We start from the raw sequence: 56239 nt of genomic DNA on the forward strand, positions 1-56239 counted from the left end.
AAGCCGCGAAGACAGACCCCGCGTATCGCGCGCGCGCCATCACCATGCTGGGCGGCGGGCCGGATCGCGACCCTGTGCTGGTTGCAGCCCGCGCGCGGCTGGCGGCGGACCCGAAGATCGACGGCCGCAAGCTGGGCGCGCTGCCGACCCGACCGGAAGAAGGGCTGGCGCTGATGCTGCTGCGCGTGGCGACCGACCTTGCCCGCGAACGGGCGATCGCGCCTGCGATCAGCTTTGCCCGGCTGGCCAATCTGGTGGACCCGAAGCTGCCGGACGGCTGGTTCGTCACATCGGACGCGCTGGCCCGCGCCGGGCAGCCGCAACTGGCGCTGGACGCGCTGGCGCCCGCGCCCAAGACAGACCCGTGGGGCCTGCTGGCAGACGTGCGCCGCGCCGCGATCCTCACCTCTCAAGAGCAATATCCCGAGGGGTTGGCCATTGCCAACCGGCTGGCCGCGCGGCCGGATGCCGGGCCGGAGGACTGGTCCCGCGTGGCGGATATCGAACGGCGCACCGGCCGCAACGCCGATGCAGCCGCCGCCTATGGCCGGGCGCTGGCGATGCTGCCGGAAACGCCGGGGCCGGTGCATGCCCAGCTGTGGTTCCTGCGCGGCTCCGCCTATGAACTGGCGGGCGACTGGGCCTCTGCCGAGCCGGACCTGCGCCGCGCGGTGGAGGTGCAGCCCGACAATTCGCTGTTCCTGAACTACCTTGGCTATTCCCTGCTGGATCGCGGCAAATCGGTGCCGGAAGCGCGCGAGCTGATCGCCCGCGCCTACAAGGCCGCGCCGGACAATGGTGCCATCATCGACAGCATGGGCTGGGCCGAATATGCCAGCGGCAATTATGCCGAAGCCGTGCGGCTGCTGGAGCAGGCGCGCAGCAGCGAACCGGGCGACCCCACCATCGCAGACCATCTGGGCGACGCGCTGTGGAAGGCCGGGCGCAGGATCGAAGCCCGCCACGCATGGTCCAGCGCCGCCGCGCTTTCGCCGGAACCCAAGCTGGCCGCGCTGCTGGCGAAGAAGCTCGACTTCGGGCTTGATGTCGCGCTCGCCGGGAAATGAACGGGCCAGACGGCGGAGCTGAACCCGCCCCCGCCAAGATCAATCTGGCGCTGCACGTGCGCGGACGCCGGGCAGACGGCTATCATGAACTGGAAACGCTGTTCGCCTTCACCCGCTTCGGAGACCGGCTGGAGGCGCGGCAGGCAGACGGCTGGAGCCTGAGCCTGACCGGCCCGACCGCCGGTGCCGCCGGGCCGCTGGCCGACAATCTGGTGCTGCGCGCCGCCCGCGCCTTCGAAGCGCAGGCAGGCGGGCGGCGCTATGCCCTGACGTTGGATAAACATATCCCCGTGGCGGCAGGCCTAGGCGGCGGCAGCGCCGACGCGGGCGCGACCCTGCGCCTGCTGAACCGGCTGGCAGGCGAACCGCTGGCCGAAGCCGATCTGGAACGCATCGGCGCAGCGCTGGGCGCGGACGTGCCCGCCTGTGTGCGCAACCGCACCGCCATCGGCACCGGTGTGGGCGAAGCGCTGACAGACGCGGCTGCGCTGACGGGAATGGGCGTGCTGCTGGTGAACCCGCGCGTCGCCGTGCCCACCGGCCCGGTGTTCAAAGGCTGGGACGGGCAGGATCGCGGCCCGCTGTTCAGCGACTGGCGGCAGGCGCGCAACGATCTGGAATCCCCGGCCATCGCGCTGCAACCCGTGATCGCCGACGTGCTGGACTGGCTGCGTGCACTGCCGGGGGTGTCGCTGGTGCGCATGTCGGGTTCAGGCGCAACCTGCTTCGCGCTGTTCGAGGGGGCCGCGCCGGAAGTCGCGCCGCCCGAGGGGTGGTGGGCTGTTTCGACGGAGTTGCTGTAGGGGGTTTGCACCGCGCCACAGCGTCGCAGGCAATCGAATCTGGTCACGTCCACGACGTGGGGGTTCAGGCGCTACACCACCTCAGAGGGTGCAGGGATATCATTTCCCTGCCCGCCGGAGGCAAAAAACCGCGGGCCGACGGGCTCCAAGGGCAAACCCCTTGGCCGACGCGGCACGCAAAAGCCGCCGCCCGTCGCCTCAGCGCATCCGGATTACCTGCACAGACCGGTTCGAATTCTCCGGCTGCAGCCGGTAGCTTCCCATGGCGCCGCGTTTCACGGCCACCTTGGTGCCCACCTTGGCGTTGGGCAGATTGAAGCCGTCAGCTTGCCGCCACATCTGGCCGTTGTCGAGGATGAAAACGGGTTTGCCGGACGCGTCGCGCAGGATTTCGCTGATGCTGGCGTCGACGGATTTCACTTCGGCTGCGCTGTCTGCCTTGCCGAAGCTGGCCTTGCGGGTTTCTTCCGCCTGTACGGCGGCGGCGGTTGCGGCGGCCGCCGCGGCGGCGGCTGCGGCCTGTTTCGCTTTCGCGGCTTCGGCTTCGCGCGCTTCGCTCACCCGCCGGGCGTCGGCGGAGATTGCCTTCACCACCGAATCATAACAGGCGAGTCGCTTCGCATCGTCCGGCTCGGCAGAGCAGCCGATCAGCTTGTCGGGCACTTGCGCGCCAGCCGGAGCGGAGAGCAGCAAACCGGCACCCAGCGCTGCAACCAATATTCGCATCGACAGTTATCCTTCCACGTGCCACCCACTATCGGCGCACCCACCATAGGCCTCCGCCCCCAATCGACAAGAGCATCGATCCCATGACCAGCCTTTCAGACACCCTCGCCCATGCGGAATTGCTGGAGGCGTTGAGCCCTGCCGTGCGCGCGGCCGGTGCGCTGATCGAGCAACTGAAAGCGAACGGACTTGTCCAGCGAGACAAGGCGGACAAATCGCCCGTAACAGAGGCCGACGAGGCAGCAGAGCAGCTGCTGGAGGCCGCCATCCGCAAGCTGGAGCCGGACGCCGTGATCGTGGGCGAGGAAGCCGTGGCGGCGGGCACGATTCCCGATGCCGCCGCGCGCTTCTGGCTGATCGACCCGCTGGACGGCACCCGTGATTTCGTGGGCGGCGGGCTGGATTATTCGGTGAATGTCGGGCTGGTCGAACAGGGCGTGCCCACCGTTGGGCTGGTGCTCCACCCGCCCGGCGGAACATTGTGGACAGGCGCGGCGGGCCTGGGCGCGTGGAAGGAAGGCCCGACGGAGCCGCGCCATGCCATCCGCACCCGCCCGCTGCCCGCGGCTGCACCGCGCATCGTCACCAGCCGCTCGCATCTGGATGATCAGACGAAGGCATGGGCGGCTGCCTGCCCGGGGGCGGAAACCCATCCGTCCGGCTCCAGCCTGAAATTCTGCCTTCTCGCCGAAGGTGCGGCCGATGCCTATCCGCGCTTCGGCCCAACCTGCGAATGGGATACGGCGGCTGCCGACGCCATCCTGCGGGCGGCGGGCGGCACCATGCTCGGCCCGGACGGTGCGCTGTTCAGCTATGGCAAACCGCGCTACCTGAACGGCGGCTTCCTTGCGCTGGGCGATCCTTCGGCCGTTGCCCGCCTGCCCGCCTTCCCCGGCTGAAGCGGGTTAACTGCCAGCAAGGTTAATATTCTCACGATTGTCGGCAGATTTGACAGTGTCCGCGCAAAAACCGTCGATTGATGCTGTTCCGCCCGCTTGGCACGCATCCTGCAAATGCCTGCCCGGAGGCCATGCATCTGCATGGACACGAAAGGGTTGGATACAATGATCAAGATGATTCTGGCAGGCGCGAGCCTCGCCCTGATGGCGGTTCCGGCTTCGGCGGCTGTAAATCTCGTGCAGAACGGCAGCTTTGAAACTGGCCTGTCCAACTGGACGATCGGCGGCTCAGACGATGCCAGCAAGACCGGCGGCGGCAAGGACCCCGTCGCCATCACCTATGGCGCGGCGCAGCCCTATCCCGTGGGCGCTTATGGGGAAGCCGTTCCCGTCGCCAACGCCCCCACCAGCAGCCCGGACGCCGCAGGCAGCCATGGCGCCTATTTCGTCACCGATTGGGCGACCAACCAGTCGCTCACCCAATCCGTCTATCTGGCGGCGGGCAATTACGAGATCGGCTTCTCGCTCTATGCCCCCGGCAACGGCTACGGCAACGCGGGCGACGCCAGCTTTTCCGGTACCATCGCCGGCGTGACGCTGGTGAACCGGCTGGTTTCGGAAGGCCCCAAGCAGGCGTGGGAAGCCTTTTCCGGGAACGCCACCGTGGTGTCGTCGGGCTGGTATGATGTCAGCTTCGTGTTCAACACCGGCTATCACCCGTCGAAGGATGTGGTGATCGATCAGGTCTATATCATGTCCTCGAAGGATGGCGGCACGGTGATCCCGGGCGTGCCGGAACCGGCGACCTGGGCGATGCTGATCGCGGGCTTCGGGCTGGTGGGCGCCGCCGCGCGCCGCCGCCGCCCGATTGTCGCTGCCTGAACAAACACCCGGCGGGAGCATCCCGCCGCGTTCACCAGACCCAGCAAGGGGAACGGTCGGGAGCCAGTCGGACTCCCGGCCGTTTCTCTGTGCCAGCTACTTTCTCGCCCGGACGTTCGGGCAAATTGTTTGTTAACCCTTTTCATGGCATAATCGCCCCCGTGGTTTGGGGGGTGGCGTATGCTGGACCCGGGGCAACAGCAGGCAACGCAATACAGCGCGTTCATCAGCTACAGCCGACGGGATTCCCGGCAGGCGCGCTGGCTGCAGACGGCGCTTGAATCCTATCGCATGCCGCAGCGGCTGGTGGGCACGCCCACGCCGCTTGGCCCGGTGCCGGGCCGGTTCCAGCCGGTGTTTCTGGATCTCTCCGAACTCACCGCAGCGCCGGATCTGCTGAACGAGCTGGCGCAGGCGCTGGCGGCCAGCCGCTACCTGATCGTCCTGTGCACCCCGAACGCGGCGCACTCCGAATGGGTGAACCGCGAAATCACGCTGATGCAGGAGACGGGGCGCGGCGACCATATCCTGACGGCGCTGTTCGAAGGCGACGAACATTCGGCTTTCCCGCCCGCCCTCCTGAACATTGCCGGAAACCACCAACCGCTCGCCGCCGATTTCCGAAAGGAGGGAGACGGTCGACGGCTCGCCCTGCTGAAGCTGGTGGCCGCCATGTCCGGCGTGGGGCTGGGCGAACTGGTGCATCGGGAGGAAAACCGGCGAACCCGGCGGCTGATGGTGGTGGCCACCGCCTGTCTCGCGGGGATGGCGGCATTCGGCGGCATCAGCCTCTATGCCATGAACGCGCGCGCGCAGGCGGAAGCCGAGAGGCGCAAATCGGAAGCGATGGTGAACAGGCTGGTCACCGATCTGCGCGGCGCGGTGAAACCGGCGGGCAATCTTGCCATGCTGGAACAGGTGAATGAAGCTGCCGTCTCCTATTTCCGGGGCCAGTCCTTGCAGAACATGCCGGATGCCGCGCTGGCAACACGTGCCCGGCTGCTGATCGCGATGGGAGACGATGCCGCCGCGCGCGGCGATTTCGTGACGGCACGCGGCCATTTCGAGGAAGCCGCCCGAACCACCGCCGCCCGCCTTGCCGCCGCGCCAAATGATATCCAGCGCGTGTTCGATCATTCGCAATCGGAATATTGGCTGGGCCACTCCGCCTGGAGCGCGGGCAACCCGGTGGCCGCGCGCAAGGCGTGGAACGAATATGCGCGGCTCGCCAACCAGCTCGTCGAAGCGCAACCCGCCAGCGCGGCCTGGCATCTGGAGGCGGGCTATGCCCAGAGCAATCTGGGCGTGCTGGACCTTCGGCAGAATCTGGATGTCGCGACTGCGGAAATGCGTATCAAGACGGCGCTTCGCCACTATCACGCGGCGCTGGATCGCGATCCGACCAACCCCACCATCCTTACCGACATTGCGGACGGTCTGGCATGGCTGGCAGACAGTCAGCGCGCAGCCGGAAAGCTGGCCGAAGCCCGGCAGACCCGTAAGCAACAGGAACATGTGCTGACAGCCGCCCTGCGTGCTTATCCCGACGATATCGAACTGAAGCGGATACTGGCGGTGAACGCCATGGCAACCGGCCGCATCGAAGACGCCGCCGGGCATCAGCCGGAAGCGCTTGCCCGCTTTCAATTCGCCCGGCAGGCAGCCGCGCGCATGGTTCGCGACGATCCGCGCAACGTCGTTCTTGCGACAACCGAGCGGATGGCCATGCTATGGGAGGCGCGATCCCGGCTGAAGCTGTTGCCGGCTTCCGGCCGGCCCCGGGCGGGCGGATACACGGACGAAATCGGCCGCTGCGCGCAGCCGAAAGACAATTATCCACTCGCCGAAACGGAAGATTGGTGCCGGTTGGTTCACGCCCGGCTGGCACTGATGAACGGGGATCGCGCGGCGGCGCGCGCGCTTCTCGATACGGTCGCGGAAAGCCGGCTGAAGCCCGGCGCGCCACGGCTCTCGGCCCGCTTCGGGCTCGATTATGCTGGAGAAATCAATGAGTTGAAACATATGGAGGCCAACAGGCCATAGGGAGATAGCCATGATCACCGACGAGCGGACACTCACCACCGACGAAATAGCGCAACTTCAGTCAGATGGCTCGACATGGGCCGCCTCGATCTGGAACCGACCGGACTGGCTGAAAGCCGCGCTGGTCGCCGGAGAGCCCTTCTCCGATGTTTTGCAGGTGCTGTCCCTGCTTCCTGTCTATGATCATCCCGACATCGACAGTTTCATGCACATGGGATTGGTCGACCTTGTGATTGCCGAATTCGATGCGAAATGTATCGGTCGGCACATCCACTTCTATGCGCCCAACAAGCCGGGGGTTCAGGTGCCCATGCCCGCCACACCGGCCGGGGCGATGAAAACCCATTGGGACATGTGGCTGAAGTCGTTCTACGATCCGGTCGGCGGCAGGCAGCGCATAACCGTCCGCATCTATCTGAACGATCCGCTGCTCCGCTTCCTGTGGAACCCCGGATTTCCGATCACCGTGAAAACGCCGCAGGGCCAGACACTCATTTCCAACCCGCGCTTCGATCAGCTGGGTGGGCGCTGGGTCAGCGTCGAATTCCTTTACGAGCCGGGCAACACCGATTTCGATCAGATGGCGGACTTCAACATCGCCCTGATCGTCGATGACAAGCTGCACGAAGGCTATTGTCTGCCGATCATCATCGACCCGCGCTGGGGCAATTGAACGCCTGCCGGGCGTCAGCCCGGCAGCGCGTCCTCCGGGATGGCATAGAGCAAATCCGCCCCGCGCGTGATCGGCCCCAGCAGGGCCGGGGCGGCGGGGAGCAATTGCTCGGCGAAGAAGCGGGCGGTGGCGATCTTGGCTTTCAGGAAGGCCGGGTCGCCCTCTCCCACGTCCAGCCGTCGCGCGGCTTCGGCGGCCTGCCGCGCCAGCAGAGACGCGCCGATGGTCAGCCCGAACATGCGCAGATAGGGGGTCGCGCCCGCCGCCGTGTCAGCCAGCTTGTCGCCCTCGTTGCCGCTGATCCACACCGAGGCCGTCTGCAGAGCCTCGATAGCGTCTTCCAGATAGGGCACCATTTGCCCCAGTTCGCCCGTCTTCGGCAGCCCGCCCACGAAGCTGCGCTCACGCTGCAACAGGCTGCGCCAGTGACGGCCACCGTCCATCGGCAGCTTGCGGCCCACCAGATCCAGCGCCTGAATGCCGTTGGTGCCTTCGTAAATCGGGGCGATGCGCGAATCGCGGTAATGCTGCGCCGCGCCCGTCTCCTCGATAAAGCCCATCCCGCCGAACACCTGCAGCGCAAGGCTCGACATCTCCACGCCGATGTCGGTGGAAAAGGCCTTGGTCACCGGCGTCAGCAGATCGGCCAGCCCCTGCGCTTCCGCCTTCTTCGCGGCGTCCGCCTCGGCATGGGCGCGATCCACCGCAGCAGCGTTCAGATAGGCGATCGCCCGCGCGGCTTGCGTGAACGCCCGCACCGTCATCAGCATTCGCCGCACATCGGCATGTTCGATGATGCGCACCGGCTCGCGCGCGCCGCCGAACTTCGCCGATTGCACCCGCTCGCCCGCGAAGGTCAGCGCCTGCTGATAGGCGCGCTCGGCGATGGCGACGCCTTCCAGCCCCACATTGATCCGCGCATGGTTCATCATCGTGAACATCGCCCGCATCCCGGCGTTCTCCGCGCCCACCAGATAGCCGACGCAATCGTCATTGTCGCCAAAGGCCATGGTGCAGGTGGGGCTGCCGTGGATGCCCAGCTTATGCTCGGTGGAGACCACACGCGCATCGTTGCGCGCGCCCAATGATCCGTCGGCGTTCACAAGGAACTTCGGCACGATGAACAATGAAATGCCCTTGGTGCCAGCAGGCGCATCGGGCGTGCGGGCCAGCACCAGATGGACGATATTCTCCGTCAGATCATGCTCGCCCCAGGTGATGAAGATCTTCTGCCCTTTCACCCGCCATGTGCCGTCAGCCGCTGGCGTGGCGGTGGCGCGCAGCGCCCCCACGTCGGACCCCGCCTGCGGCTCCGTCAGGTTCATCGTCCCCGTCCAGCGCCCCTCGATCAGGGGCGCCAGATACAGCGCCTGCTGCTCAGGGCTGGCATGCGCCTGCAACGCCTCGATCGCCCCCAGCGTCAGCATCGGGCACAAGGAGAACGCCATGTTGGCCGATGTGATCTGCTCCTGCACGGCGGATGCCAGCACGAAGGGCAGGCCCTGCCCGCCATGTTCCGGGTGCGCGCCCAGCCCGATCCAGCCGCCCTCGGCATAGGCGTTGTACGCCTCCTTGAACCCAGGCGGCGTGGTCACCACGCCGTCCACCGCCTTCGAACCGATCTTGTCGCCCACCACGTTCAGCGGCGCGAACAGGTCCGCCGCCAGCTTGCCTGCCTCCGTCAGCACCGCCTCCACCAGATCGGGCGTGGCAGCTTCGAAGCCGGGCAGGGCCTGCAACTCGTCGATGCGGGCGATGGTTTCCAGCACGAAGCGCTGCTCGGCGAGTGGGGGCGTATAAGACATTCGGGGGCACCTGTGTTTCGGGACGGCCCCCGGCTATAGCGGCAGTGATGACGGATTCCACTGCCGAGATCACATATCTGCACCCCGCCGATCCCAACGGCGTGGCCGAAGCCATCGCGCTGATCGCTGCGGGCGGCATCGCCGCGCTGCCCACGGAAACCGTCTATGGCCTCGCCGCGGATGCCGCCAACGGCGAAGCCGTCGCCCGCATCTATGCCGCCAAGGGCCGCCCCGGCTTCAACCCGCTGATCGTGCATGTTGCAGACCGCGCCATGGCCGGCCGCTACGCCCTGTTCGACCCGCTGGCAGACAGGCTCGCCAGCCGCTTCTGGCCCGGCCCGCTCACCCTTGTGCTGCCGCTGATGCCGGACGCCCCCGTCTCCAGCCTCGTCACCGCAGGGCTGCCCAGCATCGCCATCCGCATCCCCGCGCACCCGGTGATGCAGGCGGTGATCCGGGGCCTTGGCCGGGGAATCGCCGCGCCCTCCGCCAACGCGTCAGGACGTCTCTCCCCCACGCGCGCCGCGCATGTGCTGGAAAGCCTGAACGGCCGCATCCCGCTGATTCTGGACGCCGGGCCAACCAGCGCCGGCCTCGAAAGCAGCATCGTCGCCATCGCCAACGGGCAAGCCAGACTCCTCCGCCAGGGCGCCATCGCGCGCGAAACACTGGAAGCCGAGCTGGGCACCCCGCTGCCCGTCGCAGCAGACGCCGAACCCGTCGCCGCGCCGGGCATGCTGCTCAACCATTACGCCCCGCGCCTGCCCATCCGCCTGAACGCCCGCACCGCCACGCCACACGAGTTCCACATCGGCTTCGGCCCCGTCCCCGGCGACGAAAGCCTCTCGTCGGGCGGAAACCTCCCCGAAGCCGCCGCCCGCCTGTTCGACCTGCTGCACAAAGCCGACGCCAGCGGACGCGCCGCCATCGCCGTCGCGCCGGTGCCGAGCGACGGGCTGGGGGCCGCCATCAACGACCGGCTGAAACGGGCCGCAGCCGGGGGGTGAGAGAGGCCCCCACCTCAACAGCTTCCCTCGAAGCGAAGCTGACGCGAAGCCTCAACGAGAGGGGCTAAAAAGTCCGGGGTGCAGGGAGCACGGCTCCCTGCCGGGCTCCAAGGACAAAGCCCCGGCCTTCAATCATCCGGGCCAGTTGCTCACCACGGTCGCCAATTCAGGCCGGGGGCGTTCTTCCAGCGGGCCTTTGGGGGTGCCCAGGAAGAAGAATCCGGCGAGGCGCCCACCCGGGTGGCCGAGGGCCTCTGCAATGCCGGGCAGGAAGGCGGGGGCGGCGGTGAGCCAGTTGCCGACATAGCCCAGCGCATGGGTGGCAAGCAGCAGGTTTTGCGCGGCGGCACCTGTGGAAAGCTGCTGTTCCCACAAAGGAATCTTGCCTTCCTTCGGCGTGGAGACCAGCGCGACCAGAACCGGGGCCTGCTCCGCAAACACGGTCATCGCCTCCAGTTCCATCCGCCCGGCTTCGGGCTTGTCGGCGCGGTAAAGGCGTTGCAGCAGCGCTGCAAAGGCCGCGCGATCACGGATGACCACAAAGGCCCATGGGGCGAGCTTCCCATGATCGGGCACGCGGGCGGCCGCTTGCAGGATGGTCGCCAGTTCGGCGTCAGACGGGCCGGGGGCGACAAGATCACGCGCCTTGGCCGAGCGGCGCGTGAGCAGCAGGGAGATCGTGCTGGAACGGTCGTTGAACTCGGCCATCAGAGCGGTTTGAAGCTGGCGACGGAGCGGCGCTTGCCGCCCATGCCCATCGGCGCGGTGACGTCGGTTTCGCTGGTCTGCGTCGTCAGGACGGGCAGGCCGTTCGCGCCTTGCCGGTAAAGGCTGGTGACATTGAACTTGTTGACGCTGGCGACGATCTTCACCCGGATCGGCTTGGCGGCGAAGATGCGCACTTCGCTCAGCTTGGCACCCTCCATCGTCGCTTCGGCGGACAGGCCTGCGCTGATGTCGCCGCCGGGCGTCACGACCGCGCCTTTGGGCAGGCTGTTCCACAGAAACACGGTCTTGCCGTCCACGTCGCGCCGGCTGCTGGGCGTTCCGCTCAACAGCTTGTGCAGATTGTGGAATCCGGGCGGGTTGATGTTGCCCTTGGCGTGCGCCGCCAGTTCCTCGGGCGTCGGCTTGCGGCCATCGACGCTCAGCAGCGTCCAGTTGCCGGCGGTTGCCGATTTCGGCGTGAAGCGATCCACTACAAGGGCGGGTTCCTTCTTCGGGTCTGCCCTCAGTTCGGCTTTCGTCGTGCGTTCGAAGCCGACGACGGGGGCCTTGGCCGAGTCCGCGATCAACTGTTGCAGCTGCGCGTCGGTGGTGGCGGCAACCGGCGAAGCCGCAGCGATGGCGACGAGCAGGGGAAGAACAGCGCGCATGAACGGCCTTTCGAAAGGATGACGCAAACGGAAATGGCCGGACATCACTGTCCGGCCGATGAACCGCCTCAGCTGTCGAGGAAGCTGCGCATTTTCCGGCTGCGGCTGGGGTGCTTCAGCTTCCTCAGCGCCTTTGCCTCGATCTGCCGGATGCGTTCACGCGTGACCGAGAATTGCTGGCCCACTTCTTCCAGCGTGTGATCGGTGTTCATGCCGATGCCGAAGCGCATGCGCAGCACACGTTCTTCACGCGGGGTCAGGCTGGCGAGCACGCGGGTGACGGTTTCCTTCAAATTGGAATGGATCGCCGCATCCACCGGGATGATGGCGTTCTTGTCCTCGATGAAGTCGCCCAGATGGCTGTCTTCCTCGTCGCCGATGGGCGTTTCCAGCGAGATCGGCTCCTTGGCGATCTTCAGCACCTTGCGCACTTTGTCCAGCGGCATGGAGAGCCGCTCGGCCAGTTCCTCCGGCGTCGCTTCGCGGCCGGTTTCGTGCAGATACTGGCGGCTGGCCCGCACCAGCTTGTTGATCGTTTCGATCATGTGCACCGGGATGCGGATGGTGCGCGCCTGATCGGCGATAGAACGGGTGATGGCCTGCCGGATCCACCATGTGGCGTAGGTGGAGAACTTATAACCGCGCCGATACTCGAACTTGTCCACCGCCTTCATCAGGCCGATGTTGCCTTCCTGAATCAGGTCCAGGAACTGCAGGCCGCGGTTGGTGTATTTCTTGGCGATGGAGATGACGAGGCGCAAATTCGCCTCCACCATTTCCTTCTTGGCGATGCGGGCTTCGCGCTCGCCCTTTTGCACCATGTTCACGATGCGGCGGTATTCCGACAGGTCGACGCCGGTTTCGTGCGCGATTTCAGAGAGTTCGTTGCGGATGCGATCCACGTCGCGGGCTTCGGCGGCGGCGAATGCCGTCCACTTCTTGTCGCGGTTTGCGTTGGCGGCCAGCCAGCCGTCGTCCAGCTCGCGGCCGACATAGCTGTCGAGGAAATCCTTGCGGTTGATCTTGTGCTTGTCGGCCAGTCGCAGCATCTGCCCGCCCAGCGTCATCAGCCGCCGGTTGAAGCTGTAGAGATGCTCCACCAGAAACTCGATCTTGGCGTTGGTGAACTGCACCGCCGCGATCTGCTGGGTGAGGTCCAGCCGCAGCTTCTGATATTTCTTTTCCTCGGCCTTGGGGAATTCCACGGCCGCCGAAACGGATTGCATGCGCAATTGCTGCAGCTTGTGGAACTTGGCGTAATCGGCCTCGATCGCGGCGAAGGTTTCCAGCGCCTGCGGTTTCAGCGTTTCTTCCATGGCGGCAAGGCTCATGCCGCCTTCGTCCTCATCCTCTTCCTGAGGGCGCGGCGCGCGGCGTTCCGTCAGCTCGTCCTCGTCATCGGGCTGGGCGGGGGCTTCTTCCTCCTCGTCCGACTCTTCCTTGAACTGCACGGGCATGTCGCCCTCGCCTTCGTCCTCGCCCTCTTCGGTGGTGGGCTTGGCAAGCATGGCTTCCAGATCGAGGATCTCGCGCAGCTGCATCCGGCCTTCGGTGAGCGCCTTGGACCATTCGATGATGGCCGCAAACGTCATCGGGCTTTCGCACAGCCCGGCGATCATGGTGTCGCGGCCAGCCTCGATTCGCTTGGCGATGGCGATCTCGCCCTCGCGGGAGAGCAGCTCCACCGCGCCCATTTCGCGCAGATACATGCGCACGGGATCGTCCGTGCGGTCCAGCTTTTCCTTGGGGGCAGCAGCAACCGGCGCGGGGCCGATCGGATCGACCTCCACTTCCTCCACAGCCTCTTCCTCGTCGGCTTCGGCTTCCTCGGCGGAATCTTCATTCTCGACGATGTTGATACCCATATCGGACAAAGCCGACATCACATCCTCGATCTGCTCGCTGCTCATCTGATCCTGCGGCAGGGCAGAATTCAGCTCGTCATAGGTGATCCAGCCGCGCTTTTTCGCCTTTGCGATCAGCCGCTTCAGACTTGCCTCGTTCAGATCGATGACCGGTGCGCCATCGGCTTCCGTCTTGTCTCCGCCTTCGCCGTCAAAAGGAGGTTTCGCCATGCCAGTCCTAACCGATATGGGCGCGGAAAGCCGAACTGCCCCCCGCGCCAAGCCCTGCACCGCGGCGGAGATCAGGCCCCGCCATTTTCAATCGCGAGCTTGCGGAGCCTTGAAAACGCCTGCTGCCGTTGTGCGCGGCGCTGCTCCTGCCGGAGAAGCGCGTCCGCAAAGGCTTCATCGCTATCAAGGTTTCGAGGCTCGTCTGCTGCTTGCCGTATGTGGTGCGACTCGGTGACAGACGCAAGTGCAGCCGCGACACGGCCGCGCAAAAGCTCTGCCGAGTCCAGATTTCCGAACAGCGGGGCATGGCCCGCCAGCAATTCACCGGGCGGCTGATGCGCGATCAGCCGGTCGCGCGCGAGCATGTAGCTGGGTGTTTCCAGCGGCAGTTCCGCCAGCGCCTCCACCAGTTCGTCCACCAGTGCCGGGTTCTGGCTGAGCGTCTTCAGCAGCATCGCGCAGGTCTGTTCCTGTTGCGCGGCGGCAGCGGCGCGGGTTTCCGGGCGGGCCGGTTGCAACGGCGGCGGCCCCTGAAAGCCCCGGCGGCGGCCCGGATCGGGGCGAAAGGCCGCGCGCTCCGGCCGGGCGGGGCGCAGCAGCGCGTCGGCGCGGTCCAGCCATGTGCGGAGGTAATCGCGCTTCACGTCCGGGTCGGCGATCTCGTTCGCCAACGCCTTCAGCCGCTGGCGGAATTCGGCGCGGCGCTCCGGCGTGTCGAGCGGGGCGGCATCCGCCTCGCGCTCGAACAGGAAGCGTTCCAGCGGCACGGCGGTGCCCAGCAACGCCTCCACAGCGGCCGCACCGCCGCTGCGCGCGAGATCGTCTGGGTCCTGCCCCTTGGGCAGCGCCACGAATCGCAGCGAGCGGCCCGGACCGATCAGCGGCAAGGCGCGGGTGGCCGCGCGCGACGCCGCGCGCATCCCCGCGCCGTCGCCATCGAAGGCCAGCATCGGTTCCGGCACCAGCTTCCACGCCAGCTGCATCTGATCTTCCGTCAGCGCGGTGCCCAGCGGCGCGACGGCTTCCATCAACCCCGCGCCCGCCAGCCCGACCACATCCATATAGCCTTCCACCACCAGCAGGCGGCCGGATTTGCGCGCGGCAGGTGCGGCGCGGTGGTAATTGTAGAGCAATTTGCCCTTGTGAAAGACGGGGCCTTCCGGCGAGTTTAGATATTTGGGCTCGCCGTCGCCCAAAATGCGCCCGCCAAAGCCCACCGGCCGCCCGCGCGCATCATGGATGGGGAACATCAGCCGCCCCCGGAAGCGGTCATAACGACGGCCTTCGGATTCGCCCGCCAGCCCGGCTTCCAGCATCTGCTCCGGCTCCATGTCGGGGAAGGCGGCCTTCAGATGTTTCGTCAGAGCCTCTTTCGAATCGGGGGCGAAGCCGATTCCGAACAGCGTTTGCAGGGCAGGGGCCACCTGCCGCCGCCCCAGATAGGCACCGGCAGCCGCGCCTGCGGGCGTCGCCATTTGCAGGCGATACCAATCCTCCGTGGCGGCGATCAGCTCCGTCAGCCCCGCGCGCTTCTTCGTTTCCGGGCTTTCGGGGCGCATTTCGGGCACCGTCAGCCCCGCTTCGGCGGCCAGCGCCTTCACCGCGTCCATGAAGGTCAGCCCATCCTGCTCCATCACGAAGCGGATGGCGTCCCCATGCGCGCCACAGCCGAAGCAGTGATAAAAGCCCTTGTCTTCATTCACGTAAAAGCTGGGGGATTTTTCGTTGTGGAAGGGGCAGCAGCCCTTCATCTCCCGCCCGGCGCGCGTCAGCTTCACCCGACGGCCGACGACCGCCGCCAACCCGGTGCGGGCGCGGAGATCGTCGAGGAAGTCGGGCGGCAGGCTCATCTCAGCCCAGCGCCGCCTTCACCATTCCGCTGGCCTTGGACATGTCGATCTGCCCCTGCAGCCGCGCCTTCACCAGCGCCATCACCGCGCCCATGTCTTTCACGCTGGTCGCACCGGCCTCTGTCACCAGTGCGGCGATGGCGGCCTTGGCTTCCTCTTCCGACATCTGCTTCGGCAGGAAGCTTTCGATCACCTCCAGCTCGGACTGTTCGGCGGCGGCCAGTTCGGGGCGGTTGCCTTTCTCGAACATCTCGATCGATTCGCGGCGTTGCTTGGCCATCTTGCCCAGCACTTCCATCACCAGCACATCGTCATCCGCTGGCGCGCCGCCGGTGCGGGCCTCGATGTCGCGATTCTTGATCGCCGCCTGAATCAGCCGGATGGCCGCCACGCGCACGCTGTCCTTGGCCTTCATGGAATCGATAAGGCCTGTCTTGATGTCATCCCGGATCATGTCTGTTCTATTCTCCTTGAAACCCCACATAAGCGCCCGCGCGGCATTGACCAACAGCGCGCACCCCCCTATCGCGGCGCCTTAGCCCGAAACCTGAATTTTAAGGATCTGCCGATGGCCGACGACCCCTCTGCGCGCCAACAATCCGGCGCGACCGGAGTCGTCGTGCTGGCTGATGGAACCCTGTTCTGGGGCCATGGCGCGGGCGCGGAGGGCGATGCCGTCGGTGAACTCTGCTTCAACACCGCGATGACGGGCTATCAGGAAGTGATGACGGACCCGAGCTATGCCGGGCAGATCATTACCTTCACCTTCCCGCACATCGGCAATGTCGGTGCCAATGCCGAGGATATCGAGGGTGTGAACCCCTATGCGCTGGGCTGCGTGATGGCCGAACCCATCACCGCGCCCTCCAGCTTCCGCAGTGACAAGCCGTTCGACCAGTGGCTGGCCGACTGGGGCCGGATCGGCGTGACGGGCGTGGACACCCGCGCCATCACCCGGCGCATCCGCAAACTCGGCGCGCCCAACGCCGTGATCGCCCACAACAAGGATGGCCTGTTCGACATCGACGCGCTGGTGGCGAAGGCGGCCGGCTGGAGCGGGCTGGAAGGCCTCGATCTGGCGAAAGAGGTTTCCTCCACACAGACTTGGGTCTGGGATGAATGCCCGTGGAAGCTGGGCGAAGGCTATCAGCCCGGGGATTTGCCCGCCGACGCCCCGCATGTGGTGGCGGTGGATTATGGCATCAAGCGCGCGATCCTGCGCCAGCTGGTGGATGCCGGTGCCCGCGTGACGGTGGTGCCCGCCATCGCCAGCTTCGACGAGATCATGGCGCTGAATCCGGACGGGCTGTTCCTGTCCAACGGCCCCGGCGATCCGGCGGCGACCGGCGTGTATGCCGTACCGACCATCCAGAAGTGGCTCGCGACGAAAAAGCCGCTGTTCGGCATCTGCCTTGGCCACCAGCTGCTGGGCATCGCCATCGGTGCCAAGACGGTGAAGATGCACCAAGGGCATCGCGGCGCGAACCATCCGGTGAAGCAATTGTCTGACGGGAAGGTGGAAATCACCTCCATGAACCACGGCTTCACCGTGGACGCAGACACGCTGCCCGCCAACGCCCGCGCCACCCACATCAGCCTGTTCGACCAGACGCTCTGCGGGCTGGAACTGACGGACCAGATGGCCTTCAGCGTGCAGCATCACCCGGAAGCCTCCCCGGGCCCGCAGGACAGCTATTATCTGTTCCGGCGGTTTGTGGAGGGGTTGCGGTGACGGGTGCGGGAAAAGCTCTGCTTGCGATGACCGCCCTCCTGTCGGCAACGGCTTGCTCTGCCGATGCGCTTCAATCCTGTGTCGCAGAAAAACTGGAGCCGGGTTTGTCCGTCATTGGTCTGATGAGAAGCGAGAAGCTCGATATGACCAAAGCCCGGCTGGTTACGCAATTGTTTGAAGGCGATGACGCCAAACTTGCCAAGCTGAAGCCGATGTTTGCTTTGACGGATTGGACGTTTGCGTCTGATGGTCCGGGCCGAATGATCCTCAGCGCCCATAGGGTGGTGGACGAATCTTGGGTCAAGGATAGCACGAACAGGATGTGCGCTGCGGCGGCGGCTGCAGAGGTTGTATGGGATGGTTGGGACGTCGACGTCGCAGCCGATGGTGGTCAGAAATGAGTTCTGAAACCATCACTGGCTGTTCGCGATCTTCTCCCTCCCGCCCGCAGGGGGGAGGGTCGGGGAGGGGGGACGCCCTTTCCGCTTATGCCAAGGCCAATCGCCGCCAGCCGACCGAGCCGGAAAAGCGGCTGTGGGCGGCGATCAAGTCCAACCGGCTGAACGGAATCCCGTTCACGCGGCAGGTGGTGGTGGCAGGCTACATCCTCGATTTCGCCACCCGGCGGGAACGCATCGGCATCGAGATTGACGGCCACACGCATACGGATCCTGAGGCCGAAGCCCGCCGCACGGCGGCCATCGAAGCCGAAGGCTACCAGCTGATCCGCTTCCAGAACTGTGATGTGATGGAGAATCTGCCCGGCGTGCTGGCGACCATCGCCAGCACTGTGCCTGCGCCACGGTCCTCCCCCCTCCCCAGCCCTCCCCCCGGCGGGGGGAGGGAGCAGAAAGTGCCCGCATGACCTCGCCCCAAATCGATCCCGAAAAGCTCGCCGCGGAAATCGCGGAGGATGCCAAGATTCTGGAGGCGCTCGCCGAGAATGGCGATATCGCCTCGCTCACCCGCCCCATCGATCTGCACTTCAAGGGCAGCCAGGAAGCCATCGAAGCGCTGGCGGAAGCGTCCGAGGAACTCGGCCTCGAATTCATCGAATTCGGCGAATATGAGGATGGCGACATCGCCGCCGACTTCATCGTGGAAGGCACCACCGAACCCGCCGCCATGGCCGCGTTGACGAAGCGCGCGCTGGAAATCGAACTGGCCTATGGCGTCGAGTATGACGGCTGGGGCTGCGCTGCTGAAACCGGAACTGAAAACTGATGCCCAAGCGGACCGACATTTCCTCCATCCTCGTCATCGGCGCGGGGCCGATCATCATCGGCCAGGCGTGCGAGTTCGATTATTCGGGCACGCAGGCGGTAAAGGCGCTGAAGGGGGAGGGCTATCGCGTCATCCTCGTCAATTCCAACCCCGCCACCATCATGACGGACCCGGAACTGGCGGACGCAACCTATATCGAGCCGATCACGCCCGACGTGGTGGCGCGCATCATCGAGAAAGAACGCCCGGACGCGGTGCTGCCCACCATGGGCGGGCAAACCGCGCTGAACACCGCGCTGGCGCTGGCGAAAGACGGCACGCTGGACCGGCTGGGCGTGAAGCTGATCGGTGCGGACGCGCATGCGATCGAAAAGGCGGAAGACCGGCTGAAATTCCGCGACGCGATGGACAAGATCGGGCTGGAATCGCCCCGCTCCGGCGTGGCGCACACGCTGGAAGAAGCCCTGCGCGAGTTGGAGCATGTCGGCCTGCCCGCGATCATCCGCCCCAGCTTTACCATGGGCGGCACCGGCGGCGGCATCGCGTACAACCGCGACGAATTCATCCGCATCGTGCTGGGCGGGCTGGAAGCTTCCCCCACCACCGAAGTGCTGATCGAGGAATCGGTGCTGGGCTGGAAGGAATATGAGATGGAAGTGGTCCGCGACACGGCGGACAATGCCATCATCATCTGCTCCATCGAGAATATCGACCCGATGGGCACCCACACCGGGGATTCCATCGCTGTCGCGCCTGCGCTGACGCTGACGGACAAGGAATATCAGATCATGCGCAACGCCAGCATCGCGGTGCTGCGCGAGATCGGCGTGGAAACCGGCGGCTCCAACGTGCAGTTCGCGGTGAATCCGGCCGACGGGCGGCTGGTGGTGATCGAGATGAACCCGCGCGTCAGCCGCTCCTCCGCGTTGGCATCGAAGGCGACGGGCTTCCCCATTGCCAAGGTCGCGGCCTTGCTGGCGGTGGGTTACACGCTGGACGAAATCCGCAACGATATCACGGGGGTAACACCCGCGAGCTTCGAGCCGACCATCGATTATGTCGTCACGAAGATCCCGCGTTTTGCGTTTGAGAAGTTCAAGGGCGCGGACACCACGCTGGGCACCAGCATGAAATCCGTCGGTGAAGTGATGGCGATTGGCCGCAACATCCATGAATCGCTGCAAAAGGCGCTGCGCGGCCTTGAAACCGGCCTGACCGGGCTGGACGAGCCGGAGGGCCTTGCCAATGCCTCCAAGGGGGAAATCCTCGCCGCGCTGGGCAAGCGGGTACCGGACCGGCTGCTGATCGCCGCACATGCGCTGCGGGTGGGCATCGTGCCCTCCGAAGTGTGCCGGGTTTCGCATTACGACCCATGGTTCGTGGAGCGGCTGGCCGAACTGATCGCAGCAGAGCAGCAGGTGCGCGACAATGGCCTGCCCACCGATGCGCAGGGCTTCCGCGCATTGAAAGCGATGGGCTTTTCCGACGCGCGGCTGGCGAAGCTGACCGACATTCCGGAAGCGAATGTCCGCGCGAAGCGGCACAAGCTGGGCGTGCGCCCGGTGATGAAGCGGATCGACACCTGTGGCGCCGAGTTCGAAGCGCTGACGCCCTATATGTATTCCACCTATGGCGGCACCGAGTGCGAAGCCGAGCCGTCGGATCGCACCAAGGTGGTGATTCTGGGCGGCGGGCCGAACCGCATCGGGCAGGGGATCGAGTTCGATTATTGCTGCTGCCACGCCGCCTTCGCGCTGGGGCCGGTGGAAAAGGGTGGCGCCGGGTTCGAAACCGTGATGGTGAACTGCAACCCGGAAACCGTCTCCACCGATTATGACACCTCGGACCGGCTCTATTTCGAGCCGCTGACGGCTGAAGATGTGCTGGAACTGCTGCATATCGAGCAGAAGAACGGCAATCTGCTGGGGGTGATCGTGCAGTTCGGCGGGCAGACGCCGCTGAAACTGGCGCGTCCGCTGGAGGCGGCCGGAATCCCGATTCTGGGCACCTCGCCAGACGCCATCGACCTGGCGGAAGACCGCGAGCGCTTCGCCGCGCTGGTGGAGCGGCTGGGGCTGAAGCAGCCCGCGGGCGGCATCGCCCGCAGCCGCGACGAAGCCGTCGCTGTGGCGGAACGCATCGGCTACCCGGTGCTGATGCGGCCCTCTTACGTGCTGGGCGGCCGGGCGATGGAGATCGTGGAAACCACCGCCAATCTGGAAACCTATATCGAAACGGCGGTGAAGGTCTCCGGCGACAGCCCGGTGCTGATCGACCGTTACCTGCGCGACGCCATCGAAGTGGATGTGGATGCGCTGTGCGACGGCGACACCGTGCATGTGGCGGGCGTGATGCAGCATATCGAGGAAGCCGGGGTCCATTCCGGCGATTCGGCCTGCTCGCTGCCGCCCTACAGCCTGCCCGATACCATCGTGGCCGAGATCAAGCGGCAGGCCGATGTGCTGGCGCGCGCGCTCTCCGTGCGGGGCCTCATGAATGTGCAGTTCGCGGTGAAAGACGGCGAGGTTTACCTGATCGAGGTGAACCCGCGCGCCAGCCGCACCGTGCCCTTCGTGGCGAAGGCGCAGGGGCGGCCCTATGCCAAGATCGCCTCGCGCATCATGGCAGGGGAAAAGCTGGCGAGCTTTGAGCTGGAACCGCGTGGCAAAGGCCATATCTCGGTGAAGGAGGCGGTGTTCCCCTTCGCCCGCTTCCCCGGATCGGACCCGGTGCTCAGCCCGGAAATGAAATCCACTGGCGAGGTAATGGGGATCGACAGCGATTTCGCCATGGCCTTTGCGAAAAGCCAGCTTGGGGCGGGCACCGTCCTGCCGATGGAAGGCCGGGTGTTCATCTCCGTAAAAGACAGCGACAAGCCGCTGATTCTGGACGCCGCGCGCGGGCTGGAAGCGATGGGCTTCGAACTGGTCGCCACGCGCGGCACCGCCAAATGGCTGGGCGAACAGGGCGTAGCGGTGGAAACCATCAACAAGGTGCTGGAAGGCCAGCCGCATATCGTGGACGCGGTGACGGACGGCCGCATCGCGCTGGTGTTCAACACCACCGAAGGCGTGCAGAGCCTGAAGGATTCGGAAACCATCCGAACCGTGGCATGGGCGCGCAAGGTGCCGATCTTCACCACGGCGGCGGCCTCCGTCGCCAGCGTGAAGGCCATCGCCGCGCTGAAGGCCCGCGCCATCGAGGTGAAACCGCTGCAGGCGCATCACGCCTGCTCTTAAGGAACTGGCAGGCGCACCACTCCGACTGAGGGGGGGCAGGCTGATGGGGCGCGACTGCTCGCACTTGCGGAAATCCGCTTCGCTCCCTACAGTTGCAGCCCGATTTCGGCCCGATTTCGGCATTGCGCAACCTTCCGAACGAAGCGGGACGGGAGAGCGGCACCAAGGGACGCCGCGCCCGCGACGATCGGAACCCGTCAGTTCGAACAAGAGTTAGACAAAGCATGGCAACGATAGACAAGGTTCCGATGCTGGCCGAAGGCCATGAGATGCTCCAGCGGCAGCTCAAGCATCTGAAAGAAGTCGAGCGGCCCGAGAATGTCGAGGCGATCGAGGAAGCGCGCGCCCATGGCGACCTGTCCGAAAACGCCGAATATCATGCCGCGAAAGAGCGGCAGGGCCATATCGAAGCGCAGATCGCCGAGTATGAAGACAAGCTGGCGCGCGCCATCGTGATCGACCCCACCACGCTGTCGGGCGACAAGGTGGTGTTCGGCGCGACCGTCCGCCTGCTGGACGAAGACGACAAGCCGATCACCTATCAGATCGTGGGCGAGCTGGAAGCCGACGCCAAGCGCGGCCGCATCAGCTATAACTCGCCCGTCGGCCGGGCGCTCATCGGGCGCAAACTTGGCGAGGAAGTGGAAGTGGTGACGCCGTCGGGCGACCGCAGCTACCTGATCGACCAGGTCGACTTCCGCTAGGATCGGCATTGGCGGAGGGGCCTTCCGATCCGGCGACCCCAGCTGTCGCGGCCGGCCCGGCCGCGGCAGCGCTGCCCATTCCATGGGCCACGCGGATCATCCTGATCCTGTGCGTGGGCCTCGAAGCGCTGAACCTGCTGATGGGCGATGGTTTCGCCCGCACCATCAGCTATATGGGCGGGCTGGTGCCCGCCCGCATCACCGGCGCGGTGATCGGCATTCCCGAAAGCCCCGTTCCCGCGCCGCTGACCTTCATCACCCACATCTTCCTGCACGGCGGCCCCGTGCACCTCGCCATGAACATGGTGTTCCTGGCGTGGGTGGGGCGGCAGGTGGAAGTGTTCGCAGGCACATGGCGCTTCCTGCTGCTGTTCTTCGCGGGCGGGATCGCCGGCGGGCTGATGCAGGTGGCCTTCAGCCCGACCTCCGTCGTGCCGATGATCGGTGCCTCCGGCGCAATCTCCGCCGTGTTTGCCGCCTATGCCCTGATCTTCGCCCGCTCCGGCGAAGCCCCGGCCTCCTTCCTCGGCTTCCACCTCTCCGGCGAAACCGTGCGCGCACTGCGCTACGCCTCGCTGTGGATCGGCCTGCAACTGCTGACAGCCGTGGCCTTCAACACGCCGGGGCAATCGGGCATCGCTATCTGGGCGCATATCGGCGGGTTCCTCGCCGGGCTGCTGATGGCGCCGTTGTTGAAGCGGCGGGCTTAGAGGCCTCCGGCGGCCCGGGCTCCGCCCGGGACCCGGCAGGGGCGTGACGCCCCTGCACCCCCATTAGTTTTTCTTAGCCCCTCCCGTTGACGCTTCGCGTCAGCTTCGCTTCCAGGGGAGGGGTTGGGGCGGGGGCCATCCGCTTGGCGCGAGGTTGGGGGTTATAGCCTGCGGCGCTTCTGCTGCGCTCGTTGTGATGTCAGCGGATCAGGCCCGGCGGTGACACCCCCTCTCCATCTCTCCCCCTTGCAGGGGGAGAGGGCTGCGTAGCGCCGCAGGCAATCAAAGTGGATCACGCGCACGGCGCTAGAGTTGGGCCACAACGCAAATGTAGAGGGTGCAGGGAAATCATTTCCCTGCCGGGTGCAGGGCAGGGCCCTGCCCGCCGGAGGCAAAATGCGCGCGCCCTACCCGAACAACCACATCCCCAGCATTCGGTGGAACGGAAAGGTAAAGAACCCGGCCACCAGCAGGGCGAAGATCGACAGGCCGCGCGCGCGTCGCCGGTGCCCGGCGACGGCGTGGCGGCGGGCTTGGCTCACCATGATGGGCACTTGAATCAGCACCCAGATGGACAGCAGGTGGATCACGCTGAAGCCGCCGCCCCGCGTCAGGCGGATGTCGAAGGTGATGAGGGCGCTGGCGACCATGGCGATGGCCCATATCCAGCCCAGAATCCGGTGGGTTCGGGCGCCTTTGACGCCCCACATCTGTGCGGTGGTGACGCCCAGCACCAGCAGCATCAGCAGCAGGTGTGCCCAGACGGTGGGGCGCGCGTCGGCCCAGTGCGGCTGGCCGCGCACGATGGCGGCAAGCACAGCGGCGAGCAGGGCGAGCGCCAGCCAGCCGATCAGGCGGTCCGGCAGGATACGGGTGAGGAAAGAGGGGCGCTCTGCGGTGGTGGCCATGGGAAGGGACATGCCTTCACCGGATCGGGCTGCCAATGGGGCAAACAGGGGCGGCATGAAAAAGGCCCCGGCGGTTTCCCGTCGGGGCCTTTTTTGGCCTGTTCTGTGCCGACCGGCTTACGCGCCGGCCTTGCCCATTTCCTTGTCGAGATTGTCGACGATGGCCTGGAAGAACATCTCGGTCGTCATCCATGCCTGATCGGGGCCGATCAGCAGGGCGAGATCCTTCGTCATCTTGCCCTCTTCAACGGTTTCGATGCAGATTCGCTCCAGCGTCTCGGCAAACTTCGTCACTTCGGGCGTGCCGTCCAGCTTGCCACGATGCTTCAGCCCGCCCGTCCATGCGAAGATGGAGGCGATGGGGTTGGTGCTGGTCTGCTTGCCCTGCTGGTGCTGGCGATAGTGGCGCGTCACGGTGCCGTGCGCGGCTTCGGCTTCCACCGTCTTGCCGTCTGGCGTCATCAGCACCGACGTCATCAGGCCGAGGCTGCCGAAGCCCTGTGCCACGGTGTCGGACTGCACGTCGCCGTCATAATTCTTGCAGGCCCAGACAAACTTGCCGCTCCACTTCAGCGCGGATGCGACCATGTCGTCGATCAGGCGGTGCTCATAGACGATGTTGGCGCGGGCGAAGTCCGCCTTGAATTCCTTGTCGAACACCTCCTGGAACAGATCCTTGAAGCGGCCGTCATAGGCCTTCAGGATGGTGTTCTTGGTGGAGAGATAGACCGGCCATTGGCGGGCGAGGCCATAGTTGAGGCTGGCGCGGGCGAAATCGCGGATGCTGTCGTCGAGGTTGTACATCCCCATCGCCACACCGGCGGTCGGGTAGTCGAACACCTCGAATTCCTTGCTGTCGGATCCGTCAGACGCTTCCCACTTCATGGTCAGCTTGCCGGGTCCGGGGACGAGGAAGTCGGTCGCGCGATACTGGTCGCCGAAGGCATGGCGGCCGATCACGATCGGGTCCGTCCAGCCGGGCACGAGGCGCGGCACATTCTGGATCACGATGGGCTCGCGGAACACCACCCCGCCAAGGATGTTGCGGATGGTGCCGTTGGGCGACTTCCACATTTTCTTGAGGCCGAATTCCTCCACCCGCGCTTCGTCCGGGGTGATGGTGGCGCATTTCACGCCGACGCCGAACTCCTTGATGGCGTTGGCGGCGTCCACGGTGATGCGGTCATCGGTGCGGTCCCGCTCCTCGATGCCGAGGTCGTAATAGCGCAGGTCCACGTCCAGATAGGGCAGGATCAGCTTTTCGCGAATCCACTGCCAGATGATGCGGGTCATCTCGTCGCCATCGAGTTCGACGACGGGGCCCTTCACCTTGATCTTGCTCATGCCACCTCTGTCCGGATGCTGAAAATACTGGCCTGTCCTTAGGGAAGGGAAAGGGCCGCCGCAAGCGCATCGGCGTCTGGCAGACATTCGACATAGGTTGTGATGTCGGCGCTCGCGAATCCGCTTTGCACCACATGGTCCAGCAGGGCGAGGAACGGCTGCCAGAAATCGCCGTCTCCCATCAGCCACACCGGCTTGGCGTGCAGGCGCAGGTTGCGCCACGACAGCACCTCCACCAGTTCATCCAGCGTGCCCAGCCCGCCGGGCAGCGCCAGAACCGCGTCTGCATGTTCGAACATCAGATGCTTGCGGCTGTGCAGGCTGTCCACCACGATCATCTCGTTGCAGAGCGGCTCGGCCACTTCCCAGTCTTTCAGGAAGCGGGGGATGATTCCCTCCACCCGGCCGCCTGCGGCCAGCGCGGCGCGGCCGCATTCGCCCATCAGCCCCAGCGCGCCGCCGCCATAGACAAGGCCGACACCGCGTTCGGCCAGCGTGCGCCCAACGGCCGCCGCAAGCTGCGCATGGCGCGGATCGGAGCCGCTGCGGGAGCCGCAGAAAACCAGAACAGAGCGGACAGGCCCGGCCGGAATGGCGGCGGGAAGCGAATCGAGCGGGTGGGTTCTCATGGGGGCTGCACCTAGCACTGCTGAGCATGCGCCAACATTGCCCATTGCTTAGCGTAGCCTGCCGTGGCTAAAGGCCAAAAAAAGCACGCAAACGACATCCATATCAGGGACAGGGCATGGCAACTCATCCAGAAGCCACGACTGATGCTGCCGACAGCGTCCGACGCAGGGACTTCATCTATGTGGCGACCGGCGCCTTCGCGGGCGTGGGCGCTGCAACCGTCGCGTGGCCGTTCATCAACCAGATGAATCCGTCCGCCGACGTGCGGGCGCTGGCGACCGTGGAGGTGGATCTCTCCGCGATCCAGCCCGGTCAGGCGATCAAGACGATCTGGCAATCCAAGCCGGTGTTCGTGCGCAACCTGACGGCCGCCGAACAGACCGCCGCGCGCAAGGTGCCGCTGTCTGACCTGCGCGATCCGCAGACGCTGGACGAGCGCACCAAGGCGGATCATCACAACTGGCTGATCACGCTGGGGGTTTGCACCCATCTGGGCTGCGTGCCGCTGGGCGCGGCAGAGGGCGAGAACAAGGGCGATTACGGCGGCTATTTCTGCCCGTGCCACGGTTCGCACTATGATACCGCAGGCCGCATCCGCCGGGGCCCCGCGCCGACCAACCTGGTCGTGCCGGCCTACGCCTTCAAAACCCCCACGCTGATCGAGATCGGATGATCCCATGAGCTTTCCCTGGGCCAATCATTACGAACCCAAGCATCCGCTGATGCAGTGGGTGGACCAGCGTCTGCCGCTGCCGCGGCTGGTCTATAATGCAGTCGGTGCCGGTTATCCGGTGCCGCGCAACATCAATTACTGGTACAATTTCGGCGTTCTCGCAGGCGTCGCGCTGATGATCCAGATCATTACCGGCGTCGTGCTCGCCATGCACTTTTCCGCGCATGTCACCACGGCGTTCGATTCGGTCGAGCACATCATGCGCAACGTGAATTCCGGCTGGATGATCCGTTACATGCACATGAACGGGGCCAGCTTCTTCTTCATCGTGGTCTATTTCCACATCTTCCGCGGGCTTTACTACGGAAGCTACAAGGCCCCGCGCGAAGTCGTGTGGATGCTGGGCGTGGTGATCTTCCTGCTGATGATGGCCACAGCCTTCATGGGCTATGTGCTTCCGTGGGGGCAGATGAGCTTCTGGGGCGCGCAGGTCATCACCTCGCTGTTCTCGGCCATCCCGCTGGTGGGTGAAACGATCCGCACCTGGCTGGTCGGCGGCTTCGCGCCGGATAACGCCACGCTGACGCGCTTCTTCTCATTGCACTATCTTCTGCCCTTCGTAATTCTGGGCGTGGTGATCCTGAAGATCTGGGCGCTGCACATCCCGGGTTCCACCAACCCCACCGGCGTGGAGGTTCAGGGGCCGCAGGATACGCTGCCCTTCCACCCCTATTTCACCGCGAAGGATTTCGTCGGCATCTGCGTTTACCTGATGCTGTTCGCGATCTTCGTGTTCTTCATGCCGAACGCGATGGGCCACCCGGATAACTATATCCCGGCCAACCCGCTTTCCACGCCGTCGCACATCGTGCCGGAATGGTATTTCTGGCCTTTCTACGCCATCCTGCGCGCCTTCACGATCAACTTCCTGTGGATCCCGGCGAAGCTGTGGGGCGTGATCGCGATGTTCGCCTCCATCCTGCTGCTGTTCTTCCTGCCCTGGCTGGACAGCAGCCGCGTGAAATCCACCGCCTATCGCCCGATGTACAAAATCTGGTTCTGGGTGCTGGTGGTCGACGTGCTGATCCTGGCCTATTGCGGCGGCGCGCCCGCTGAAGAGCCCTATGTGCGGATCAGCCAGATCGCGGCGGCCTATTATTTCGCCCACTTCCTGATCGTGCTGCCGATCCTGTCCTTCATCGAGAAGCCGCTGCCGATGCCCAACAGCATCGCGGAAAGCGTGTTCGCGAAGGCGGGTCATAAGGACGCCGCTGCTGCCCCCGCCGGGGCGGCCGCTGCGCCTGCTGAATAAGGGGTCAGAGCATCATGGTTCGTTTTCTGGGATTTGGTGTCGGCCTTGTGTTCGTGCTGGTGCTGCTGGTCGCGGCGCTGCTGCCGCGCGATGACGTGCCGGCTGATCCGATCAAGGCCATCCACGAGCATCCGCGGTCTGCCCATTGGCAGCAGGACGGGCCGCTGGGCATGGGGGTGTTCGGCACCTATGATCGCGCCCAGTTGCAGCGCGGCTTCCAAGTTTACAAGGAAGTCTGCTCGGCTTGCCACGGCCTGCGGCTGGTGGCCTTCCGCAACCTGTCGGAAATCGGCTTTTCCGAAGCCGAGGTGAAGGCGCTGGCGAAGGCGAAGGACGTGCCTTCGATCAATTCGCAGACCGGCGAGGAAACCACCCGCCCGGCGCTGCCGTCGGATCACTTCCCCAGCCCGTTCCCGAACGAAACGGCGGCGCGCGCCGCGAACAACAATGCGCTGCCGCCCGATCTCAGCCTGATCGTGAAGGCCCGGCCGAACGGCAAGAATTACATCCATTCGCTGCTGACCGGCTATGACGAGACCGCGCCGAAGGGCTTCGACGTGCCGCAAGGACTGCATTTCAACCCTTATTTTCATTCGGTGAACATCGCCATGGCGAAGCCGCTGAACGAGGATCAGGTGACCTATGCGGATGGCACCAAGGCCACGGTTGATCAGATGGCGATGGACGTGGTCGCCTTCCTGCAATGGGCGGCGGAACCGGAACTGGAAAAGCGACGGCAGATTGGCGTGGCCTCGCTGATTTTCCTCGGTATCCTCACGCTGCTCGCTTTCCTGACCTATCGCCGCGTGTGGGCGGGCATCGCCCACTAGCCGAACGGTCTGGCCAGACATTGAAAAGGGCGGGGGAAACCCCGCCCTTTTTTGCGTTGGCCCCCGGCCCGCCCGCCCGCCGCACTGGCGCGGGCGGCTTCGCCCGCCTAGAGGCAGCGGATGGCTGACCAATCGACGCTGACAGGGCGCCTTGCGCGATTTGCGAAGGTGGGGGCGAATCTGGGCGGATTCGCCGCCGGGGCCGCCGTGGCGCGCGCGGGCGGCCGATCGCTGGACGATCCGAAGAACGCCGCCGAACTGAAGCGGGTGCTGGGGGAACTGAAGGGGCCGCTGATGAAGCTGGCCCAGATTTTGGGCAACATCCCCGATGCGGTGCCGCCGGAATTCGCCCGCGAACTGGCCGAACTTCAGGCCAATGCGCCGCCGATGGGGCAGGGCTTCGTGCGGCGGCGCATGGCGGGCGAACTGGGGGCGGACTGGCGCAGCCGCTTCACGGACTTCACCCCCGAAGCGGTTTCAGCGGCGTCGCTGGGGCAGGTGCACAAGGGCTTGCTCCCCACCGGCGAAACGGTGGCGGTGAAGCTGCAATACCCGGACATGGCCTCTGCTGTGGAGGCCGATCTGGGCCAGCTGGACCTGCTGCTGTCGCTGTTCCGCCGGGTGGATGGCTCCATCGACACCAGCCAGATTCGCGACGAACTGGCCGCCCGCCTGCGCGAGGAACTGGATTATGGCCGGGAACTGAAGCATCTGCTGCTCTATCGCGCGCTGCTGGCGGGCGAATCGCACGCCCGCGTGCCCGCCCCCGTGGCAGAGCTGTCCACCCCCCGGCTGCTGACGATGGAGTGGCTGGAAGGCACGCGCCTGCTGGACTGGAAATCCGCGCCGCAACAGGTGCGCAACCGCATCGCCGAAGCGCTGTTTCTGGGCTGGTATCGCCCCTTCTACCGCTTTGGCGTGATCCACGGCGACCCGCATCTGGGCAACTACACCGTCGCCCGCGCCGATGCGGACGCGGCGGTGGTGAACCTGCTGGATTTCGGCTGCGTGCGGGTGTTCCCGCCGCGCTTCATTCAGGGCGTGAACGAACTCTACAGCGCGATCGAAGCCGGAAACGACGCCCGCGCGGCCGAAGCGTTCGAGCTGTGGGGCTTCAAGGGGCTGACGCCGGAGATTCGCGAGGTGCTGATGCAGTGGGCGCGCTTCCTCTATGGCCCGCTGCTGGAGGATCGGGTGCGCCCCATCGATCTGGACGGAAAGCCCGGAGACTATGGCCGCGCCACCGCGCAGAAGGTGCATGCGGAACTGAAACGGCTGGGCACGGTGACGATTCCCGCCGAATTCGTCTTCATGGATCGCGCCGCCATCGGGCTGGGCGGCGTGTTCATCCAGCTGGGGGCGGAACTGAACTGGCACCGGCTGTTCCGCGGCCTGATGGACGATTTCGACGTGGCGGCGGTAGAGGGACGGCAGGCAGAGGCGCTGGCGCAGGCTGGCCTTTGAGGCGATAAAGCAGAGCTTTCCGCTCGCCTATCAGAAGCGGGATTGTTATCGGTTGGCAGCGGTGCGTATGCCCGCCCGGGGAAAAGAGGGACAATCATGGCCGAAATCGAGAATGGCTGGGAAGCCGCCGCAGCCGACAACCGCACAGTCTATTCAGGATTTCTGGGCCTGACGAAATGGGCGATCATCCTGATCGCCATCGTGCTGATCCTGATGGCGATCTTCCTGACCTGAGCCACGCGGGCCATCGAGCTCCGACCAATCCAACCCTTTGTGGGGTGATCGCATGAAGATTGCAGTGCTGGCCGAAACGGCCGCAGGGGAAAAGCGTGTCGCCGCGACCCCTGAAACGGTGAAAAAATATCTGGCGCTGGGCGCCATTGTTTCGGTGGAATCCGGCGCGGGCGCAGGCGCGAACATTCCCGATTCGGCCTTTGCGGATGCAGGTGCGACGCTTGGCACCCGCGCGGATGTGCTGGCAGGCGCCGCGCTGGTGCTGGGGGTGCAAGGGCCTGATCCCGCAGGCCTGCCGACAGGCATCACGCTGGCGGCCAGCCTGAACCCGCACCAGTCGAAGGATCGGCTGGCGGCCTATGCGGCGGGCGGTGTGGAGGCGCTGGCGATGGAGTTCATGCCGCGCATCACCCGCGCGCAATCGATGGACATCCTCTCCTCTCAGGCGAACCTGTCCGGCTACAAGGCGGTGATCGACGCAGCCGAAGCCTATGGCCGCGCCTTCCCGATGATGATGACGGCGGCGGGCACCATTTCCGCCGCGCGCGCCTTCATCATGGGCGTGGGCGTGGCGGGCCTGCAGGCCATCGCCACGGCACGGCGGCTGGGCGCGGTGGTGTCCGCGACGGACGTGCGGCTGGCCACCAAGGAACAGATCCAGAGTCTCGGCGGCAAGCCCGTGTTTATCGAGGATGAGGAAACCAAGGCCGCCGAAACGGCGGGCGGCTATGCGAAGGAAATGTCAGACGCTTACAAGGCCAAACAGGCCGCGCTGGTGAGCGAGACGATTGCCAAGCAGGATATCGTTATCACCACCGCGCTCATCCCCGGCCGCCCCGCGCCAAGGCTGGTGACGGCCGCGCAGGTCGCGACGATGAAGCCGGGCAGCGTGATCGTCGACCTTGCCGTGTCGCAGGGCGGCAATGTGGAAGGCTCCAAGGCCGACGAGCGGGTGGTGACGGACAACGGCGTCATCATCCTCGGCTTCTCCAACTATCCCAGCCGTCTGGCGGCGGACGCGAGCGCGCTGTTCGCCCGCAACCTGCTGACCTTCGTGACGACCTTCTGGGACAAGGAGGCGAAGAAGCTGGTGCTGCCGGAGGACGACGAGATCGTGAAGGCGATCAAAGTGACCGGTGGCGGGCAGATCGTGCACCCGGGGCTGCAGCCATGATCGCCGCGACCAGTTCCTCCCCCGCTCGCGGGGGAGGGGGACCGGCGAAGCCGGTGGAGGGGGAGCGCCCCATCCGCCGCCCGGCAACAGTCGCAAAGGCGCGCAAGCTGCGCCGAACCATGACATATCCCGAAGTGCTGCTGTGGCAGCAGTTGCGCGGGCAACCCGATGGGGTGAAGTTCCGCCGCCAGCATCCGCTCGGGGCCTATGTCGCCGATTTCTTCTGCGTTCCGGCACGCCTCGCCATCGAGGTGGATGGGGCAGCGCATGATCGCGGCGATGCGCCTTCACATGATGCCGCCCGCGATCAGTGGTTCTCGGCGCAGGGCGTGACTGTCCTGCGCATCCCGGCGTCAACGGTTCTGGCGGATGCCCGGGCTGTTGCGGCCGATATCCTTGCGACGGCGCGTGCGTCGTTCCCCCTCCACCATCCTTCGGATGGTCCCCCTCCCCCGCAAGCGGGGGAGGAACAGGAGTAAACTCATGGACTTCATCTCCATCCTCTCCATCTTCGTGCTGGCCTGTTTCGTGGGCTATTACGTCGTCTGGTCTGTCACCCCGGCGCTGCATACGCCGTTGATGGCGGTGACCAACGCCATTTCCTCGGTGATTATCGTGGGGGCGCTGATCGCGGCTGCCGCTGAAGGCTCCGCCGTTGCCAAATGGCTGGGGCTGCTGGCGGTGGTGCTGGCCAGTGTGAACATCTTCGGCGGCTTCGCCGTCACCGAACGGATGCTGGCGATGTACAAGAAGAAGGAAAAGAAGGGCTGATGGAACAGGCTGCCACCACGCCCGATATCGGGCATCTGTCGACAACGCCCGCTTGGGCCATGTTCGCCTACCTCGTTGCCGGGGTGCTGTTCATCCTTGCGCTTCGCGGCCTGTCCTCCCCCGAATCCAGCCGGGCGGGCAACCGTTATGGCATGGTGGGGATGTTGATCGCGGTTGTCACCACGATCATCACGCATAGCCTTGCGAACATTGCGGAAATCGGCATTGCCATCGCCATCGGCGGGGCCATCGGCTACATCGTCGCCCAGCGCATCGCCATGACGGCGATGCCGCAGCTGGTGGCGGCTTTCCACTCCCTCGTCGGCCTTGCCGCCGTGCTGGTGGGGGTGGCGGCCTATCTGAACCCGGATGCGTTCGGCATCCTGCAACCGGATGGGCTGGATATCTTCAAGGGCAGCCGCATCGAACTGGGGCTGGGCGTCGCCATCGGGGCGATCACCTTCTCCGGCTCGGTCATCGCCTTCCTGAAGCTGAACGGCAATATGTCGGGTGCACCGATCCTGCTGCCGGGGCGGCATGTGATCAACCTTGGCACGCTGGCGGCAATCCTTGTGCTGGTCAGCCTGTTCCACATGGATACGCCGCAGCTGTTCTGGGCGATCCTGATCCTCAGCTTCGCCATTGGCTTCCTGCTGATCATCCCCATCGGCGGGGCGGATATGCCTGTCGTCGTCTCGATGCTGAACAGCTATTCCGGCTGGGCGGCGGCAGCGATGGGCTTCACGCTGCAGAACACGGCGATGATCATCACCGGCGCGCTGGTGGGATCGTCTGGTGCGATCCTCTCTTACATCATGTGCAAGGCGATGAACCGCAGCTTCATCTCGGTGATCGCGGGCGGCTTTGGCGCGGAAGCAGCAGCCTCGGGCGGGGCGGCTAAGACCGACCGGCCGTGGAAGCGCGGGAGCGCGGACGACGCCGCCTTCATCATGAAGAATGCGGAAAAGATCATCATCGTGCCGGGCTATGGCATGGCCGTCTCTCAGGCGCAGCACACGCTCAGGGAAATGGCGGACACGCTGAAGAAGGAAGGGGTGGAGGTGAAATATGCCATCCACCCGGTGGCAGGGCGGATGCCCGGCCATATGAACGTGCTGCTGGCCGAAGCGAATGTGCCTTATGACGAGGTGTTCGAGCTGGAGGATATCAACAGTGAATTCGCGCAGGCCGATGTCGCCTTCGTGATCGGCGCGAACGATGTGACCAACCCGGCGGCGCAGACGGACAAATCCAGCCCCATCTACGGCATGCCCGTGCTGGAGGTGTGGAAGGCGAAAACCGTGCTGTTCGTGAAGCGGAGCATGGGCGGCGTTGGTTATGCCGGTGTCGACAATGATGTCTTCTATATGGACAACACCATGATGCTGCTGGGCGATGCCAAGAAGATGACGGACGAGATCACAAAGGCGCTCGCCCACTGATGGAAATGGGCTTCACACTTTCGTCGCGGCTTCAGGCCCCGGCGGAAGATGTGTGGCATCACCTGCAGTCGCCCGGGCTGATGCAGCATGTGGCAGCCCCCCTGCTGGAGTTCCGGGCGCTGCCCGGATCGCCACTTCCAGATCCGTGGATAGAGGGCGATTTTCAGGTCTCTCTGCGTCTGTTCGGGGTACTGCCGCTGGGCAGGCAGACAGTCGGCATCCGCCTTCTGGAAGCGGCTGATTGGCCGCGACGGGTTCTGGACGACGGGCACAGCCCCCTGATCCGGAGCTGGAAGCATTGGATCGAGCTCAATCCGGCCGGGCCGGGTGAAACCGACTATGCCGACAGGATCGGCATATCGGCCGGGCTGCTTACGCCCTTCATATGGCTGTTCGCCCGCCTGCTGTTCGCGCACAGGCAGCGCCGGCTTCGCTTGCTCGCGCAGGCCGGATTCGCACCCTTGCGCGGTTGGGGTGCGTCCACTGACTTGAGTTGAGGCCCGTCGGCTCCTATCGCGCGATCATCACCGCTTCCGGAGCCCCCATGCGTCTATTTCTGCTTGCTGCCTCCCTCTCGCTGCTGCTCGGAAGTCCGGCAATAGCCCAAGGCGCGAAAACCTCCTCTGCGTTCGACACCGACGTGGCGGCGCTGAAGCCCGGAGAGTTCATCTGGAACGGCGATCTGGCCCCCGAAGGGCCGATGACGGTGATCGTGCACCTGCCCACGCAGCGCGCCTTCGTCTATCGCAACGGCATCCGCATCGGCGTCACCACGGTTTCCTCCGGCAAGCCCGGCCACAAGACGCCCACCGGCATCTTCACCATCCTGCAGAAGAATAAGGACCATAAGTCCAACCTCTATAACAGCGCGCCCATGCCCTATATGCAGCGGCTGACGTGGGATGGCATTGCGCTGCACGCCGGGAACCTGCCCGGCTATCCGGCGAGCCATGGCTGCATCCGCATGCCGATGGAGTTTTCCAAGAAGCTGTTCGAGGCCTCGTCCATGGGGATGACGGTGGTGGTGACGAACGGGCTGGTGACGCCGGAAGTGGCGGACGCCAATGCCTTTCTGATGCCGGTTACCGCCAAGGGCGTGGCAGACGATCCGACGCTGCGCCGCCTGAGCAAGGACGAGAACTGGCGCTGGACGCCGGAGAAATCCCCCACCGGTCCCGTCACCATCGTGCTCTCCACCGATAACGAGCGGGTGATCGTGTTCCGCAACGGGGTGGAGATCGGCCGCAGCAAGGTGCAAATCGCCAAGGGCTTCGAAATCGGCACCCGCGCGCTGCAATATGCAGGCACTGACGCGGACGGCCAGACGCGCTGGATATTCATTCCGCTGCCCGGTTACGAGACGGAGAAGGGGCAGGCCGACGAGAAGAGCGCGTTGCAGTCCATCTTCATCCCCGCGGATTTCAACCGCCTCGTCCGTTCCGTGATCGGGCCGGGCACCACGGTGCTGGCGACCCATGGCGGCCTGAACAGCGGGCAGGCGGGCAAGGCGACGACGGTGATCGCGACGGACCAATAAACGGCCGCGTGGAAACCTTAATCGCGGCATTCGCAGTCGGAATATTTGACAGTTTGTCTAGATTTGGGGCCTTTTCGCCCCTGTAGACCCGGCTGGCACGCTTCTTGCCAAAGATTGCAATGACGCAATATTTGGGAAGATCAGATTATGAGCATCCGTCCGATTGCAGGGCTTTTGGCCCTGTCGATGGCCGGTTCCGCGCAAGCGGGCACTTCGCTGAACATGGAGACAACCGCGCTGGGGGCCATGCTGCTGCTGGCGGCGCTGGGCAGCGGCTTGGTGGTGTTCGCGTTGCAGGAGCGCGGCCGCGAGCGGCAGAAGGGCCAGGAGCCGGTGCGCATCCGGCAGACCATCCGCCGTTACAACCAGCCCTGAGGTTCAGCCCCGAACGAAGCAGCCCAGCCCTGCGCGCAGCACCACGCCCACCGTTTCCGGGTCCAGATCGCGCTTCAGAAGGTCCATCACCTGCTTCTGGCTCAGCTTCGCAGGCGATGTGTTCACCAGCTTCGCCACGCGCTGCAAGGATTTCAACTGGCCGACGGACAGTTCCTTGCCCATCGGTTCGGCCATGCAGGCCGCCATCGGCTCGGACATGCCCGCCTCTGTGAGGGCAGAGCGAACCTGCGCTTCCTTGGTGGTGGCGCAGGCGCCCAACAGCAGGGGCAGGGCGATCAGGGGCAGGGAAAAGGAACGCATCACGCGCCAGTAGCGCTGGTGCGTGCCTGCATGCAATCGGCCGCCATTCGGCCCACCGCAACCAGCGTGTCATCGTCCACATGGTTGCGGATGGCGTCGATCACGTCGCCCACCGGCATTTCCCGGATCGGCTGATCCATGGCGCTGGCGGCGCGTTGCAGGGATCGCAGCTGGCCGATGGACAGCTGGCGGCTGGAGCGCGAGGCAAGGCAGCGCGCATCTTCGCGGGTGAAGCCCACGCTGCGCAGCGCGTTATCGACTTCGGTGTGCTTGATCGCCGTTACGCAGCCGGGCAGCATCACCGCCAGAGCCATGGCACCAATGATTATCCGCACCGCTTCACACTCCCGCCTTCTAAAACCGATGGTCCGCTTATAAAGCTGTTCAGGACCATGGAAATGCCTTCATTGCCGCCCGCAAACCATTTTCGCCCCCTTCATCTTCGACTGATGATGGGGGCGCTTCGCTCTGCATGGTCGGCAGGTGTTCTCCAGCCCGTCGATCTGTCGCCGGAGCGGCTGCGCGCCATGGCCGAGAAAGACACGGGGCTGACGGCGGACCTGTCGGACAGGGCGCTGTTCGAGGACAAGCTGGCGGTGCTGCTGCCATCCCTGCACGAAGAGGCGCGGCTGACGGACTTCGGGCGGCTGGTGTCGCACGGGTCGCTGCTGAAGCTGATGAAAGACCGGCTGCGGTTCGAAGCGATCATGGCCGAGCATCCCGAGATCGACCGGATTGAACTGGCCCCGCCGGTGATCATCGTCGGCTCCATGCGATCCGGCACCACGCGGATGCAGCGGCTGCTGGCCGCTGATCCGGGGTTCGAAGCGCTGCGGCTGTATGAATCGCAATCGCCCGTGCCCTCTCCTGACGTGATGCGGGCGAAGGCGGCCGGGCGGCGCGATCCGCGCATCGCGCAGGCGGGGCGCATCCTGAAGCTGCTGGTCTCCATCAACCCCGCCATCCTGCAGGTGCACCCCACCGGACCGATGGAGGTGGACGAGGAACTGGGGCTGCTGGACCAGTCGCTCTCCAGCGCGATGATCGAAGTGCAGAAGCGCATCCCCAGCTTCGCCCGCCACGCCGAAATGACGGACGACACGCCAGCCTATCGTCGCCTGCACCGGCTGCTGAAGCTGCGCACATGGTTCGAGGGGAGCGATCCGACCCATCCCTATGTGTTGAAAACGCCACAGCATATGCAGGACATCGCCGCGCTGAATGCCGTGTTCCCGCAATCGCCGCTGATCTTCCTGCACCGCGATCCGGTGCAACTCGTGGCATCCGGCGCCAGCCTTGCGTGGAACCAGATGGTGATCCAGTCAGACGATGTCGATCCGCACTGGATCGGGCGGGAATGGCTGCACAAGACGCGGCATCGGCTGGAAACCGTCTCTGCGGTGCGGCAACAGATTCCGGCGCGGCGGCAGTTCGACCTGAGCTTCACCGAAGTTGGGGCGGACTGGCGCGGGGCGATCACCCGCACCTATGACTTTCTCGGTCGCGAACTGACGCCCGCCGTGCTGAATGCCATGCAGGCCTATATGGACCGCGCCGCGCGCGAGCATCGCCACGCGCAGCACCGCTATCGGCTGGAGCAGTTCGGGCTGGAAGCCGGGGATGTGCGGGATGAATTGTCGCGCTGGACTGTCGATGCTGAACCGCTGGCTGCCTAGTTTCGCACTGCTGCTGGCGGCCCCGGCGGCGGCGGTGCCGCTCGGCGGGATCGAGGTTCCGGCTTATGGGCTGGTCGCGCAAGGGCAGGCGCGCGCGCCGCTGCGGATCGCGGAAGGCGCGGCGGAATTCGCGCCGGACGGGCGGGTGCTCAGGCCGTTCACGGTGGACAATCCCGTGCGGATCGCCTCAATCTCCAAGGTGGTGGTGGCACTGGCGCTGCACCGGCTGGCGGATGCCGGGCGGATCGATCTGGATGCGGACGTGTCGCGCTATCTGGGTTGGACGCTGCGCAACCCGGCGCACCCGGAGGTGCCGATCAGCATCCGGCAGATGATGCGGCATGAAAGCTCGTTGTCGGATGCGGGGGGCTATTTCTTCCCGCTGGGGCAGCGATTGCGCGACCATGTGGGGGCGGCCAGCTTCTCCGCCGCCGCGCCTGGCACGGCCTTCGATTATGCCAACCTCAATCAGGCGCTGCTGGGCGAAGTGATCGAGCAGGTGACGGGCCAGCGTTTCGACGAGGCCGTGCAGGCGCTGGTGCTGGAACCGCTGGGGATCGACGCCTGCTACAACTGGTCCGGCTGTTCGGCAGCGAAGGTGCGGGCGGGCGCAGCGATCTATCGCAAGGCCGCGTCAGACGAAGGGCCGTGGGACGCGAACGGCCCGTGGATCGCGCAGATCGACGCGAAGCGCCCGCCGGATGCCTGCGAAGTGCGGATCGCCGACGGCGCGGCCTGCGATCTTTCCACCTATGTGGTGGGCAGCAACGGCAGCCTGTTCAGCCCGCAGGGCGGCTTGCGGATTTCGCTGGCGGACCTGTCAAAGCTGGGGTTGGCGCTGTTGAAGGATGATGGCTTTCTGAAGCCGGACACGCGCGCCAGCCTGTTCCGTGCCGTTCGCGTGAAACCGGCTGGCGGCGGCGAGGAAACCGACGCCGGGTTGATGCAATATTGGTCTGAAGGGGGGCTGCACTGCTTTTCCGGCATCGGGGAGCCGGGCACGGACCAGCCGCTCAGCCCGCAGCCGCTGAAAGGCTGCGGCCATCTGGGCGATGCCTATGGGTTGAAATCAGGGCTGGTGATCGATCCCGTGGCCGGAACCAGTCTCAGTTGGGCCTTCACCGGCGTGTCCGCGCCGCCGCCGCCCGGCCGCAACAGCCACTTCTCCGCCCCGGAAGAAGCGTTGGTGGCGCGCGCCGCGAACTGGTTGTCGACGCAAAACTCTACTGTGCGTTAACCCATCAATTCAGTTCTTTACCTTCAATCTGCATTCCCTCCCCGGCGCATCTCTGCGAACCGGTGGGCAGGATCGTGGAGGGCACGATCGAAATGTTCAGGGGCATTCACATGCGTTTCATCCTTGCAGCAGCCGCCATCGCGGTTGCCGGTCCGGCGTCTGCCGCCATCGTCACGTTCGAAAACATCACCGGCACATGGTCGAATCCGATCGGTGGCAGCAACATCAGCTATTCCGGCAACGGCACCGATGACGCCAGCATCCGCTGGGGCAACAGCACGGGGCAGGGCAAGTCGGGCTATGATTTCGAAGAGATTTCGATCCCCGGCCTCACGGTCAATCCGCCGGCTGGCTCCGATCTCGCCACCATCGGCCTGTTCCGCCATGTGAACCAGCCGATCACGGGCAATGCGATCTCCGGCGTCACGCTGACCTTCACCACCGACGTGAAGCTGGACGGCACCTATCTGGATACGGTGAATTTCGTCTATAATTTCAAGCACACCGAGACGCCAAACGACGCCCGCCCCTGCCAGTTCGGTGGTGCGAACGGGTTTGGCGTGAACAGCAATGGCTGCGCAGACCGTGTGCTGGTGAACTTCAACAGCCAGTCCGATTCCTTCGTGATCGACGGCAAGCATTACGCGCTGGACATCGTCGGCTTCCTTGTCGGCGGCGATCCGGCCACGGCCTTCCTCACCAAGGAAAAGCGGGTCAACGAAGCCTATCTGCAAGGGCGCGTGGTGCTCTACAGCGACCTTGTCGACGGTGTGCCGGAACCCGCCACATGGGCGATGCTGATCGCGGGCTTTGGGCTGGTGGGCGCCGCCGCGCGCCGCCGCGAGCGGCTGGCCCTGCAAACCGCCTGACGCGCGAGACTGGCTGTCGGGGCATCCGCCCCGGCAGTCAGCGCCGCTTGCGTTTCGCCGGCTTTGGCACTTCGGGCAGCACGCGGGAGACCTTGATCCCCTGCCGTTGCAGATCTTCGATCAGGCTGCCCTTGCCCGCCATATGGCCAGCCCCCACGGCGATGAACATCGGGGCTTCATCGGCCTTCATCTGCCTGGCGATCCAGTCCGCCCAGCGGGCGTTACGATCCTCCACCAGCATGCGCTTCAGCATGGGGGAGCGGGCGAAATCCGCATTCACCCTGTCTGCCAGCGCCTCGGTATTGCCCAGCAGCCAGTCGCCGATCAGCAGCGAGGTGTTGCCCTTCGAATTGTCCAGCTCTGACAGCGTCGAGACCAGCAGCAACTGCTGATCCGCCTCGCTCAGCGCGTCGAAGTTGATCAGCTGCTCCTCGGCGGTTTCCAGCGCCTTGATCGGGATGCCCTTCATCCGCGCCCGCTCCGTCAGCACGGCTTCCACGCCGATGCGCGGATCGATTCCATCCGCCTGCGCCTGCAGGTTTGAGAGCACCAGCGCGACGAACCATGTCTTGCTGTAATCCAACGGGCCGGGGGACAGCCGGGTGACGGCCTTGTTCAGCGTCGGCCGCCAGTCCGGCGGCACCCGCTCTGGCAGCGGGCGCGGCGATTGCAGCCGGGTCAGCTTCAGGATCACCGGGGCGATGCTCGCCGGATTGTCCGGCACCTCGGTTTCCAGCACCAGCCGGTTCGATTGATCCAGCGCGGCCACCACATGCGGCTTGAACCAGTCCACCCCGCGCGGCAGCGCGTGCACCGTGCCGAACAGATAAGCACGGGATTTGCCCAGCTCCAGCTGCCAAAGCGCGGGCACCTCCGGCTTGGGCGGAGCGGGTTTTTGCGCGAACGCAGCGCCGAACGGCAGGATCAGCAGCGAAAGGCAGAGCAGTATCTGCCGGATGATTCGGATCATCCCGCCTTTTTGGGCCAGTAGCGATCCTTCACAAGCCGCTTGTACAGCTTGCCCGTGTCGTGCCGGGGCAGTTCCGGGTCGAAATCCACCGAACGCGGGCATTTGATGTGCGAAAGATGCGCGCGGGCGAATTCCATCAGTTCGGCTGCGAAGTCCGGCCCGGCATCGGCCCAGTCGCGCGGCTGAACCACCGCTTTCACTTCCTCGCCCAGATCCTCGCTGGGCACACCGATCACGGCGACGTCGGCCACCTTCGGGTGCATCACAAGGATATTCTCGGTTTCCTGCGGATACACATTCACCCCGCCGGAAATGATCATGTAGCTGGAGCGATCCGTGAGGAAAAGATAGCCGTCTTCATCGACATAGCCGATGTCGCCGAAGGTCGCGCCATGGGCGTTGCGCGTTTCCGCCGTCTTGTCCGGGGCGTTGTGATAACTGGTTTCCGGCCCGCCATAAAAATACACCCGGCCTTCGCGGCCCGGCGGCAGCAGATTGTCGTCATCGTCCAGAATCCGGATTTCGCCCAGCAGGCTTTTGCCCACCGAGCCTTTCTTGTTCATCCATTCATCCGAACTGATGGCGGTGAAGCCCGAGCCTTCGGTGGCGGAATAATATTCGAAGATGCGATTGCCCCACCAGCCGATCATCTGCTCCTTCACGGCGACGGGGCAGGGCGCGGCGGCGTGGATCACTGCGCGCAGGCTGGAAACGTCATATTTCGCCCGCACCTCTTCCGGCAGCTTCAGGATTTTCACGAACATGGTGGGCACCACCTGGCTATGCGTGACGCCATATTGCTGGACCAGTTGCAGATAGCGTTCGGGATCGAACTTCTCCATCACGATCACTGTGCCGCCGAACTTGTGCGCGGTCATGCAATAGCGCAGCGGGGCGGCGTGATAGAGCGGCGCGGGCGACAGATAGGTCATCCCCGGCGCAAAACTGTAGAGCATGCCGACAAGGCCCGTCAGGGCGTCCATCTCGTCGATGGGGCCGTCGGATAGCGGGCCGATGATGCCCTTGGGGCGGCCGGTGGTGCCGCTGGAATAGAGCATGTCGCGACCGGCGCTTTCATCGGCGATGCGACTGGCAGGCTGCGCGGCGAGCGCGGGTTCGATGGCCGTGAAACCGGGAATCTCCCCGCCCACGGAATAGCGGTGGGGCAACGCGGGCAGATCCTTCGCCACGCCGGCCAGCGCGGCCCCCGCGATCAGCAGCTTCGCGCCGCAATCCGTCACGATATAGCCCGCCTCGTCCGCCGTCAGCTTGGTGGAGATGCAGGTGAAGATCAGGCCCGAACGTTGCGCCCCCCAGCACAGCGGCAGGTAATCGATATGGTTTTCCAGAAAGATGGCGATGGTGTCGCCCCGCACCAGCCCGCAGGCGCGATACAGTTGCGCCGCCTGATTGGACCGCGCCTCAAGTTCCGCGAAGCTCAGCATCTCGCCCGAATTCGCCATGATGACGGCGGGCTTGTCCGGGATGCTGGCGGCGTGATGGAACGGATGCATTGTCTCTCCCCGATACTCTCCGCCCTGTCATCTAGGGCGGTTGGCGGGGGATGGGGAGGCGTTTCGCCCCCCACCTGCCACATGTCACAGGCGGCACGGGGCACAATTCGCGGCGCGGTGCGGGCTTTCCCTTTCCTGCTGCACCCGCTAACCGCGCGGGGTGAGAGAAAAGCCATGAGCACGAAACCAACCTGTTTTCAGGACATCATCCTGACGCTGCACGCCTATTGGTCGGCGCGCGGCTGCGCGATTCTGCAGCCTTACGATATGGAGATGGGTGCGGGCACCTTCCACCCGGCGACGACTCTGCGCGCGCTGGGGCCGAAGCCGTGGAAGGCCGCCTATGTGCAGCCCAGCCGTCGGCCTTCGGACGGCCGCTATGGCGAGAACCCCAACCGGCTGCAGCATTATTACCAGTATCAGGTGATCCTGAAGCCCTCGCCGGACGACATTCTCGATCAGTATTTGGGCAGCCTTGAAGCCATCGGCATCGATGTGCAGCTGAACGACATCCGTTTCGTGGAGGATGATTGGGAAAGCCCCACGCTGGGCGCGTGGGGGCTGGGCTGGGAAGTCTGGTGCAACGGCATGGAGGTGACGCAGTTCACCTATTTCCAGCAGGTGGGCGGGCATGATTGTGCGCCCGTGGCCGGTGAAATCACCTACGGGCTGGAACGGCTGGCGATGTATATCCTGGGCGTGGAGAACGTCTATGACCTGCCCTTCAACAACGAGGGGCTGAGCTATGGCGACGTGTTCCTTGAAAACGAACGCCAGTTCTCCGCCTATAATTTCGAACATGCCAATACCGAGGCGCTGTTCGACGGCTTCAAAAAATCTGCCGAGGAATGCCGGGCGCTGGTGGAAGCCGGGCTGCCGCTGCCGGCCTATGATCAGGCAATCAAGGCCAGCCACCAGTTCAACCTGCTGAACGCGCGCGGGGTGATTTCGGTGGCGGAACGGCAGGCCTATATCGGCCGGGTGCGCGATCTGGTGAAGGCCGTGGCCGATCTTCAGGTGGCGAAGGAGACGGCCAATGGCTGATTTCCTGCTCGAACTGTTTTCCGAGGAAATCCCGGCGCGGATGCAGCCCGCCGCAGCGCAGCAGCTGCGCGAGAAGTTCGAAGCGCTGCTGGCCGAGGCCGGGCTGAAGGCGGAGCGGCTGGAAACCCACGCCACGCCGCGCCGCCTCGCGCTGATCGCGCATGGGCTTCCAGCGGCGAGCGAGGCGGTTTCCGAAGAACGGCGCGGGCCGCGTGTCGATGCGCCTGCGCAGGCGATCGACGGCTTCCTGAAATCCACCGGCCTGTCGCGCGAGCAATTGGAAGAACGCGACACCGGCAAGGGGGTGTTCCTGTTCGCCAACCTCGCGCGCGAAGGACGGCCCACGGCGGAGTTGCTGGCGGCCAAGCTGCCCGCGCTGATCGGTGGCTTCCAATGGCCGAAAAGCCAGCGCTGGGGCAAGGCGAGTGTCTCCACCGCCAGCCCGCGCTGGGTGCGGCCTTTGCGCGCAATCGTCGCGCTGCTGGATGGCGATGTGGTGGCGTTTGAGGCGCTGGGGCTGCAATCGGGCCGGGAGACCTTCGGGCATCGCTTCATGGGCAGCGGCAAGCCGGTTTCCATAGATGCTGTGGGCACTTACCGGGCGCAACTGGCGGCGGAGAAGGTCGCGCTGTCCGCAGGCGAACGGCAGGCGCTGATCCAGACCGGGGCCGAACGCGCCGCCGACAGCGTGGGCATGGTTCTCCGCAAGGACGAGGGGCTGGAGATCGAGAACGCCGGGCTGACGGAGTGGCCGGTGCCGCTCGTCGGCCATTTCGACGAGGCGTTTCTGAATGTCCCGCCCGAGATCATCCAACTGACGATGCGGACGAACCAGAAATATTTCGCCTGCGAAGATCAGGACGGCAAGCTGGCCCCCTATTTCGTCTGCGTCGCCAATATCGAGACGGCGGACAAGGGCCGCACCATCGTCGCGGGCAACGAACGCGTGCTCTCCGCCCGACTGGCCGACGCCCGCTTCTTCTGGGAGCAGGACAAGGCCAAGCCGCTGGAAAGCTTCGGCGAGAAGCTGAAGGACATCGTGTTCCACGAAAAACTGGGCACCATGGCCGATAAGGTGGAGCGGGTGGCGAAGCTGGTCCGCTGGCTGGCGGAAAACCACTTCCCCGATACCGATCCGGACGTGGTGGAACGCGCCGCGCGGCTGGCCAAGGCCGACCTGACGACCGGCACCGTGGGTGAATTCCCGGAATTGCAGGGCGTGATCGGCGGCTATCTGGCCGAGGTGCAGGGCGAGAAGCCTGAGGTGGTTGCGGCTCTGAAGCAGCATTACGCGGCCTTGCCCGAAGGCGATGTGCCGGTCGCGGTGGCGCTGGCGGATCGGTTGGATACGCTCGTCAGCTTCTTTGGCGCAGATATCCGCCCGACCGGTTCCAAAGACCCGTTCGCGCTGCGCCGGGCTGCGCTGGGTGTGCTCGACATGCTGGTGTCCGGACAGCGCCGGATCGCGTTGAAGCCCGCGCTGCAGGCCGCCGGTGCCAAGGATGCCGAGGAACTGGTCGCCTTCTTCGCCGACCGCCTCAAAGTCCAGCAACGCGAAGCGGGCGTTCGCCATGATCTGATCGATGCCGTGTTCGCACTCGGCGGGGAGGATGATCTCGTCCGCCTGCTGGCGCGGGTGAAGGCGTTGCAGGCGTTTGTGGAAACCGACGACGGCAAGAATCTGATCGCGGGCTACAAGCGCGCCGCCAACATCCTGAAGGCGGAGGAGAAGAAAGACGGCGCAACCTACACGCTGGACCTCGCCGCGCTGGAAAGTCCCTATCTCGACGAAGCCGAAAAGGCCCTCGCCGCGCAATTCGCGCCCGCCGAAGGCGCTTCCGGCGTGCTGCTGTTCGACGAGGTGGATGAACTGTTGGGCCGCGAAGATTTCGCAGGCGCGATGAAGCGGCTCTCTGTGCTGCGCGCGCCCGTGGACCGCTTCTTCGAAGACGTTACCGTGAACGATCCTGACCCGGCCGTGCGCAAGCGCCGGCTGGGCCTTCTGGCCGGCATTCGCGATGCCATGCACCGCGTTGCCGACTTCTCCAAACTGGAAGGTTGAACCCGAACCATGCCTCAGCGCCTTTTGATCCCGTTCGGCGGCGGCGCGCCGTCTGCGCACCATCTGGGCAAGGCGCATCTGGGCGGGAAGGGCGCGAACCTGGCCGAAATGGCCGGGATCGGCCTGCCGGTGCCGCCGGGCTTCACCATCCCCACCACGCTGTGCGCGCTCTATTATGAGGCAGGCGCCCGCCTGCCGGACGCGCTGCTGGCGGAGATGGTTGGCGGCCTCGCCCATATCGAAACAGTGGCGGGCATGGAGTTCGGCTCTGCCACCAACCCGCTGCTCGTCTCTGTGCGCTCCGGCGCGCGCGTGTCGATGCCGGGCATGATGGATACGGTGCTGAACCTCGGCCTGAATGACAGCACGGTGGAGGGCCTCGCCAGCCGCAGCGGCAATCCGCGTTTCGCGTGGGACAGCTATCGCCGCTTCATCCAGATGTATGGCGATGTGGTGCTGGGGCTCGACCATTATCTGTTCGAAGACGCGCTGGAGATTCTGAAAGACGACAAGGGCGCGACGCTGGATACGCAGCTGACCGCCGACGATCTGAAGGGGCTGGTGGCGCAATATCAGGCCATCGTTCAGAAGGAGACGGGCAAGCCCTTCCCGCAAGACCCGCGCGCGCAGCTGGAAGGCGCGGTGGGCGCGGTGTTCGGCAGCTGGCGCTCGGAACGGGCGGCCGTCTATCGCCGGCTGAACGACATCCCGGAAGATTGGGGCACCGCCGTCACCGTGCAGGCGATGGTGTTCGGCAATATGGGCGAAACGTCGGCCACCGGGGTGGCCTTCACCCGCAACCCGGCGACCGGCGAGCGCGCCATTTACGGCGAGTATCTGATCAACGCGCAAGGGGAAGATGTGGTGGCGGGCATCCGCACGCCGCAATATCTGACGCTCGCCGCCCGCGAGCAGGCGGGCGCCAAGGCGGCTTCGATGGAAGAAGCCATGCCGGACGTGTTCGCGGAACTGGCGCGCATGTTCGCGCAACTGGAGCTGCATTACCGCGACTGTCAGGACATCGAATTCACCGTGCAGGAAGGCAAGCTGTGGCTGTTGCAGACGCGCAGCGGCAAGCGCACGGCGAAGGCCGCGCTGCGCATGGCCTGCGAGATGGTGGACGAAGGGCTGATCCAGACGGACGAAGCCGTGCTGCGGGTGGAAGCCAGCGTGCTGGACCAGTTGCTGCACCCCACGCTGGACCCGAAGGCGGAGCGCAAGGTGTTGGCGGTGGGCCTGCCTGCCTCTCCCGGCGCGGCCTCCGGCGCGATCGTGCTGGACAGCGAGACGGCGCATACGCGCGCCGCCACCGGCGAGGACGTGATCCTGGTGCGGCTGGAAACCAGCCCGGAAGACATCGCCGGGATGCACGCGGCGCGCGGCATCCTGACGGCGCGCGGCGGCATGACCAGCCACGCCGCCGTGGTGGCGCGCGGCATGGGCCGCCCCTGCGTCTCCGGCGCGGGCGGGATTTCCATCGACAATGACCGGCGGATTTTGCGCATCGGCAACCGCGAGCTGCCCGAAGGCGCGATCATCACGCTGGACGGCGCGTCAGGCGAAGTGATGGAGGGCCGGGTGGCGACTGTGGAGCCGGAACTCTCCGGCGATTTCGCCCGGCTGATGATATGGGCCGATGGCCACCGCCGCATGAAGGTGCGCGCCAACGCGGAAACGCCGGAGGATTGCACCACCGCGCGGCGCTTCGGCGCGGAAGGGGTGGGGCTGGCCCGCACCGAGCATATGTTCTTCGGCGCGGACCGCATCGTGCATGTGCGGGCGATGATTTTGGGCGCGGACGAAACCAGCCGCCGCGCGGCGCTGGCCAAGCTGCTGCCCGCGCAGCGCGCCGATTTCGAGGCGATCTTCCGCATCATGGAAGGCCTGCCCGTGACAATCCGCCTGCTGGACCCGCCGCTGCACGAATTCCTGCCGCAGCGCGAGGCGGAGATGGAGGAAGTGGCGGCGGAAACCGGGCTGTCCGTGGCGGCGGTGAAGCGCCGCGTGGCGGACCTGCACGAAGCCAACCCGATGCTGGGGCATCGCGGCTGCCGTCTGCTGATCAGCTACCCGGAAATCGTGGAAATGCAGACGCGCGCCATCTTCGAAGCGGCGCTGGCGGTGCCGGGCGGGGTGGAGCCGGAAGTGATGGTGCCGCTGGTGGCGACCCGGCGCGAGCTGGAGATCGTAAAGGCGATCATCGACCGGGTGGCGGGCGAAGTGTTCGAAGCCGCCGGGCGTTCGCTGACCTATCATGTGGGCACGATGATCGAGCTGCCGCGCGCGGCGTTGCGCGCGGGCGAGATCGCGGGCGCGGCCGAATTCTTCAGCTTCGGCACCAACGACCTGACGCAGACGACGCTGGGCATAAGCCGCGACGACGCCGGGCGCTTCCTTGGCGAATATGTGGATGCGGGCATCTATCCGCGCGATCCGTTCGTCAGCCTCGACGTCGAGGGCGTGGGCGAGCTGGTGCAGTTCGCGGCCGAGCGTGGCAAGGCGGCCCGCCCGGCGCTGAAGCTGGGCATCTGCGGCGAACATGGCGGCGACCCGGCCACCATCGACTTCTGCGAGACGCAGAGGCTGGATTATGTCAGCTGCTCGCCGTGGCGTGTTCCCATCGCCCGGCTGGCGGCAGCGCAGGCGGCGCTTCGGCGCAAATGACGGCTGGCGCGCTGGACGGCGTCCGCGTGCTGGACCTGTCGCGCGTGCTGGCAGGCCCCTATGCCGCGCAGATGCTGGGCGATCTGGGGGCGGATGTGATCAAGGTGGAACGCCCGGGGCGGGGGGACGACACCCGCCACTGGGGGCCGCCATGGGTGACGCGCGCGGATGGCGGGCAGGGCGACGCCAGCTATTACTACGCCTGCAATCGCAACAAGCGCAGCCTCGCGCTGGATTTCCAGCAGGCGCAAGGGCAGGCGGTGCTGCGGCGGCTGTTCTGCTGGGCCGATATCGTCATCGAGAATTACAAGGGCGGCGATCTGGCCCGTTTCGGGCTGGATCAGGCGAGCGTCCGCGCCGCGCATCCCGGCCTTGTCTGGTGTTCGATCACCGGCTTTGGCCATGGCAGCCCGGATGCCCATCGCGCGGGCTATGATTTCATGATTCAGGCCGAATCCGGGATCATGGACATCACCGGGGAACCGGGCGGCCGGCCGCTGCGCGCAGGCGTGGCGGTGGCGGACCTGACGACGGGGATGATGTCTGTGACGGCGATTCTCGCGGCGCTGCGCCATAAAGAGCGCACGGGCGAGGGCCAGCATATCGACATGGCGCTGTTCGACGTGGCGTTGGGCTGGCTCGCCAATCAGGGCAGCAGCTGGCTGATGGGCGGGGTGGAGCCGGTGCGCATGGGCAACAGCCACCCCTCCATCGTGCCCTATCAGGATTTCCCGACCGCGAGCGGCCCGATCGCGCTGGCGGTGGGCAATGATCACCAGTTCGGCATCTTTGCGAGGGCTGTCGGCCGAGCGGAGTGGGCGACCGACCCGCGCTTTGCCAGCAGCGCCGCGCGCGTGGCGCATCGCGCCGAACTGGTGCCGATGGTGGAAGCGGTGCTGAAAACCCGCCCCGCGGAGGCGTGGCTGCCGCTGTTCGCGCAAGCGCAGGTGCCCGCCGGGCCGATCGCCACGGTGCGGCAGGCGCTGGACAGCGGCCAGTCGCAAGCGCGCGGATTGGTGGTGGAGCAACCGCACCCCGTGCTGGGCAAGGTGCGCACGGTGGCGCAGCCGCTGGCACTAACGGGAACGCCGCCATCCTATCGCCGCCCGCCGCCGGGCGTGGGCGAGCATAGCCGGGAAATCCTCGCCGAACTGGGGCTGGCCGCGGCGGAGATCGAGGCGCTGCTGGCCGATGGCGTGGTCGGCGCGGCATGAACCAGCCGCACTTCCACCTCCCCTCCAACGCGATCATCGGCCGCGAACGGATGGCGGACGGCGCGACGATCCGCACCCTGCTGCTGCCGTATGACAGGCCGGTGGCCAACCTGTTGCTGCTGACGGGGCGGGCGGATTTCCACGAAAAATGGGCCGACGCCATCGGCCACCTGCACCGCGCGGGTTTCGCCATCGCCAGCTTTGATTGGCGCGGGCAGGGCGGCTCCAGCCGCCTCACCCAATCCGGCGCGGGGCATATCGACAGCTTCGAAACATGGCTCTCCGATCTCGACCGCCTGTCCGGCTGGGCGCTGCAATCGCTGCCGGGGCCGCGCTGGCTGGCGCTGGGGCACAGCATGGGCGGGCATTTGCTCACGCGCTGGGCGGGCGATCCGGCGCGTGGGCTGCTGCCGTTCCGCGCCGAGCTGGATGGGCTGGTGCTGGCCGCGCCCTTCTATGGGCTGGGCGGGCCGATGGCGATGCGCACAGCGGCGCTGCGGGTGGCTCCGTTGCAGGTGCGGCGCGGCCGCGCGGCGGAATTCGCATGGGGGCAGCGGCCCTATGGCGCGTTCCAGCAGGCCCCGGCGCGGCAATTGCTGCTGACGGGCAGCCGCGCCCATTTCGAGGATGAGGGGCGCTGGGTTGCCGCCCACCCGGAACTGGCGACCGGCGGGGTCAGCTGGGGCTGGATCGACGCCTTCGCGCACAGCCAGCGCCAGCTGGAGGCGCTGCCGCTGGAGCAGCTGGACCTGCCGGTGCTGATGATGCTGGCGGCGCGGGAAAAACTGGTGGACAACAAGGCGGCGCTGAAAGTTTCCGCGCGCATGCCGCACAGCCGCACCCACATCGTGAAGGCGGCCGCGCACGAGCTGCTGCGCGAGGCCGAGCCGCAACGGGATGAAGCGCTGGCGCAGATCCGGCGCTTTGCGAAAGAGGTGACGAAGTGAGCCAGTTCGACATATTGATCGTCGGTGCCGGGATCGGCGGAGCCTCTCTGGCCTATGCGCTGACGGTGCGGAAACCGGGGCTTTCGGTGGGGCTGCTGGAGGCGGAAAGCCAGCCCGGCTACCACACCACCGGCCGCTCTGCCGCCTTCTATGCCGAAACCTATGGCGGCCCCATGGTGCAACCGATGACGACGGCCTCGCGCCGCTTCTTCGAATGCCCGCCCGCCGGATTTTCGGATACCGCCATCGTCTCTCCGCGCGGGGCGCTGCACATCCGCCATGCCGATGCGCCGGGGTCTCTGGCGCTGCTGGAGGAGGAATTCCGCCACGGCCGGGTCGCGCATCAGCGGCTGGGGCCGGAGGGGATTGCGAAGCTGATGCCCTTCCTGCGGCCGGAATGGGCGCAAACCGCCATCTGGGAGCCGGGCTGTTCCGACATCGACGTGGCCGGGTTGCATCAGGCCTATCTGCGCGCGGCGAAAAAGGCGGGGGCCACGCTGATCACGGAGGCGCGGCTTTCGAAGGCCGTCCGCAGCGGCGGGCGCTGGCTGGTGGATACGGCAGCGGGCAGCTTCGGCGCGGGGATTTTGGTGAATGCGGCGGGCGCATGGGCTGATGTGGTGGCAGAGGCCTGCGGGATCGCCCCCATCGGCATTCAGCCGCTGCGCCGCACCATCGTTGTGACGGAAGTGCGCCCCGACGCGCCCGCCGACATGCCGGTGGTGATGGATGCGGGCGGCTCGCTCTATTTCAAGCCGGACGCCGGGCGGCTGTGGATTTCCCCGCATGATGAAACACCCGACGTGCCGCATGATGTGCAGCCGGACGAAATGGACATGGCCATCGCGCTGGATCGCTTCGAGCAGATGTGTGACTGGCCGATCCGGCGGCTCGCCTCCAAATGGGCGGGCTTGCGCAACTTCGCACCGGATCGCCAGCCGGTGATCGGGCCGGAGCCGGGCGAGCCGGGCTTCCACTGGTGCGCGGGGCAGGCGGGCTGGGGCATCCAGACCGCGCCTGCCGCAGCCGCAATCGCTGCCGCGCAACTGCTGGGGGAGGCGGTGGAGGCCCCTTACGCCGGGATCGACATCGCCCCTTATCAGCCGGGGCGTTTCCGCTGATGCTTCCCGCATCCGCCGCGATGCTTTAACCCGATTTCATCCACAGGCAGATTGCTTGTCACACCCCCTAGATATGGTAAGGTTTGCCCCCTCATGTCCAAGATGTTGAAAGCCTCGCTTCTTTTCGCTGCTGCGCTGTCGCTGGCTGCCTGCGATTCGGGCAAATCCACGGCGGCAACCTCCGCCAAGCCCGGCGAAAAGGCCGCCCCGGCCGCGAAAGACTGGACGACGACGGTGGTGGCAACGCCCGAAGGCGGCTTCCGCATGGGCAACCCGGACGCGAAGGTGAAGATCGTCGAGTTCGCCTCGCTCACCTGTTCGCACTGCCGGGATTTCCACAAGGAATCCCTCACAACCTTCAAGCCGAACTATGTGAAGACGGGGCAGGTGTCCTACGAATTCCGCCCCTTCATGCTGAACATCTATGATTTCGCGGCCACCAAGCTGGCGATGTGCGAAGGGCCGGATCGCTTCTTCACCTGGGCGAACGAGCTGTATGTGAATTCCGACGCGTGGATGGAGCCCTTCACCAAGCTGACAGAGGCCGACATCACCCCGCTTCGCAGCCTGCCGCCGCACGAGCAGATCAAGGGTCTGGCGCATGCGGGCAAGCTGAACGAATTCGCGCGTGTGAAGGGTCTGCCCGGCGCCAAGTTCGACGCCTGCATGTCCGATCAGGCGACGTTCGACGCGCTGACGAAGCGCCAGCAGGCCGCGATTGACACCTATCAGGTGCAGGGCACACCCACCTTCCTGTTGAACGGCAAGAAGCTGGAAGGCGTCGCCAACTGGGCCACGCTGGAGCCGAAGATCAAGGAAGCGCTGTAAGATGTCGGCTGGCTCGGCATGAAGTTCGCGAAGCTCCGCCTTTCGGGCTTCAAATCCTTCGTCGAGCCGACCGAACTGCTGATCCGTGAGGGGCTGACGGGTGTCGTCGGCCCCAACGGCTGCGGCAAATCCAATTTGCTGGAAGCCCTGCGCTGGGTGATGGGCGAAAGCTCCGCCCGATCCCTGCGCGTGGCCGCCGGCGGATCGGGCATGGATGATGTGATCTTCGCAGGCACCGCGAAGCGCCCCAGCCGCGATCTGGCCGAAGTGCGGCTGATGCTGGACAACCGGGCGCGGCGCGCGCCCGCCGAATTCAACGCCGACGAGGAGATCGAGGTCTCGCGCGCGATCATGCGCGGCGAAGGCTCCACCTATTCGCTGAACGGGCGCGAGGTGCGGCTGAAGGATGTGCAACTGCTGTTCGCCGATGCAGCGACGGGCGCGCATTCCCCGGCGCTGGTCAGTCAGGGGCGGGTGGCGGCGATCATCAACGCCAAGCCGCAGGAACGGCGGCAGCTGCTGGAGGAAGCAGCGGGGATTTCCGGCCTGAACGTGCGCCGCCGGGAAGCGGAGCTGCGGCTGAAAGCGGCGGACGCCAATCTCGTCCGGCTGGACGATGTGATGCAGGCGTCTGAATCGCAGGCACAGGGCCTCAGACGGCAGGCGAAATCGGCACAACGATACCGGGATTTGTCAGACCGCATCCGGGCGGCGGAATCCGGGCTGCTGCGGTTGCACTGGGCGGTCGCGATCCAGTCCCTGCAACTGGCGGAGCGGGATCTGCGCACGGCGGACGCGACACTGGCCGAAGCCGTGCAGGAAGCCGCGCGCGCCGCCACCCAGCAGGCGGACGCAGCGGCGGGCATCCCGGCCAAGCGACAGGCGGAGGCGGCGCTGGCGGCCACGGTGCAGCGCCTCTCCACCGAGCGGGCGACGCTGGTGGCGCAGCGGCAGGGGCTGCTGAAGCGGTTGCAGGATCTGCAACAGGCGCTGGACAATGCCGCGCAGGATTCCGACCGCGAGCGGGCGCGGGCGCGCGATTCCGCCGCGACACAGGCCCGGCTGGCCGAGGAACTGGAGGGGCAGCAGGCGGCGAAGGTGGAAGCCGAACAGGCCATTGCCCCACAGGCCATCGAGGTGCGCGCCTCTGAACAGGCGGCCACCGAAGCGGAGCGGGCGCTGGCGACTGCGGTGGAAGCGCATGCCGCGCTGGTGGCGGAGGCGCGCAGCGTGCGCGCACAGGCCGAAGCCGCGCGCGGCCGATCCGACCGGCTGGAGGGTGAGCGCAAGCGGCTGCTGGCCGAACTGGAGCGGCTGAAGGCGGGCGGCAACGGCGCGCAACTGGACAGCCAGCTGGCCGAGGCCGAAGCCCAGCTGGCCGCGCGCACGGCTGACGCGGAGGCGGCGGCCACGGCCATCGCGCGGGCCGAAGGCGAAGCGCAGGCGGCGCGTGCAGCGGCCGACGTGGTGGAGCGCGCGCTCGCTTCCGCGCGAACCGAAGTGACCAGCCTTGAAGCTGAAGCCGCCGCGCTGGAGCGGCTGAGAACGGCGAAGCAGGCCCCGGCGCAGGCGGCGGCGCGTGCGGCCATTTCCGCCCGCCCCGGCTTCGAGGCGGCGGCTGCCGCTGCGCTGGGCGACGATCTGAACGCAGCGCTGGGCGCGCCGGAGAAGCCCGCCCGCCACTGGCTGTTGGTGGGGGTGCAGCAAGGCGATCCGGCGCTGCCGGAGGGCTGCGTACCGCTGGGGGCCGAAGTGACGGCCCCGCCCGAACTGGCGCGGCGACTGGCGCAGGTGGGCGTGGTGACGAGCGCGCCCGACGCGGCCACGCTGAAGGCGCTGAAGCCGGGGCAGCGGCTGGTCTCCCGCGATGGCTGGCTGTGGCGCTGGGATGGTTTCGTGGCTCCGCCCGGCGGGCAGGCGACGGCGGTGGCCGAAGCACTGGCGCAGGACAATCGCCGCCGCGAGATCGCCGACATGCTGGACGCCCCGCGCGCCCGGCTGAAGGCGGCCGAAGCCGAACTTTTGGGCCAGAAAGAGGCGCTGGCCAAGGCGCAAGGCGCCGAGCGGCAGGCGCGCGGCAGCCGCGCCGAGGCGGAGCGGCTGAAGGATCAGCTTTCAGGCCGGTTGCAGGGGCTTCGCGCGGCGCAGGCGCAGGCGGCGGCGCGGGCCAGCGCGATGGAAGCTTCGATCGAACGGCTGTCGGCCGAAGGCGCGAGCGCGGCGGCCGAATCGGAACAGGCCGCGGCCGCCATCGCCGCCTTGCCGGATGCGACGAAGGCGGCCGAAGCCGTCGCGGCGGCCCGCTCCACGGCGGAACGGGCGCGCGCGGTGCTGGCGCAAGCCCGCGCGCTGGCGGCGGGGCTGGAGCGCAATCTGGCGGAATCGGCAGCGCGAATCGCCCGGCTGCAACGCGAACTGGCGGACTGGCAGGCGCGCGACCGCGACGCCGTCGCCACCACCGAAGGGCTGGCCGCGCGGGTGGACAAGCTGACGGCCGAACGCGCCCAACTGGTCGCGGAGCCGGACGCGCTGGACGCGCGGCTCAACATATTGGACCGCGAGATCGCCACGGCAGAGGCCGAACGCGCCGCCGCCGCCGAAGCGGTGATGGCGGCCGAACTGTCGCAGGCCGATCTGGACCGGGCGGCGCGGGCGGCGGAATCCCGCGTGGCCGATGGCCGGGAAGCCCGCGCCACGCTGGTCGCCCGCACCGAACAGCTGCGCGAAAAGGTCGCGGAACTGGTGGCGGACGCGCGCGAGCGGTTCGGTGTTCCGCCGTCCGAACTGGATGCGCCGGACGGTGAGGACCCCGCCCAGCTGGAGCAGCGCCTGCACGCTATGCGCGCCGAGCGGGAGCGAATCGGCGTGGTAAACCTGCGCGCGGATATCGAACTGGCGGAAATCGAAGCGACTTTGGCCGAACAAACGCGCGAGCGGCAGGAACTGGAAACCGCGATCAATCGCCTGCGCGGCTCCATCGGCACGCTGAACCGCGAAGGCCGCGCCCGGCTGATGGCGGCCTTTGCCGAGGTGGACGCGCATTTCCGCGAGCTGTTCGTGACGCTGTTCGGCGGCGGCTCTGCGGAACTGACAATGGTGGAAAGCGACGATCCGCTGGAGGCCGGGCTGGAGATTCGCGCCCAGCCGCCGGGGAAGAAGCTGCAATCGCTTTCGCTGCTCTCCGGCGGGGAGCAGGCGCTGACGGCGGTGGCGCTGATCTTCGCCCTGTTCCGCACCAACCCCGCGCCGATCTGCGTGCTGGACGAAGTGGACGCCCCGCTGGACGACGCCAATGTGGAGCGTTTCACCCGCCTGCTGCAGCATATGGCCGACACGACCGACACGCGATTCCTGATCGTGACGCACAATGCGGTGACGATGGCTGCCATGCACCGGCTTTATGGCGTGACCATGGGGGAACCGGGCGTCAGCCAGCTTGTCTCGGTGGAACTGCGCGAGGCGGAGCAGCTGGTGGCGGCCTGATTCGGCCCGGCCGGGTAGCGGCCTGATTCGGTTTGCTGATACAAAGGTCTGGCCCTTTGCCCTGACCTCTTTGCTTGACGCACGCGCCGAGGGATTCTAACGAACCCCCGCTTCGGCGGCCTCAGGCGCTGGCGGAGCCCTAGGCGCATTTCCGCCGATGGCTGACCTGTTCGAACACGAAGGGCCACCCTCCTTGCCCGATTCTGCCGACAAGCGTGACCTCGAAAGCCTCGAGGCCCGGCTGGAAGCAGCAAAGGCAAGGCATGAGCCCGAGGTTCGGCAGTCCGCCTCGTCGGCGCTGGCTCAGGGCACCCGTCATGCTGTCGAGATCGCGGCGACCACGCTGGTTGGCGGCGGCATCGGCTGGATGCTGGACCGCTGGCTGGAAACAGGGCCCTGGATGCTGCTGCTCTTCTTCCTTCTGGGGTTGACGGCGGGCTTCTGGAACCTGCTGAAGGCCGTGAATGCCGAGGCAAAGGCTGTCCGAGAGGCGCAGCTTCAGAAATTGAACGACGATCAGGGTTAGAAACGAGAGCGACACGGTGGCCAATCCGCTCGAACAGTTTGAGATCAAGCGCTACGCCGAGCTTTCGGTGGCTGGTGCCGATGCGGCGTTCACCAACGCCTCGCTGTTCATGCTGCTGGTGCTGGGCATCACCCTGCTGTTCTTCTGGCTGGGCAGCCGCAACCCGCAGCTGGTGCCGGGCCGCTGGCAGGCAGCGCTGGAAGGCGTAACCGGTTTCATCTCCGGCATGGTGGATGAAAATATCGGCCCGAAGG

At 65.9% G+C, this 56239-nt stretch carries 53 protein-coding genes (2 of these 53 running past the window's edge); 39 read left to right on the top strand and 14 right to left on the bottom strand.

Annotation, left to right across the window (positions count from 1 at the left end):
* Both FJQ54_RS16840 and FJQ54_RS16845 read left to right on the top strand, forming a co-directional pair.
* A protein-coding gene (locus tag FJQ54_RS16840; protein WP_140929564.1) for a tetratricopeptide repeat protein crosses the window boundary here: on the top strand, positions 1–1067 show its 3' portion. 688 nt of this gene lie to the left of the window's left edge; the window shows 1067 of its 1755 coding nt (coding positions 689–1755); the start codon falls outside the window, past its left edge; the stop codon is at positions 1065–1067.
* Positions 1064–1870, top strand: coding sequence for a 4-(cytidine 5'-diphospho)-2-C-methyl-D-erythritol kinase (locus FJQ54_RS16845; protein ID WP_140929565.1), 807 nt, complete (start codon positions 1064–1066; stop codon positions 1868–1870). The genes FJQ54_RS16840 and FJQ54_RS16845 overlap by 4 nt, the downstream gene beginning before the upstream one ends.
* A 198-nt stretch (positions 1871–2068) precedes the next feature.
* On the opposite strand, the gene FJQ54_RS16850 is transcribed toward FJQ54_RS16845, so the two are convergent.
* Positions 2069–2596: a hypothetical protein gene (locus FJQ54_RS16850; protein ID WP_140929566.1), complete on the bottom strand. Its 528-nt coding sequence runs from the start codon at positions 2594–2596 to the stop codon at positions 2069–2071.
* An 83-nt stretch (positions 2597–2679) separates the two neighbouring features.
* Here FJQ54_RS16850 and FJQ54_RS16855 point away from each other — a divergent pair, with 83 nt between their 5' ends.
* The 4 genes from FJQ54_RS16855 to FJQ54_RS16870 all read left to right on the top strand — a co-directional run bounded on the left by FJQ54_RS16855 (position 2680) and on the right by FJQ54_RS16870 (position 7093).
* Positions 2680–3495, top strand: coding sequence for a 3'(2'),5'-bisphosphate nucleotidase CysQ family protein (locus FJQ54_RS16855; protein ID WP_140929567.1), 816 nt, complete (start codon positions 2680–2682; stop codon positions 3493–3495).
* A gap of 165 nt (positions 3496–3660) precedes the next feature.
* Positions 3661–4377: a PEPxxWA-CTERM sorting domain-containing protein gene (locus tag FJQ54_RS17890; protein WP_235890511.1), complete on the top strand. Its 717-nt coding sequence runs from the start codon at positions 3661–3663 to the stop codon at positions 4375–4377.
* A gap of 180 nt (positions 4378–4557) precedes the next feature.
* Positions 4558–6420, top strand: coding sequence for a toll/interleukin-1 receptor domain-containing protein (locus tag FJQ54_RS16865; protein ID WP_140929568.1), 1863 nt, complete (start codon positions 4558–4560; stop codon positions 6418–6420).
* Positions 6421–6430: 10 nt separating this feature from the next.
* The gene (locus tag FJQ54_RS16870) at positions 6431–7093 is read left to right on the top strand and encodes a hypothetical protein (RefSeq protein WP_140929569.1); all 663 of its coding nucleotides are present in this window, start codon (positions 6431–6433) and stop codon (positions 7091–7093) included.
* Positions 7094–7107: 14 nt separating this feature from the next.
* Here the strand turns inward: FJQ54_RS16870 and FJQ54_RS16875 are convergent, their stop codons facing one another.
* Positions 7108–8898 carry an acyl-CoA dehydrogenase gene (locus FJQ54_RS16875; protein WP_140929570.1) on the bottom strand — a complete coding sequence of 597 codons (1791 nt, stop codon included), beginning with the start codon at positions 8896–8898 and terminating at the stop codon, positions 7108–7110.
* 47 nt (positions 8899–8945) lie between these two features.
* Here FJQ54_RS16875 and FJQ54_RS16880 point away from each other — a divergent pair, with 47 nt between their 5' ends.
* The gene (locus tag FJQ54_RS16880; RefSeq protein WP_140929571.1) at positions 8946–9905 is read left to right on the top strand and encodes an L-threonylcarbamoyladenylate synthase; all 960 of its coding nucleotides are present in this window, start codon (positions 8946–8948) and stop codon (positions 9903–9905) included.
* A gap of 132 nt (positions 9906–10037) precedes the next feature.
* Here the strand turns inward: FJQ54_RS16880 and FJQ54_RS16885 are convergent, their stop codons facing one another.
* From FJQ54_RS16885 to FJQ54_RS16905, 5 genes are all read right to left on the bottom strand, one after another.
* The gene (locus FJQ54_RS16885) at positions 10038–10613 is read right to left on the bottom strand and encodes a nitroreductase family protein (RefSeq protein ID WP_140929572.1); all 576 of its coding nucleotides are present in this window, start codon (positions 10611–10613) and stop codon (positions 10038–10040) included.
* On the bottom strand, positions 10613–11281 hold the full coding sequence (locus FJQ54_RS16890; protein ID WP_140929573.1) for a hypothetical protein: 669 nt from the start codon (positions 11279–11281) through the stop codon (positions 10613–10615). The genes FJQ54_RS16885 and FJQ54_RS16890 overlap by 1 nt, the downstream gene beginning before the upstream one ends.
* A 68-nt stretch (positions 11282–11349) precedes the next feature.
* Positions 11350–13356 (bottom strand): RNA polymerase sigma factor RpoD, encoded by a 2007-nt coding sequence (gene rpoD / locus FJQ54_RS16895; protein WP_140929574.1) that lies wholly within the window; start codon positions 13354–13356, stop codon positions 11350–11352.
* A 71-nt stretch (positions 13357–13427) separates the two neighbouring features.
* On the bottom strand, positions 13428–15206 hold the full coding sequence (gene dnaG, locus FJQ54_RS16900; RefSeq protein ID WP_140929575.1) for a DNA primase: 1779 nt from the start codon (positions 15204–15206) through the stop codon (positions 13428–13430).
* A 1-nt stretch (position 15207) separates the two neighbouring features.
* A complete protein-coding gene (locus tag FJQ54_RS16905) occupies positions 15208–15660 on the bottom strand; it encodes a GatB/YqeY domain-containing protein (protein WP_140929576.1) in 453 nt (150 codons plus the stop codon).
* 114 nt (positions 15661–15774) lie between these two features.
* Here FJQ54_RS16905 and carA point away from each other — a divergent pair, with 114 nt between their 5' ends.
* The 7 genes from carA to FJQ54_RS16940 all read left to right on the top strand — a co-directional run bounded on the left by carA (position 15775) and on the right by FJQ54_RS16940 (position 22815).
* Positions 15775–16938 carry a glutamine-hydrolyzing carbamoyl-phosphate synthase small subunit gene (gene carA, locus FJQ54_RS16910; RefSeq protein WP_140929577.1) on the top strand — a complete coding sequence of 388 codons (1164 nt, stop codon included), beginning with the start codon at positions 15775–15777 and terminating at the stop codon, positions 16936–16938.
* Between the two features lie 26 nt (positions 16939–16964).
* Positions 16965–17339: a hypothetical protein gene (locus tag FJQ54_RS16915; RefSeq protein ID WP_140929578.1), complete on the top strand. Its 375-nt coding sequence runs from the start codon at positions 16965–16967 to the stop codon at positions 17337–17339.
* Positions 17336–17803, top strand: coding sequence for an endonuclease domain-containing protein (locus tag FJQ54_RS16920; protein ID WP_140929579.1), 468 nt, complete (start codon positions 17336–17338; stop codon positions 17801–17803). Before FJQ54_RS16915 ends, FJQ54_RS16920 begins: the two co-directional genes overlap by 4 nt.
* Positions 17800–18162 (top strand): ribonuclease E inhibitor RraB, encoded by a 363-nt coding sequence (locus FJQ54_RS16925; RefSeq protein WP_140929580.1) that lies wholly within the window; start codon positions 17800–17802, stop codon positions 18160–18162. The genes FJQ54_RS16920 and FJQ54_RS16925 overlap by 4 nt, the downstream gene beginning before the upstream one ends.
* Positions 18162–21401: a carbamoyl-phosphate synthase large subunit gene (gene carB / locus FJQ54_RS16930; protein WP_140929581.1), complete on the top strand. Its 3240-nt coding sequence runs from the start codon at positions 18162–18164 to the stop codon at positions 21399–21401. Before FJQ54_RS16925 ends, carB begins: the two co-directional genes overlap by 1 nt.
* Positions 21402–21625: 224 nt before the next feature.
* Positions 21626–22105: a transcription elongation factor GreA gene (gene greA / locus FJQ54_RS16935; protein WP_140929582.1), complete on the top strand. Its 480-nt coding sequence runs from the start codon at positions 21626–21628 to the stop codon at positions 22103–22105.
* An 8-nt stretch (positions 22106–22113) separates the two neighbouring features.
* Positions 22114–22815: a rhomboid family intramembrane serine protease gene (locus FJQ54_RS16940; RefSeq protein ID WP_140929583.1), complete on the top strand. Its 702-nt coding sequence runs from the start codon at positions 22114–22116 to the stop codon at positions 22813–22815.
* Between the two features lie 407 nt (positions 22816–23222).
* Here FJQ54_RS16940 and FJQ54_RS16945 read toward each other — a convergent pair whose 3' ends face one another.
* From FJQ54_RS16945 to FJQ54_RS16955, 3 genes are all read right to left on the bottom strand, one after another.
* Positions 23223–23723 (bottom strand): DUF2306 domain-containing protein, encoded by a 501-nt coding sequence (locus tag FJQ54_RS16945; RefSeq protein ID WP_235890512.1) that lies wholly within the window; start codon positions 23721–23723, stop codon positions 23223–23225.
* A gap of 117 nt (positions 23724–23840) precedes the next feature.
* Positions 23841–25067 (bottom strand): NADP-dependent isocitrate dehydrogenase, encoded by a 1227-nt coding sequence (locus FJQ54_RS16950; RefSeq protein ID WP_140929585.1) that lies wholly within the window; start codon positions 25065–25067, stop codon positions 23841–23843.
* Between the two features lie 38 nt (positions 25068–25105).
* Positions 25106–25696 (bottom strand): LOG family protein, encoded by a 591-nt coding sequence (locus tag FJQ54_RS16955; RefSeq protein ID WP_140929586.1) that lies wholly within the window; start codon positions 25694–25696, stop codon positions 25106–25108.
* Positions 25697–25812: 116 nt separating this feature from the next.
* Between FJQ54_RS16955 and petA the strand changes: the two genes are divergently transcribed.
* The 12 genes from petA (at position 25813) to FJQ54_RS17015 (ending at position 35509) form a co-directional block, all read left to right on the top strand.
* Positions 25813–26370, top strand: coding sequence for a ubiquinol-cytochrome c reductase iron-sulfur subunit (petA, locus tag FJQ54_RS16960; protein ID WP_140929587.1), 558 nt, complete (start codon positions 25813–25815; stop codon positions 26368–26370).
* Positions 26371–26374: 4 nt separating this feature from the next.
* Entirely contained in the window at positions 26375–27682 is a 1308-nt protein-coding gene (locus FJQ54_RS16965; RefSeq protein ID WP_140929588.1) for a cytochrome b, read from the top strand.
* A gap of 14 nt (positions 27683–27696) precedes the next feature.
* Positions 27697–28512 (top strand): cytochrome c1, encoded by an 816-nt coding sequence (locus FJQ54_RS16970; RefSeq protein WP_140929589.1) that lies wholly within the window; start codon positions 27697–27699, stop codon positions 28510–28512.
* 120 nt (positions 28513–28632) lie between these two features.
* Positions 28633–29976 carry an ABC1 kinase family protein gene (locus tag FJQ54_RS16975; RefSeq protein WP_140929590.1) on the top strand — a complete coding sequence of 448 codons (1344 nt, stop codon included), beginning with the start codon at positions 28633–28635 and terminating at the stop codon, positions 29974–29976.
* Between the two features lie 96 nt (positions 29977–30072).
* Positions 30073–30210 carry an aa3-type cytochrome c oxidase subunit IV gene (locus FJQ54_RS16980; RefSeq protein ID WP_140929591.1) on the top strand — a complete coding sequence of 46 codons (138 nt, stop codon included), beginning with the start codon at positions 30073–30075 and terminating at the stop codon, positions 30208–30210.
* 52 nt (positions 30211–30262) lie between these two features.
* Positions 30263–31384, top strand: coding sequence for a Re/Si-specific NAD(P)(+) transhydrogenase subunit alpha (locus FJQ54_RS16985; RefSeq protein WP_140929592.1), 1122 nt, complete (start codon positions 30263–30265; stop codon positions 31382–31384).
* Between the two features lie 53 nt (positions 31385–31437).
* Complete coding sequence (locus FJQ54_RS16990) at positions 31438–31863, top strand: endonuclease domain-containing protein (protein WP_328592192.1); 426 nt, start codon at positions 31438–31440, stop codon at positions 31861–31863.
* A 4-nt stretch (positions 31864–31867) separates the two neighbouring features.
* The gene (locus tag FJQ54_RS16995) at positions 31868–32155 is read left to right on the top strand and encodes an NAD(P) transhydrogenase subunit alpha (protein WP_140929594.1); all 288 of its coding nucleotides are present in this window, start codon (positions 31868–31870) and stop codon (positions 32153–32155) included.
* Positions 32156–32214: 59 nt separating this feature from the next.
* Positions 32215–33597 (top strand): NAD(P)(+) transhydrogenase (Re/Si-specific) subunit beta, encoded by a 1383-nt coding sequence (locus tag FJQ54_RS17000; protein ID WP_235890526.1) that lies wholly within the window; start codon positions 32215–32217, stop codon positions 33595–33597.
* On the top strand, positions 33597–34094 hold the full coding sequence (locus FJQ54_RS17005) for a hypothetical protein (RefSeq protein WP_140929596.1): 498 nt from the start codon (positions 33597–33599) through the stop codon (positions 34092–34094). Before FJQ54_RS17000 ends, FJQ54_RS17005 begins: the two co-directional genes overlap by 1 nt.
* A 47-nt stretch (positions 34095–34141) precedes the next feature.
* Complete coding sequence (locus FJQ54_RS17010) at positions 34142–35134, top strand: L,D-transpeptidase (protein WP_140929597.1); 993 nt, start codon at positions 34142–34144, stop codon at positions 35132–35134.
* A gap of 147 nt (positions 35135–35281) precedes the next feature.
* Entirely contained in the window at positions 35282–35509 is a 228-nt protein-coding gene (locus tag FJQ54_RS17015; protein WP_140929598.1) for a hypothetical protein, read from the top strand.
* A 3-nt stretch (positions 35510–35512) separates the two neighbouring features.
* Here FJQ54_RS17015 and FJQ54_RS17020 read toward each other — a convergent pair whose 3' ends face one another.
* A complete protein-coding gene (locus FJQ54_RS17020) occupies positions 35513–35830 on the bottom strand; it encodes a hypothetical protein (protein WP_140929599.1) in 318 nt (105 codons plus the stop codon).
* Positions 35830–36165 (bottom strand): hypothetical protein, encoded by a 336-nt coding sequence (locus FJQ54_RS17570; protein ID WP_181160205.1) that lies wholly within the window; start codon positions 36163–36165, stop codon positions 35830–35832. Before FJQ54_RS17570 ends, FJQ54_RS17020 begins: the two co-directional genes overlap by 1 nt.
* Positions 36166–36279: 114 nt before the next feature.
* On the opposite strand from FJQ54_RS17570, the gene FJQ54_RS17025 reads away from it, so the two are divergent.
* From FJQ54_RS17025 to FJQ54_RS17575, 3 genes are all read left to right on the top strand, one after another.
* The gene (locus FJQ54_RS17025) at positions 36280–37506 is read left to right on the top strand and encodes a sulfotransferase family protein (RefSeq protein WP_181160206.1); all 1227 of its coding nucleotides are present in this window, start codon (positions 36280–36282) and stop codon (positions 37504–37506) included.
* Positions 37484–38743, top strand: a complete 1260-nt coding sequence (locus tag FJQ54_RS17030) for a serine hydrolase domain-containing protein (protein ID WP_140929601.1) — start codon at positions 37484–37486, stop codon at positions 38741–38743. The genes FJQ54_RS17025 and FJQ54_RS17030 overlap by 23 nt, the downstream gene beginning before the upstream one ends.
* 110 nt (positions 38744–38853) lie before the next feature.
* The gene (locus tag FJQ54_RS17575) at positions 38854–39612 is read left to right on the top strand and encodes a THxN family PEP-CTERM protein (RefSeq protein ID WP_181160207.1); all 759 of its coding nucleotides are present in this window, start codon (positions 38854–38856) and stop codon (positions 39610–39612) included.
* Positions 39613–39649: 37 nt separating this feature from the next.
* Here the strand turns inward: FJQ54_RS17575 and FJQ54_RS17040 are convergent, their stop codons facing one another.
* Together FJQ54_RS17040 and FJQ54_RS17045 are read right to left on the bottom strand one after the other, a co-directional pair.
* Positions 39650–40582 (bottom strand): TraB/GumN family protein, encoded by a 933-nt coding sequence (locus FJQ54_RS17040; protein WP_181160208.1) that lies wholly within the window; start codon positions 40580–40582, stop codon positions 39650–39652.
* Entirely contained in the window at positions 40579–42096 is a 1518-nt protein-coding gene (locus FJQ54_RS17045) for an AMP-binding protein (RefSeq protein WP_140929603.1), read from the bottom strand. The genes FJQ54_RS17040 and FJQ54_RS17045 overlap by 4 nt, the downstream gene beginning before the upstream one ends.
* Positions 42097–42270: 174 nt before the next feature.
* On the opposite strand from FJQ54_RS17045, the gene FJQ54_RS17050 reads away from it, so the two are divergent.
* From FJQ54_RS17050 to FJQ54_RS17095, 10 genes are all read left to right on the top strand, one after another.
* On the top strand, positions 42271–43140 hold the full coding sequence (locus tag FJQ54_RS17050; protein WP_140929604.1) for a glycine--tRNA ligase subunit alpha: 870 nt from the start codon (positions 42271–42273) through the stop codon (positions 43138–43140).
* Positions 43133–45202: a glycine--tRNA ligase subunit beta gene (gene glyS / locus FJQ54_RS17055; RefSeq protein ID WP_140929605.1), complete on the top strand. Its 2070-nt coding sequence runs from the start codon at positions 43133–43135 to the stop codon at positions 45200–45202. The genes FJQ54_RS17050 and glyS overlap by 8 nt, the downstream gene beginning before the upstream one ends.
* A gap of 9 nt (positions 45203–45211) precedes the next feature.
* Entirely contained in the window at positions 45212–47866 is a 2655-nt protein-coding gene (ppdK, locus tag FJQ54_RS17060; protein WP_140929606.1) for a pyruvate, phosphate dikinase, read from the top strand.
* Complete coding sequence (locus tag FJQ54_RS17065) at positions 47863–49080, top strand: CaiB/BaiF CoA transferase family protein (RefSeq protein ID WP_140929607.1); 1218 nt, start codon at positions 47863–47865, stop codon at positions 49078–49080. The genes ppdK and FJQ54_RS17065 overlap by 4 nt, the downstream gene beginning before the upstream one ends.
* Positions 49077–50027 carry an alpha/beta hydrolase gene (locus FJQ54_RS17070; RefSeq protein ID WP_140929608.1) on the top strand — a complete coding sequence of 317 codons (951 nt, stop codon included), beginning with the start codon at positions 49077–49079 and terminating at the stop codon, positions 50025–50027. Before FJQ54_RS17065 ends, FJQ54_RS17070 begins: the two co-directional genes overlap by 4 nt.
* On the top strand, positions 50024–51148 hold the full coding sequence (locus FJQ54_RS17075; protein WP_140929609.1) for an NAD(P)/FAD-dependent oxidoreductase: 1125 nt from the start codon (positions 50024–50026) through the stop codon (positions 51146–51148). The genes FJQ54_RS17070 and FJQ54_RS17075 overlap by 4 nt, the downstream gene beginning before the upstream one ends.
* 93 nt (positions 51149–51241) lie before the next feature.
* A complete protein-coding gene (locus tag FJQ54_RS17080) occupies positions 51242–51976 on the top strand; it encodes a thioredoxin domain-containing protein (protein ID WP_140929610.1) in 735 nt (244 codons plus the stop codon).
* 18 nt (positions 51977–51994) lie between these two features.
* Positions 51995–55459, top strand: a complete 3465-nt coding sequence (locus FJQ54_RS17085; protein ID WP_140929611.1) for a chromosome segregation SMC family protein — start codon at positions 51995–51997, stop codon at positions 55457–55459.
* Positions 55460–55616: 157 nt separating this feature from the next.
* Positions 55617–55985: an AtpZ/AtpI family protein gene (locus FJQ54_RS17090; RefSeq protein ID WP_140929612.1), complete on the top strand. Its 369-nt coding sequence runs from the start codon at positions 55617–55619 to the stop codon at positions 55983–55985.
* Positions 55986–56001: 16 nt separating this feature from the next.
* Positions 56002–56239, top strand: partial view of a F0F1 ATP synthase subunit A gene (locus tag FJQ54_RS17095; RefSeq protein ID WP_140929613.1) — the 5' end (the start) only. The gene runs 506 nt beyond the window's last position; 238 of the gene's 744 nt are visible here — the first part of the coding sequence; its start codon is at positions 56002–56004; its stop codon lies off the right edge, out of view.

Origin of the sequence: Sandaracinobacter neustonicus, from assembly GCF_006385875.1 — a bacterium.
Classification (GTDB): domain Bacteria; phylum Pseudomonadota; class Alphaproteobacteria; order Sphingomonadales; family Sphingomonadaceae; genus Sandaracinobacteroides; species Sandaracinobacteroides neustonicus.

Coding starts and splice junctions, on each gene's coding strand:
- FJQ54_RS16845 (WP_140929565.1), top strand. CDS start 1,064: ATGAACGGGCCAGACGGCGGAGCTGAACCCGCCCCCGCCAAGATCAAT.
- FJQ54_RS16850 (WP_140929566.1), bottom strand. CDS start 2,596: ATGCGAATATTGGTTGCAGCGCTGGGTGCCGGTTTGCTGCTCTCCGCT.
- FJQ54_RS16855 (WP_140929567.1), top strand. CDS start 2,680: ATGACCAGCCTTTCAGACACCCTCGCCCATGCGGAATTGCTGGAGGCG.
- FJQ54_RS17890 (WP_235890511.1), top strand. CDS start 3,661: ATGATCAAGATGATTCTGGCAGGCGCGAGCCTCGCCCTGATGGCGGTT.
- FJQ54_RS16865 (WP_140929568.1), top strand. CDS start 4,558: ATGCTGGACCCGGGGCAACAGCAGGCAACGCAATACAGCGCGTTCATC.
- FJQ54_RS16870 (WP_140929569.1), top strand. CDS start 6,431: ATGATCACCGACGAGCGGACACTCACCACCGACGAAATAGCGCAACTT.
- FJQ54_RS16875 (WP_140929570.1), bottom strand. CDS start 8,898: ATGTCTTATACGCCCCCACTCGCCGAGCAGCGCTTCGTGCTGGAAACC.
- FJQ54_RS16880 (WP_140929571.1), top strand. CDS start 8,946: ATGACGGATTCCACTGCCGAGATCACATATCTGCACCCCGCCGATCCC.
- FJQ54_RS16885 (WP_140929572.1), bottom strand. CDS start 10,613: ATGGCCGAGTTCAACGACCGTTCCAGCACGATCTCCCTGCTGCTCACG.
- FJQ54_RS16890 (WP_140929573.1), bottom strand. CDS start 11,281: ATGCGCGCTGTTCTTCCCCTGCTCGTCGCCATCGCTGCGGCTTCGCCG.
- rpoD (WP_140929574.1), bottom strand. CDS start 13,356: ATGGCGAAACCTCCTTTTGACGGCGAAGGCGGAGACAAGACGGAAGCC.
- dnaG (WP_140929575.1), bottom strand. CDS start 15,206: ATGAGCCTGCCGCCCGACTTCCTCGACGATCTCCGCGCCCGCACCGGG.
- FJQ54_RS16905 (WP_140929576.1), bottom strand. CDS start 15,660: ATGATCCGGGATGACATCAAGACAGGCCTTATCGATTCCATGAAGGCC.
- carA (WP_140929577.1), top strand. CDS start 15,775: ATGGCCGACGACCCCTCTGCGCGCCAACAATCCGGCGCGACCGGAGTC.
- FJQ54_RS16915 (WP_140929578.1), top strand. CDS start 16,965: ATGACCGCCCTCCTGTCGGCAACGGCTTGCTCTGCCGATGCGCTTCAA.
- FJQ54_RS16920 (WP_140929579.1), top strand. CDS start 17,336: ATGAGTTCTGAAACCATCACTGGCTGTTCGCGATCTTCTCCCTCCCGC.
- FJQ54_RS16925 (WP_140929580.1), top strand. CDS start 17,800: ATGACCTCGCCCCAAATCGATCCCGAAAAGCTCGCCGCGGAAATCGCG.
- carB (WP_140929581.1), top strand. CDS start 18,162: ATGCCCAAGCGGACCGACATTTCCTCCATCCTCGTCATCGGCGCGGGG.
- greA (WP_140929582.1), top strand. CDS start 21,626: ATGGCAACGATAGACAAGGTTCCGATGCTGGCCGAAGGCCATGAGATG.
- FJQ54_RS16945 (WP_235890512.1), bottom strand. CDS start 23,723: ATGGCCACCACCGCAGAGCGCCCCTCTTTCCTCACCCGTATCCTGCCG.
- FJQ54_RS16950 (WP_140929585.1), bottom strand. CDS start 25,067: ATGAGCAAGATCAAGGTGAAGGGCCCCGTCGTCGAACTCGATGGCGAC.
- FJQ54_RS16955 (WP_140929586.1), bottom strand. CDS start 25,696: ATGAGAACCCACCCGCTCGATTCGCTTCCCGCCGCCATTCCGGCCGGG.
- petA (WP_140929587.1), top strand. CDS start 25,813: ATGGCAACTCATCCAGAAGCCACGACTGATGCTGCCGACAGCGTCCGA.
- FJQ54_RS16965 (WP_140929588.1), top strand. CDS start 26,375: ATGAGCTTTCCCTGGGCCAATCATTACGAACCCAAGCATCCGCTGATG.
- FJQ54_RS16970 (WP_140929589.1), top strand. CDS start 27,697: ATGGTTCGTTTTCTGGGATTTGGTGTCGGCCTTGTGTTCGTGCTGGTG.
- FJQ54_RS16975 (WP_140929590.1), top strand. CDS start 28,633: ATGGCTGACCAATCGACGCTGACAGGGCGCCTTGCGCGATTTGCGAAG.
- FJQ54_RS16980 (WP_140929591.1), top strand. CDS start 30,073: ATGGCCGAAATCGAGAATGGCTGGGAAGCCGCCGCAGCCGACAACCGC.
- FJQ54_RS16985 (WP_140929592.1), top strand. CDS start 30,263: ATGAAGATTGCAGTGCTGGCCGAAACGGCCGCAGGGGAAAAGCGTGTC.
- FJQ54_RS16995 (WP_140929594.1), top strand. CDS start 31,868: ATGGACTTCATCTCCATCCTCTCCATCTTCGTGCTGGCCTGTTTCGTG.
- FJQ54_RS17000 (WP_235890526.1), top strand. CDS start 32,215: ATGTTCGCCTACCTCGTTGCCGGGGTGCTGTTCATCCTTGCGCTTCGC.
- FJQ54_RS17005 (WP_140929596.1), top strand. CDS start 33,597: ATGGAAATGGGCTTCACACTTTCGTCGCGGCTTCAGGCCCCGGCGGAA.
- FJQ54_RS17010 (WP_140929597.1), top strand. CDS start 34,142: ATGCGTCTATTTCTGCTTGCTGCCTCCCTCTCGCTGCTGCTCGGAAGT.
- FJQ54_RS17015 (WP_140929598.1), top strand. CDS start 35,282: ATGAGCATCCGTCCGATTGCAGGGCTTTTGGCCCTGTCGATGGCCGGT.
- FJQ54_RS17020 (WP_140929599.1), bottom strand. CDS start 35,830: ATGCGTTCCTTTTCCCTGCCCCTGATCGCCCTGCCCCTGCTGTTGGGC.
- FJQ54_RS17025 (WP_181160206.1), top strand. CDS start 36,280: ATGATGGGGGCGCTTCGCTCTGCATGGTCGGCAGGTGTTCTCCAGCCC.
- FJQ54_RS17030 (WP_140929601.1), top strand. CDS start 37,484: ATGCTGAACCGCTGGCTGCCTAGTTTCGCACTGCTGCTGGCGGCCCCG.
- FJQ54_RS17575 (WP_181160207.1), top strand. CDS start 38,854: ATGCGTTTCATCCTTGCAGCAGCCGCCATCGCGGTTGCCGGTCCGGCG.
- FJQ54_RS17040 (WP_181160208.1), bottom strand. CDS start 40,582: ATGATCCGAATCATCCGGCAGATACTGCTCTGCCTTTCGCTGCTGATC.
- FJQ54_RS17045 (WP_140929603.1), bottom strand. CDS start 42,096: ATGCATCCGTTCCATCACGCCGCCAGCATCCCGGACAAGCCCGCCGTC.
- FJQ54_RS17050 (WP_140929604.1), top strand. CDS start 42,271: ATGAGCACGAAACCAACCTGTTTTCAGGACATCATCCTGACGCTGCAC.
- glyS (WP_140929605.1), top strand. CDS start 43,133: ATGGCTGATTTCCTGCTCGAACTGTTTTCCGAGGAAATCCCGGCGCGG.
- ppdK (WP_140929606.1), top strand. CDS start 45,212: ATGCCTCAGCGCCTTTTGATCCCGTTCGGCGGCGGCGCGCCGTCTGCG.
- FJQ54_RS17065 (WP_140929607.1), top strand. CDS start 47,863: ATGACGGCTGGCGCGCTGGACGGCGTCCGCGTGCTGGACCTGTCGCGC.
- FJQ54_RS17070 (WP_140929608.1), top strand. CDS start 49,077: ATGAACCAGCCGCACTTCCACCTCCCCTCCAACGCGATCATCGGCCGC.
- FJQ54_RS17080 (WP_140929610.1), top strand. CDS start 51,242: ATGTCCAAGATGTTGAAAGCCTCGCTTCTTTTCGCTGCTGCGCTGTCG.
- FJQ54_RS17085 (WP_140929611.1), top strand. CDS start 51,995: ATGAAGTTCGCGAAGCTCCGCCTTTCGGGCTTCAAATCCTTCGTCGAG.
- FJQ54_RS17090 (WP_140929612.1), top strand. CDS start 55,617: ATGGCTGACCTGTTCGAACACGAAGGGCCACCCTCCTTGCCCGATTCT.